Raw genomic sequence first — 53207 nt, 5'->3', positions numbered from 1 at the left:
GGCCATGCCCGTGGTGGACGTGCCGCTGGCGACACTGCGGCAACGCGAGCTGGTGCCCTTCCGCGCCGCGATCGCCGCCGGCGCGACGACCGTGATGACCTCGCACATCCTGCTGCCCCAGATCGACCAGGCCAACCCGGCCACGCTCTCCGCTGCCGTGCTCGGCGGGCTGCTCCGCAGCGAACTGGGCTTCGACGGAGTGATCGTGAGCGACGCGCTCGACATGGCGGGCGCGAGCGGCACCCTCGGAATCCCGGGAGCCACCGCGGCCGCCCTCGCCGCCGGCTGCGACCTGCTCTGCATCGGCACCGAGAACACCGCAGAACAACTGGACGAGATCGAGGCCGCGGTGCTGGCCGCGGTGGCCGCCGGCACGCTGCCGCCGACCCGGCTCGCGGATGCCGCCGCCCGCGTGCACCGCCTGGCCGAAGGCACTCTGGCCGCCACCCGGGCCACCCCGATTCCGGCGGACGCGCAGGTCGCGACCGAGCCGAGCTTCGACACCGCCCGCATCCGGGCCTCCTTTGCTGGGAATGCCCGGGCAGCCGCCTGGCTCGCGGCGGCACGAGGCAGTTTCTCGGTGGTGCGCCTCGACACCGAGTCGAACATCGCCGTGGGCGGCGCCCCGTGGGGGCCCTTCGCCGAGGCGGATGCGCACCCGGACTCCGACCTCGCCACGAGGTGGCGCGCCCAGCACCTGGTCAGCCGGGCGGCCGGTGACACCGCCGAGCTGGTGCTGCCCGATTCGGCACGTGTTCTGGTGATCGGCAAAGACAACCACCGGCATCCCTTCGTGCGAACCCTGGTCGATGCCCTGCGGGCCGACCGCCAGGACGTTCTCGTGGTGGACATGGGCTGGCCGTCGGACGACCTCGCCTACGCAGACATCGCCACCTACGGGGCCTCCCGGCTGGCCGGGCGAGCCCTGCTCGAGCTTCTCGCGCCCGTGCCGGCGTAGATTCACGTCGGCTACGGGGTCACGCGGGCTGCGCGAGCGGAGGTTGTGCGCCTGCTGCGGCTCGGTGCGCCCCCTGTGGGTCGGTGCGCCCCCTGTGGGTCGGTGAGCCCGCTATAGCGGGCTCAGTCCGCCATACGAGGTGCAGTGAACGAGGTGGGCCGGGCGGGGCGGGGTGCACGACGTGCGGTGAGCGCTCAGCTGACGAGGTCGCGGGCGCGGAGGGCGCCGCCCAGCAGGCCGGCGTTCTCGCCGATCGACGCCGGCAGAATCTCCGGGCGGCGGTGGAAGCTCAGCAGGGCATGCACCCGCTCGCGCACCGGAACGAAGAGGCGGTCGCCCGCTTGCGCCAGTCCGCCACCGATCACGACCGCTTCCGGTGCGAGCACGGCGGCGAGCTGGGCGATGCTGAGGGCGAGGGCATCGAGGGCGTCGCTCCAGATCGCCGCCGCCGCGGCATCGCCGGACTGGGCCAGGGCCAACACCTCGCGGGCGCCGCTCGGGCGGATGCCGGTGAGCTCGGTGTAGCGCCGCACCAGAGCGCCGGCCGAAGCGATGCTCTCCAGGCAGCCACGGGCACCGCAGCCGCACAGCGGGCCATCCGGAGCAACGATGGAGTGGCCGATCTCGCCGGCGTAGCCGCCGCCGGCGTGCGCGTGGCCGTTGATGAACAGTGACCCGGCGATGCCGGTGCCGATCACCAGCACCACCACATTCTGGAACGGGCGGGCGGCGCCGAGCCGGAATTCGGCCTCGCCGGCGGCTCGCACGTCGTGCGAGAAGGTCGTGGGCAGGCGCACGAGGTCTTCGGTGAGCTGCTTGAACGGCACGTTCGACCAGTGCAGGTTTGCCGACAGAACACCCACGCCGGCCTCGTCGTCCACCACGCCGGGGGCGAGTAGGCCCACCGCCTGCGGGCGCACCGCGGGAAAGTCCGCGGCGAACTGCCGGGTGAGTTCCTGCACCCGGGTCACGACCGCCAGGGCTGTCCCCGCGCCGTCGTGCGGGGTGGGGGTGCGGCTGAGGCCGAGCATCCGGCCGGCTTCGTCGAACAGCGCCGCCTTGGTGTCGGTGCCACCCACGTCGACCGCGATCACGGCCGGCCCGTTGCCCAGCGGAAGCGCCTGGTCGACCACCGACGTCAGGGTCATGGCAGGGGCTCCTCAGCGGTAGGCGAGTGTGGCGGGGCAAGTAACCGGCCAAGAGTTCATAAGTGCTGATCGTCAACTGCCTGTGAGGAGATTATCCCATGTTGCTCGCATGTTTGTAAAGGATGGTAACAATTACCCGGGGAGCAGCCGGGTGGCTGCGCAGGTTAGGTTTGAAGGACGCGTGCGCGTGAGCGGTACGCACAACAGACGTAGATGTGGCGCAGGTGTTGCGCAGTGACAGACGAATAGAAGCAGGAAACGTAGCAAGTGGCTGAATCAACCGTGACCCCGGGCGCCGAAGTGTCTCCGAAAGAGGTCGAGGCTCAGGCACTCCGCCGGCGCACCTTCGCCGTCATCTCCCACCCCGACGCCGGTAAGTCCACACTCACCGAGGCCCTGCTGCTGCACGCTCACGCGATCACCACCGCCGGTGCCACGCACGGCAAGGCCGGCCGCCGCGGCACCGTCTCCGACTGGATGACCATGGAACAGGAGCGCGGCATCTCGATCACCTCCGCCGCCATCCAGTTCGAATACCGCGACAGCGTGATCAACCTCGTCGACACCCCCGGCCACGCCGACTTCTCCGAGGACACCTTCCGGGTGCTCTCCGCGGTGGATGCCGCAGTGATGCTCGTCGACGCCAGCAAGGGCCTCGAGGTGCAGACTATGAAGCTCTTCGAGGTCTGCAAGCAGCGCGGCTTGCCCGTCATCACCGTGATCAACAAGTGGGACCGCCCCGGCTCCGCTGCGCTCGACCTGATGGACGAGATCCGCACCCGCACGGGCCTGATCCCCACCCCGCTCACCTGGCCGGTGGGCATCGCGGGTGACTTCCGCGGCGTGATCGAGCAAGACAGCAGCGACTTCATCCGCTTCAACCGCACCGCCGGTGGCGCCACCCGTGCCGACTCCGAGCGCACCACGGCCGAAGAAGCCGCCGCCGCAGAGGGCGACGCCTGGGTCGCCGCCGCCGAGGAATCCGAACTGCTCGCCGAGGAAGGCCAGAACCACGACGAGGAGTCGTTCCTCGGCGGCGTCACCACCCCGGTGCTGTTCTCCGCCGCGGTGCTCAACTTCGGTGTACAGCACATCCTCGACACCCTGGTGGACTTCGCGCCGCCCGCCGAGGCGCGCCTCGACGCCGAGGGCGGCCACCGTGCCGTGACCAGCCCGTTCTCCGGCTTCGTCTTCAAGGTGCAGTCCGGCATGAACTCCTCGCACCGCGACTACGTCGCCTTCGTGCGGGTCTGCTCGGGTCAGTTCCGCCGCGGCATGGTGGTCACCCACTCCGCCACCGGCCGGCCGTTCGCCACCAAGTACGCCCAGCAGCTGTTCGGCAAGGACCGCGAAGTGGCCGAGGAGGCCTGGCCGGGCGACATCGTCGGCCTGGTCAACGCCTCCGCGCTGCGGGTGGGCGACTCGATCCACGAGGGCGCCCCCGCCGTCACCTTCCCGCCACTGCCGATGTTCGCGCCCGCGCACTTCCGCGCAGTGCGCCCCGCCGATACCAGCAAGCACAAGCAGTTCCGCCGCGGCATCGACCAGCTCGACCACGAGGGCGTCATCCAGGTGATGCGCTCCGACCTCCGCGGCGACCAGGCTCCGGTGCTCGGCGCCGTGGGCCCGATGCAGTTCGAGGTCGTCGAAGAACGGATGTCGCACGACTTCGGCGCCGCCATCCGCAGCGACGTGCTGCCCTACCAGCTGGCCCGCCGCACCGACAAGGAAAGCGCGCTGATCCTCGGGCACGACCGCCAGGTGGAGGTGCTGCGCCGCAGCGACGGCACCCTGCTGGCCCTGTTCAGCACCCCGTGGCGGCTGCGCAACACCGTGCGCGACCACCCCGAACTGCTGCTCGAAGACCTCGCCGGCGGCGGTCCGGTCGACGAGGTGCGCTACTAGCGCCAATCCGAGATCGCCTCGCCGCCGAACTACACTCGGAAGCATACGGAATCATGGAGTTGCCTAACGGCGACGACGACAGGGGGAGAGCGTCATGAAGTCATTTGCGTGCGGAGATGTGGTGCCCGGTTGCACGGCGAGCTGGGTCAGTTCCACCGATGACGAGATCCTCGTCATGGTGGCCCAGCACGCCAGTGCCGTTCACGGCATCCACGCGGTGAGCGCCGAACTGGCCCAGAGCGTCACGGACCGGATCGTGGTCGTCTCCTGACGACACCGCTCTCCGCCGCACCGCTCTCGGCCGAGCAGTGGAGCGACCTGCTGGACGCGGTCAGTGCTGGAATCGGGGTGTCGGCCGCGTTCCAGCCGATCGTGGACACCGCCCGCGGGATCGTGGTGGGCTACGAGGGCCTGGCCCGATTCGAGATGCCCGCCGGGATCAGCGTGGAGGACCTGTTCGCCCGGGCCCGCGCCGCGGACCGGTCCGCCCAGATCGAGGCGCGCTGCCTGCGGGCGGTCCTCGCCGACCGCGCCTCGATCCCGGCCAACTGCTTCCTCACCGTGAACGTCTCACCACACGTGCTCCGGCAGGACGTCATCCGGGCCGTGTGGAGAGATCACCCCGACCTGCAGGGCGTGTTCGTCGAGCTCACCGAACAGTCCGCCATCGACTCCGCCGCCGATCTTGAGCCCGACCTCGACGCCATCCGGGGTGCCGGCGGCCTCATCGCCGTTGACGACCTCGGCTCGGGCTACGCCGGGCTGTCGCGCCTGCTCGCGCTCAAGCCGGCGCTGATCAAGCTCGACCGGGACCTCATCGCGGGCATCGACACCGACGAAGCGAAACGGGCCCTCGTGGAGATGATCGGCACCTTCGCCGGGCGGATCGACGCCTGGGTGTTGGCGGAGGGCATCGAGACCGAGGCAGAGTACGACACCATCACCGCACTCGGGGTGCCGCTCGCGCAGGGCTACTACCTTGCCCGGCCCGGGCCTGCGTGGCCCGCCCTGCCCAAGCCGCTGCGGACCGTCGCGGCGCCGCAGCCCGGTCCCGTGGTGCGCGACCTGCTCGACGTCGCCCCCGCCGTGGAGTCCGTGGCGTCGGCGGCGAGGATTTTCACTGAGCACGCGGGGGTGCGCACCGTGGTGCTCATAGACCATCACGGTCGCCCGGTCTCGGTATTGGACGGCGAGAGCGCCCACCTCGGGGTCACCACCGACGCCGTGCGGGTGAATCTCGACACCCCGGTTCGGGATGCCCTGCTGCGCGCGATCACCCGCGACAGCACGCACCGCTATGACCCGCTGATCGTCACCGACAACGCCGGCCGCTACGCCGGCATCGTGCGACTGGAACGGCTCATCACCACCGCCGTGCGCTGACAGTCCGGGCTGATCGACGAGGTGCGCGACCGGCTAGCGTCACCCCGCCCGCCGACAGGCTGGTCGGGCCGATCAGTCCTGGGTGGCGTTCGCAGAGGTGTCACACCGTTCTGACCGAATGACTGCACGACCTCGGCTAACCTGCCTGGGTGAGCACTGACCGGCGTGTTGCCCTGAGGCGGGCCTACCTGAACCTGGGCTGGGGTGAGCTGGCCGCGACCGCAACGTTCGGGATTGTCGCCACCGGGATGGTCGCGCCGCGGCTGAACTCGCCGACCCAGGTCTGGGCGTTGTGGTGTGCACTCATCCCGCTGCTGGTCGTGCTTCTGCAGGCCGGCGTCTACTGGATGCTGGCCCGCGGCTGGGTCGAACGGGCCCGGATGCCACGGCCGATCGCAGCGCTGTACCGATCCTTCCGCCTGCTCGATCCGGTGCTGCTCCTGGCCGGCCTGTGCGGCATTGTCGTGTGGTGGCCCGGCGAGCCCTGGCTCGCGATCGTGCTGCTGGCGATCTGGGCGTTCGGGGTGGTTGAGTACCTCAACTACTTCGTGGTGCGCCTGTCGTACCCCGTTGCCCGCTGGTTCGGGCTGGTGGGCCAGTGGCGCACCCCGCGGCTGGTGCGGGATCTCCAGTCAGCCGCGGAGCGTTAGCTAGGCGGCAGCCGGCTCAGCTTCTGCGGGAACGTCGGTCGCCGCCGCTTCGATCAGCTGGATGACCGCTTCGATCGGCTGCTCCAGGGCCAGGGCGAGTTCGCCGGCCAGCCGGTTCTTCGCTCCCTTCAGAATCTGCCGCTCGCCCATCGAGCGGCGCTCCGGGTCCTTCCGCTCCAGTTCCCGCACGACGATAGCCCCGTGCTCGACGGTGCCGCGGGAGAGTAACTCCTGCAGTTCCTTCATGCGCCGGGCGAACATCGTGGGCAGGGCAATGCTCGGCGCGCGCAGGGCGTCGAAGATCTCCTCGGCGGCGCTCGGGGTGAGCACCTGGCGGATGCCGATGTCTGCGGCCGCCGCGACCGGCAGGCTGATGCGCAACCGGTTCTCGGCGAAGTACAGGCTCACATAGGGCTCGGCCCGGCCGCGCACAGAACGCGAACTCAGCGAGAGCACCTGGCCGGGGCCGTGGATGGGATGGACTACGGTCTTGCCTTCGGAGAAGGTCATTCGTCACCTCGAGGTGTTCGTGAATGCCTGACTCGGCATCGCGGAACCCGCTCCGGGGAGCGGCTTCTCGGACGGCGGAACCACTCACAGCCTCTCGGCTGGCGAATAATTGCACGGGAATCGTTGCCCTCGTGTACGACGGGGTTTCGAGTTCCTGCGAGATCGACCTCGTCATTATGCCGTGCGATTTCGCCCTGCCGGGCGCGGAAAACCCAGGATTGGCGTTGTATTCACAGCTTCGCCAGGCGCCGGAGAGCCCCCACCTAAGAGGAAAGCCGGGTGGAACGAACGCTCGGGAATACCGTGGCAGCGGTCGACGGGAACGAGAACCAGACCGGTGACCCCACGGCGGGATCCAGCTCGGCGGCCTGCTTCGGGCTGACGTCGGCCGACAGCAGCAGGCTGCGCACCCGCACGAAGTCGCCGCGCGGTTCGAGGTCGATCAGCTCGGCGCGCACGTTGATGAGCGTCGGATCGGTCGGCCTGTCGGCCGAGACGGAGACCGCGGCCGGCCGCACGGCCAGTGACAGCGGTGCGCCCTCCGCCGCGTCGATGCCGGACCCGTGCAACCCGCCGTCGATTCCGATGCTCGTGAAGGCATCCGCGACGAGCGTGTTGCCCCGACGGGTACCGGTGATCAGGTTGAGCCCGGCCAGCCCGGCCGCGAACGCGCTGCGCGGCCGGTCGAACACCTCCGCCGGAGTGCCTTCATCGACGATCCGGCCGTTCTCGATGATCACCACCCGGTCGGCGAGGGTATAGGCGTCGAGCACATCGTGGGTCACGATCACCGCGCTGCGATCGGCGAGCACCCGGCGCAGCATCCGCCGTACTGCCGGCGCGACCGCGATGTCCAGGGCAGCGAGCGGTTCGTCGAGCAGTAAGAGGCCGGGGTCGGATGCGAGCGCCCGCGCCACCGCGATCCGCTGGGCCTGCCCGCCGGAGAGCTCGGCCGGGCGCCGGCCCGCGAGCCCCTCGGCATCCACCTCGCGTAGCCACCCGGTCGCGGTTTCGCGGGCCTGGCTCGCGGGCACGCCGGCGCCGCGGGGCCCGAAAGCCACGTTCTCGAGCACGCTCAGGTGCGGGAACAGCAGTGCGTCTTGCGCCAGGAGCGACACCGATCGCTGATGCGGCGGCCGCCACACCGAGCGGCGGTCGCCGGTGGCGGGCAGGTCGAACAAGACGGTGCCGTTCAGTTCGGCCCGTCCGCTGTCGGGCCGTACCAGCCCGGCGATCACGCCCAACAGGGTGGACTTGCCGGCACCGTTGGGGCCGAGCACGGCGACGGTCTCGCCCGCGGCCACCTCCAGGTGCAGCGTCACGTCGCGCTCGGCGACGTGCAGGTCGAGGGTGAAGGTCACGAGTCTGCCCCGGTCGTGCGGCGGAACGGGGCGCCGGTGCGGTGCGCGAGTGTGACGATGACGATCGCCACCACCACCAGCAGCAGGGACAGCGCGACGGCGGTGTCTGGATCGGTCTCGCGCTGCAGGTAGATCTCCAACGGCAGGGTGCGGGTGGTGCCCTGCAGGCTGCCGGCGAAGGTGAGCGTGGCGCCGAACTCGCCGAGCGCGCGGGCGAACGACAGCACGGCGCCGGAGAGCACGGCCGGCAGCACCAGCGGCAGGGTGATGCGGCGCAGCACCGTGGTGGGGCTGGCGCCGAGCGTGGCGCCGATCGCTTCATACCGAGTGCCCACCGTGCGGAGCGCGCCCTCGAGGCTGAGCACCAGGAACGGCAGCGCCACGAAGGTCTGCGCGATCACCACCGCGGTGGTGGAAAAGGCGATTTCGATGCCGAGCAGCCCGAAGGTCTGCCCCAACAGGCCGCGCCGGCCGAAGGTGTAGAGCAGCGCGATGCCGCCCACGACCGGCGGCAGCACGAGGGGAAGCAGCACCAGGGAGCGGAGGATCTTCTGCCCCCAGAAGTCGGTGCGGGCCAAAACCAGCGCCATCGGAACGCCGAAGACCACGCAGAGCGCGGTGGCGGCGAGGGAGGTGCGCAGGCTGAGGAGCAGGGCGGCGACCGAGGATTCCGAGGTGACCAGTGGCACGAACTCCGCCCAGTTCACCCGCAGCACCATCGCCGCCAGCGGAAGCAACACAAACGCCGCGCCCACGGCGGCGAGCGCGATGACCCAGCGGGGCACCCCGGAGTAGCTGCCCGAGACCGGCCTCATGGAGCTACGGCGCCCCGAAGCCCGCGGTCTGCAGCACGTCGGCACCCGCGCCGCCGGTGATGTAGTCGACGAAGGCCTGGGCCACGTCCGCGGATGCCGAATCCTTCAGCGCCACGATCGGGTAGGTGTTCACGGCCTCCGCGGACTCTGCGAAATCGATGCCCTCGACCGCGTCGCCCGCGGCCGTGACGTCGGTGACGTAGACCAGGCCGGCATCCGCTTCGCCCGAGGTGACCTTGCCGAGAACATCGGTGACCGAGGACTCTTCGCTCACCGGAGTGAGGGTGAGGTCGGCGGCGGCTGCCACGGTGGCGGTGGCGGAACCGCAGGGCACCTCCGGGGCGCAGACGACGAGCTTCACGTCGGGGCTGGCCAGGTCGGCGAAGTCGACGATGCCGGCCGGGTTGCCCGGCGGCACCGCGATCTCGAGCACGTTGGTGGCGAAGTCGACCGGGTCGCCCGCGGCCAAGGACTCATCGGTGAGCTTGGTCATGTTCTTGGTGTCGGCGGAGGCGAAAACGTCGGCGGGAGCGCCCTCGATGATCTGGGTGACCAGGTCCGACGAGCCGGCGAAGTTCAGGGCCACGGTGGTGCCCGGGTTCTCGGCCTCGAACGAGGCGGCCAGCTCGGTGAAGGTGGCCTTAAGCGAGGCCGCGGCGAAGACGGTGATGTCGCCGTCGAGGGCGGCGGCCGAGGCAGACGGAGTGGGGGTGGATGCGGCGGGGGTGGCGGTGGCGCATCCGGTCAGCACGAGCGCGGCCAGACCGATGAGCGCGACGACACGGCCGGAGGGGGAGGTGCGGGGCACGATCAGAGCTTTCCGGAGGGGGTTTCGACGATGACGGTGGTGGCCTTGACCACGGCGATGGCGACGGAGCCGAGCTCGAGGCCGAGCTCGCGCACGGCTTCGCTGCTCATGAGCGACACGACCCGGTGTGGTCCGCACTGGATCTCGACCTGGGCCATCACCTTGTCCATGACGATGTCGGTCACCAGGCCGACGAACCGGTTGCGGGCGGATCGGCCGATCTCGGACGGGTCCTCGGGCAGCACCGCGTTCTTGCGGGCCAGCTGCGCCAGCGCCAGACCGTCGACGACGGTGCGCGACGAGGCGTCCTTGGAACTCGGCAAGGTGCCGTTGTCGATCCAGCGGCGCACGGTGTCGTCGCTCACGCTCAAAAAGGCCGCGGCGTCTTTTATCCGTATCTGAGGCATGAAGGTTACTCTATAACCGTTTTCACGGAGTTGAACATGCGTTCGTTCCGCATTCACGACATCAGTGCTTACTTTGCGTAAGTACCGGAATGCATCTAGCCTGTTGCCATGACACCTGGCCGCCTGCACGCCGGGCCCTCGGATGCGGCCGACTCGGATGACGCCTCGCGCAGCGTTCTCGAGCACTCGACCGGGCGGTGGGGTGCGCTCACCCTGGCGGCACTGATCGACGGGCCGCTGCGCTTCGCCGAACTGGCCCGGGCGGTGCGCGGAATCTCTGACCGGATGCTGGTGCAAACGCTGCAACGGCTCGAGGCGCACGGCCTGGTCTCCCGCACGCCGCACCCCACGATCCCGCTGCGGGTCGACTACGCCCTCACCGACCTCGGCCGGCCGATCGCCCGCAGCGTGCGCGACCTCATCAACACGATCCACGACCAACTTCCCGGCATCATCGCGCATCACCAAACCGCCCCACCACCCCAAGGAGAACATTCGTGACTGTCACCGCGCTCGACCACACGGCCGCCCTGATCGTGATCGACCTGCAGGCCGGAACACTCGGTGCTCCCACCGCGCATCCGGCCGACGACATCGTCGCCAGGGCCAATGACCTGCTCGGCGCCTTCCGCGCCCAGGGCCTGCCCGTTGTGCTCGCCAACGTCGACGGCACTCCCGCCGGACGCACCCAGTACGGCGAGGGCGCCCGGGAATTCCCGGGCGCGTTCAGCGCGCTGGTGCCCGGGCTGGACCAGCAGCCGAGTGATCTCACGATCACCCGGGCCACCTGGAGTGCGTTCGCCGGCACCGACCTGCACGCCCTGCTCACCGAGCGCGGCATCACCCAGCTCGTGCTCGCCGGCATCGCCACCAGCTTCGGCGTGGAGTCCACCGCGCGCGACGCCTACGACCTCGGCTACAGCGTGGCGATTGCCGTCGACGCGATCACCGACCGCAGCGCAGAGGCGCACGAGAAGAGTGTGGCCGGTGTCTTCCCGGCCCTGGGGCAGACCGGAACGACCGCGGAGATCATCGCCCTCCTCGCCTGACGCCGCAGCCGCGCCGCGCTGGAACTGCACTTCCCCGGTCGCGACCGCCGTAGGAGGCGGCGCGGTCACCTGCGCGAGGAGCGCGCCACCACGTCGTCGATCGCCGGTCCAAGGTTCGGCCATCGGAAGGTGTAGCCGGCCTGAAGCAGACGGTCGGGCAGCACCCAACGGCTCTTCAGCACCAACTCTGGTTCGGTGCGGAGCAACCACATCGCCGGTTCGAGCATCCAGCGGAACGCCGGCAGCCCGATCCGCGCCCTGACGCTTCGCCGCAGCGTGGCCATCAGGGTGCGGTTGTCGCTGGGGTACGGTGCGGCGAGGTTGACCGGTCCGTCGAGGTCGTCGGTGGCGACGATTAACCGAATGGCATCGATGACATCGTCGAGGTGGATCCAGCTGAATCGTTGCCGGCCCCGGGAACGGTGACTGGGTGCCCGCCCGTCGCCGGACGGGTGGGCGCCGATGCCGCGGTAGCGCCGGTGCGGAAACCACCAGCCGTCGTGCTGTGCCCCGCCGAGGCCGAACCGGGCCAGCCGCACCAGGATCGTCGTGGCAGGACCGTCTCCGAGCACGATGGCCATCCGTAACGCCACCCGCCGGGTGCCGGGCAGAGTGCCGCTGAAGAATTCGTCTTCCCACTCGCGGGCGATGTCCACAGAGAACCCGGTGCCCAGTTCGCCGCCGGCCTCTGTCATCGGGCGGTCCCCGGCGTAACGGTAGATCGTGGCGGTGCTCGCGTTCAACCACACCCGCGGCGGATGCGCGCTCGCCGCGACGGCCTGGCGCAACTGCCGGGTGGTGTCGACCCTCGAGCGCAGGATCTCGGTGCGGTTCGCGTCTGTGTACCGGCAGTTCACGATCTTGCCGGCGAGATTCACCAGCAGATCGGCGCCGTCCACCAGCGCCCGCACGGCTTGATCGTCGCTCCACCTCGCGTCGGGACCACTCCGACCGATGCAGGCGACGTCGTATCCGTCGCCCCGCAGTTCGCGCACGAGGCGCTGCCCGATGAATCCGGATGCCCCGGCGACCACAGCGCGTTTTCTGATGTCCCCCACGCCGCCAGCCTAGGGTGCCAGCTGCGCGTAGCCGCGCTCGAACGCCGGCCGGAGCATGTGGGCGGGCCAGGAGCTCGTGGGGGTGGCGAGGGCGGCCGCGTCCACGGCGTCGTCCACGGCGAGGCCAGCCGCCCACCCGGCCCGGATGCTGTCGGCCAGCGCCCGCAGGTCGGCGGCCTGGCGTACGACGAAGTCGCGGTCGACCACCGTGCCGTGCCCGGGCACGATCACATCGGCGGGGTCGATCCAGGTCAGGAGTTCATCGAGAACGTTCGGCCAGGTCAGCGGAAAGCCGCCCGATCCGGCCATGGGCGGCCCCGACTCCTCGATCACGTCGCCGAGGATCCAGGCCCGCGCATCGGGCACGAAGGTGGCCAGGTCGGTATCGGTGTGCCCGGGCGGCAGCGGGACCAGCTCGAGAGTGCGGCCGCCGGCGACCACGGTCATCCGCTGCCCGACGAGGTGCGTCGGCGGCGTCAGGATCACCTGGTGCCAGGTCTTGTCGGGCTCCCGGCTCGGGTCGGCCTGCACGGCCAGCAGCCGGGGCTCTTCGTAGTCGGCGTAGTGCTGGGCCACGAGTCGATGCCCGTAGATGGGCACGCCCAACGCTGCGAAAGCCTGGTTGCCGAACGAATGGTCGTAGTGCGCGTGGGTGTTGATCACGGCCACGATCGGCACGCCGAACCGGATGCCCACATCCTCGATGATCTCGGCGCCTTCGGCCAGGTTGTTGCGGGTGTCGATCACCGTGACGCCGTCGGCGCCCAGCACCGCGACCACCGAGACGTCGACCGGGTTGTAGCGCTGCTGGTAGACGTCGTGGGCGACTTCGACCCAGGCTGAGGCGGACATTTCCCCAGCCTAGGCGGTCCTCACAGGGGCTGGCTCAGGGCTCGTCGGGTGGCGCGGGCCGCGTCACGCGGATGGTGATCTTGCGCACCTGTAATCATATGTAGTACATTTGCTACATGAAGAAGCAAGTTCCGGATGAGCAGCCGCAGTTCTATACGCGGCTTCCCGTTCTGCGCGCCGAGCGTGGCATGAGCCGCAAGGAGCTTGCCGAGCTGGCCGGGGTGCACTACCAAACCATCGGCTACCTCGAACGTGGGGAGTACAGCCCGAGTCTGGTGCTCGCCCTGCGCATTGCTGCGGCGCTGGCCGTTCCCCTCGACGCCGTTTTCTCGTTGACGCCGTTCGCCAGCATGGCCGACCAGCTTTACAACACCGAAGGAGAGAACCGATGACCGCCTCCCCGACCTACCAGCAGCGCCGAGCGGCCAGGCTGGACGACCCCTCGATGGAGTACCTGCGCACACCCAAGGCCAGACGCCTGTTGGCGGCCGGCCTGATCGGGGTGCTCGTGGCCGAGGCCGTGCTCATCGGCACCGCCGCGATGATGCCCGTTGCCGTGTTCCTCGGCGGCATGGTGGTGCTGATCATCGTGATGGTGTTCACCCTGGGCGGGTTGAAGGCCTCCACTCGCGGGGTCGAGGAGCTTTCGCCCGACGTGCTCGACGAACGGCAGGCGCAGATTCGCGGCCTGGTCTACTCGATGTCGTACAAGGTGCTCTCGGTGGTCTTCGTGATCACCGTGGTGCTGATGCTCCTCGCGCAGAGCCCCGGGTGGGCCGCACCGTTCGAGGTGATGGTGATCATCCCGGTGATCTCCTGGCAGCTGATCATCACCATCCCCACCTTCGTCACGGCGCTGCGCATGAAGGTCTAGGCATCCCGTCGTCGCCGGTCGCACGTGGGCGGGGGCGGTACGCGTGACCCGCGCATCCGGATCGGTCGGCGATGCGCGGGTCTGGCGCCGTTCCGCGGGGCGACCGATTCCGGCTCAGACCTCAGCGGCCTCGTGCGTGGAGCTCGTACGGTACTCCGTGTAGGTGTACGGGTTGTCGAGGATCTTCGTCGCCGGGATGTCGGGGTTCATGCCCGCCTTCCACACCTCGTCGCCGAGGGTGGACTGCAGGTGCGTGACGGTGTCCTCCACCGCGGTGCGGGCCGCCGCGAGCTGGTCGCCGACCAGGGCGTGCCCGTACTTCACGATCTTCCCGTTCACCAGCACGGTGTGCACGTCGGCCCGGTTGGCCTGCAGGGCGATGTGGCCGTAGGGGTTCAGCACCGGGAACATCGACGGCGAGGCGTCGTTCTTCACCAGCACCACATCCGCCTTCTTGCCCACCTCGATCGAACCGAGCGTGGCCTCCTTGCCCAGCGCCGCAGCGCCGCCGCGTGTGGCCCAGTCGACAACGTGCTCGGCGCGCAGGTGCGAGTGGGTGACGGTCTCGCCCAGCTCGTGCGCCTTCATGTGCTCGATCGAGCGGTCGGCCCCGAGGGTGGTGCGCATGGCGGCGAACAGGTCGCTGCTGAACCACACGCTGGTGTCCACCGACAGCGACACCGGGATGCCGTGCGAGCGCAGCACCCACGACGGCGGGTAGCCCTGGCCGCAGCTCTGTTCGCTCTCGGTCGAGAGCGACACCGATCCGCCGGTGGCGGCGATGCGCTGGTAGGAGTCGTCGGAGAGGGTGGCGGCGTGCACGTAGACCGTGCCGGGGGTCATGAAGCCGTTCTCGTACATCAGCCGGATGCCGTCGTCGTTGGTGGCGCCCCACACGCCGGCGTGCGTGGTCACGGCCAGGTCGAGGTCGCGGGCCACCTCGAACGCGCGCCGCTCGGGGAAGGCCGGGTCGCCGGTGACGTCGAACGCCATCTGGAAGCCCAGCATCTCGTTGCCCTTCTCCCGCGCGGCGGCGAAGGCCGTGAACTCGTCGGAGTCCGACCACTCCCAGGGGCCGGCGAAGATGTTGCCGTAGGCCAGCACCGAGCGGCCGGGCGCCTCCTGCAGGGCCGCGAGCGCCGCCTCGGCATGCTCGATGGTGCGAAGCCCGTGCGACCAGTCCACCGTGGTGGTGATGCCGGCGTCGATGGCGTCGAGCGAGGAGAGCAGGTTGCCGGCGTAGACATCCTGCGGGCGGAAGTGCTTGCCGTGCTCGAGGTAATACCAGACGAAGTACTGGGTGAGGGTCCAGTCGGCGCCGTAGCCGCGCATCGCGGTCTGCCACATGTGCCGGTGGGTGTCGATCATGCCCGGCATCAGGATGCCGCCGGCCGCGTCGATCTCGAAGGTGCCGTCGGGCACAACGAGGTGCGGGCCGATCGCGGCGATGGCGTCGTCGACGACGAGCACATCAGTGTGCGGCAGGATCTGCCGGCCGGCATCCATCGTGAGCACGGTGGCGTCGCGGAAGACCGTGCCAGGGAGCACGTGATCGGGCAGGGCGGGGATGGGGGGAACGGGCATGGTGGGCTCCTTTGCCTTAGTCGGACGAGTGAGAGCGGAACGAGTGCGGGTGCTGCGGCGGTGCGAGTGCAGATGCGTGCGGTGCCGATACGAGTGGTGCCGGGTGAGCGTGGCTACAGGGCCACGCTCGGGTACTCCTTGCCCATCCAGTGCGCGAGGTTGGCGGCGTACTCCCGTTGGAACGACAGCGGGCCGGAGCGGGCGGCGTAGTCGGCGTCGTACAGGGCGATGAAGATCGTGAGCGAGAGGAAGAAGTGCGCGCCGAGCTCGAACAGGGTCACGTAGTCGTGCCCGACGAGCGCGCGGCGTTCGGTCTCGGTGAAGCCCAGCCAGGTGGTGCGTTCCACCCGGTTCAGCCATGGCCCGCGCTCGGTCTCCCACCAGGCCACCAGTTCGGCCGGGTCGGCCTTGTACCGGGCGAGCAGCTCCGGGTCACCGTCGACCTGGAAGAGGAATTTGTTCACGTAGTAGATGCTCACGACGGCGCCCCCTCCGGGTACCAGGTCACATAGGCCTCGCGGGTGTGGAACAAGTCGAGACTGTCGACGTACGACGCCTCGATCGGACCGGCGATGCCCATCATCAGGATCAGGTCCATGAAACCGTGCGTGGCGTTGCCGGCGCCGGCCATGCTCTCGTGGGTGACGTTGGCGAGGATGCCGTCGATGTCGCCGGTGCGCAGCCACTCGATGGCCTGCAGGTCGAACTCGGGGTCGGGCCCGGTCTCGCCGAACTGGCGCGGCCCGCCGAGCTCGAGCGAGAGGTGCCCGCTGCCCACCGCGGCCACCCGCAGGTCGCTCGGCCACTCGTCGATGATCGAACGGATGGCCCGCCCCAGGTCCCAGAACCGCTTCGGGCTGGGCAGCGGGGGAGCGAAGATGTTCGTGTAGATCGGCACGATCGGCAGGTCGGCATCTGGCCGGGTGGTGATGATCGGGCAGATGATCGAGTGGTCGATCTTGAGTTCGTGGCTGACCGAGAAGTCGAAGCCGCGGTCGAGCAGGCCCTGAAGCATGTAGCCGGAGAGTTCCTCGTGGCCCTGCAGCAGAAAGGTGGGCAGGCCGAACTCGCGGGTCTCGTTGTAGAAGGTGGCGTCGTACATCGGCTGTTTGCCGATGAGGAAGGTGGGGTAGTTATCGGAGAAGAACTGGTGGAAGTGGTCGGCGCCGACCATCACCAGGATGTCGGGTTTGGCCACGGTGAGCGTCTCCCGGTACGCCTCCACCTTGCGCTTCCACTCGTCGGCCTGCGGCATCCGCTCCTCGGGCGGCGCCGTGGTGGCCTTGAGGTAGAACGGGTGGTGCGTGGTGGCGAGCACCGCACTCAGAGTGGCCATCTTCTCTCCTTCGAGACGTGCTTTTACGGACTATTCGGCGGATGCGGCGGCGCTGGGCACGTACACGGCGTTGCGGTCGACCTCGGCGTAGATGGCCGGGGCGATCGGGTTGACGCGTTCCTCGGCGAGGTGCCCGATCAGGCCGGCGGTGCGGGCGAGCAGGGCGAAGCCGCGCAGCAGGTCGATCGGCAGGCCGAGGTCGGCCAGCGCGGCTCCTGCCACGCCAGCGCCGTTCAGGGGCAGCTCCTTGCCGAGCACCAGGGCGTTGGTGCGGCCGATCGCCTCGAACAGGCGCAGGTGCGGCCCGCGCACACCCTCCTCCTCGGCGATGCGGATGATCACGACCGTGCGCGGGTCGCGTACCTTGTGCACCGGGTGGCCGAGGCCGGGCACTCGGCGGCCGAGCTGCTTCGTCTCGGTGAGCAGGGTGAGCGCCGCGGCATCCCAGTCGTCGTCGGTGAAGGCGGTGGTGTCGCCGAGCCCGGCGAGGGCGGTGTGCAGGAATTTGCCGGTGTCTTCGGTCACGCCGAGGAACCGGCTTCCGCCGCCGAGCAGCCCGGCCGCGATGGCGCCCTGCAGGGAGTCGGGCGCGGAGTAATAGGTGAGCCGGGCGGCGATGGCGGTGGGGGTGAAGCCGTGGTCGGCCAGCGACACCAGCACGGCCTCGAATACCCGCAACTGCTGTGGAGTGGGGCGCTGCTGGGTGGCGAGCCAGAAGGCGAGTTCGCCGAAGGTGACCGTGCCGAGCAGCTCGCCGGCCAGGTCGTGGCCGAGCAGGGAGATGGTGTCGCGGTCGCTGGTGCCCAGGCCGGTGGGGTAGTCGGTCACAGGTCGAACTCGCTCTCGTAGGGGGTCGCACGGTGTTCGGAGTTGGGCTGGGACAGCCAGGCGCGAATCTCGGCGGCATCCTGGCCCAGGGTCGGCGGCGGCGAGAGGTACCGGGCGGGGGTGAGGGAGAAGTCGATGGGGTTGCGCACCATGGGGATGGCGGAGTCGCCCTCGCCGACCTGCACCACGGGGTCGAGGCCCAGTCGTTCGGCCAGAGCCACTCCGCCGTCGATGGTGTTGATCGGTCCGCAGGCCACCCCGGCCCGGGTGAGCTCGTCGAACCACTCGGCGGTGGTTTTACCGGCGAGCGCGGCCACGAGCAGGGGGCGCAGGTCGTTCCGGTTCTCGTTGCGGGCCACCGTACGAGCGAACCTGTCGTCGTCGGCCCACTCCGGGTGGCCGAGCGCGGTGGCCAGCCGCACGAACTGCGTGTCGTTGGCGGCCACGATCACGATGTCGCCGTCGCTGGCGGGCAGGGGTTCGTAGGGGAAGAGGCTGGGGTGGGCGTTGCCCATCCGGAACGGCACGGTGCCGCCGGCGACGTAGGTGGAGCTGTGGTTGGCCATGGCCGAGAGGGCGGTGGAGAGCAGGTTGACCTGCACCAGCTGACCCTGGCCGGTGCTGTTGCGGTGGTTGAGGGCGGCGAGGATGCCCACGGTGGCCTGCATGCCCGTCATCACGTCGAAGACCGAGACCCCGCTGCGGAACGGGGTGCCATCGGCGTCGCCGGTGAGGCTCATCAGGCCGCTCATGGCCTGCACGATCAGGTCGTAGCCCGGCAACGCGGCACCGCCGGCGGCGCCGAAGCCGCTGATCGAGGCGTAGATCACGGTCGGGTTTTCGGCCCGCACCGAGGCATAGTCCAGGCCGAACTTGGCCAGGCCGCCCGGCTTGAAGTTCTCGATCACAATGTCGGCCCTGCGGGCGAGCTCCTGGGCGAGGGAACGGTCACCGGCATCGGCGAGGTTGAGGGTGACGCTGCGCTTGTTGCGATTCACGCCCAGGTAGTAAGTGGACACGCCGTCGCGGGCCGGGGGCGCCCAGTCGCGGGTCTCGTCGCCGGCCGGCCCCTCGACCTTCACGATGGTGGCACCCAGATCGCCCATCAGCTGGGTGGAGTACGGCCCGGCGAGCACGCGGGAGAAGTCGGCCACCAGGAGCCCGTCGAGCGGGCCGGCCTGATCGACGGGCGCGTCGGTATTGCTCGAGGACTCGGTCGGCGTCGGGGTCGACGTCGGGACGAAAGCGTGAGGCATCATTGCCTTTCGGTTTTTCGGACGACTGTCCGCTGGGCGGACATTGATCTATAGTGAACCCTAGAAGCGATCGACGGTCAAGGGGCCCGGGGGCGAATTCTCCCGTCCCGACCGACGGGTACGGAGGCGAGATGGCACGCGACACCGAGAGCCCCGATTTCATCGAGGCCATCGCCCGGGGGCTTGACGTGCTCAAAGCGTTTGCGCCCGAGCGGCCCCGGATGAACCTCAGCGAGGTGGCGGCCGTGACCGGGCTGGCCCGGCCGACCGCGCGGCGCATCCTGATCACCCTCGCCGAGCTCGGCTACGTGCGAAGCGACGACGACGGCTTCAGCCTCACTCCCCGGGTGCTCGAGCTCGGCATGGCCTACGTCTGCTCGAGCAACATCTGGGAACTGTCGCGGCCGCACCTCACCGAGCTGAGCGAACGCGTACACGAATCCTGCTCGGTGGCGCAGCTCGACGGCTCCGACGTGGTCTACGTGGCCCGGGTGGCCGTGCCCAAACTGGTGGCGCTGTCGGTCACGATCGGCACCCGGTTTCCCGCCGTGCCCACGTCGCTCGGCAAGGTGCTGCTGGCCTGGCTCGAACCGCACGCGCTCGACGCGACGCTCGCGGAGCCGAGCCGCTCGCCGGTGACCGCGGTCTGGGCGCCCGATCGAGCCGAGATCGACGCGGCGCTCGCCGAGGTGCGGCAGCGCGGCTGGGCGATCACCGACCAACAGCTGGCTCCGGCCATCCGGTCGGTCGCGGCGCCCATCCGCAATGGCGCGGGTGAGGTCGTCGCGGCCGTCAACCTCAACACCCACGCCTATGAGACCAGCATGCAGACCCTGGTCGACGACTACCTGCCGCAGTTGCTGCGCGCAGCCGAGGGAATCAGTGCCGATTGGGCGCGCTGGGATGCGCGGCCCGTGCGAGAGATCGTGGCCAGATGAGACTGATGGTGGTGATCGCGAGCACCCGGTCGGGCCGGGCCGGTGGGCCGGTGGGCGAGTGGGTGGCCGAGTCGGCGCGGCAGACCACGGCCGAGGTGGATGTGGTGGACCTCGCGGCGTTTGTGCTGCCGATGCTGGCCGAGCCACACCATCCGCGCCTCAAGCAGTACACCAGCGAACTCACCTGGGAGTGGAGCCGCCGGGTGGAGGCCGCGGATGCGGTGATCTTCGTGCTGCCCGAGTACAACCACAGCTTCAGCGCCCCGCTGAAGAACGCGATCAACCACCTGCACGGTGAGTGGGCGGGCAAGCCGGTGGGGCTGGTGAGTTACGGCGGGCTCTCCGGCGGCACCCGCGCGGTGACGGCGCTGCAGCCGGTGCTGGTGAACCTGGGTATGCGGGTCCTCGCCGCCAACGTGGAGATCGCCTGGGTCGCCGAGCACATCGTGGACGAGGTCTTTCTGCCGTCTGAGCGGCACGAGCGGGCGCTGGTCGCCCAGCTGGCCGCCCTCGCCGCGTTGGTGCCCGCCGTCGACGTGGCCTGAGCCGCGCGGCGCGGGTCAGTCGCGACCGGCGAGCAGGATCTCCATGCTGTCGAAGAATGAGTTGTAGCCGATCAGGGTTTGGCCGAGCTGTTCGTCGGTGAGATCGTCGCGGGGCTGGGTGAGACGCATCTCGGTGCCGCCGGCTGCCGGAGCGAAGGTGACCACGACGGGGTCGGTGGTGTCACTCGCCGGGTCGTCGTCCATGGTGAACGCCAGCCGCCGGGGCGGGTCCACCTCGGTGTAACGGCCGTGCCAGTAGATCGTGCTGCCGTCGGGCACCCGCATCTCGGCGGTCCACCGGCCGCCCGGTCGCACATCCATCACCACGGTGTCGGCCGGAACCTTCACCGCGTCACCGCCGAACCATCCGGCGAAGTCCTCCGGCCGAGTCCAGGCCGCAAAGACGCGTTCGGGCGGAGCGGCGATGGTGCGCGTGATTGTCAATCCGACGGTCATGGCCGGCCTCCTCGGGGGTGCCTGTGTTCGCCACGACCATAGCGCGCCCGCCCGGTTCGCGCCGCCGGGATGCCGGGCTGAGTGCGCGAGACGCCGGTGCGAGCGATTCGCGGGCAAGGCGCCGGTGCGCGCGAGGCGCGCCACTGGCGAAGCGGCGCCTGACCCGCGCACCTCGCTTAGTGGGCGGTCGCCAGGGGCAGGCCGAGCGCTGCGGTCACACCGGCGTTGGTGACGGTGCCGGCGTGGATATTCAGGCCCGCTTCGAGCGCGGCGTCATCGGCGATGGCCAGTTCCCAGCCCTTGTCGGCGAGCGCGATCACGTAGGGCAGGGTGGCGTTGGTGAGCGCCCGGGTGGAGGTCTCCGGCACGGCTCCGGGCATGTTGGCGACGCAGTAGTAGACCGAGCCGTGCACGGCGAAAGTGGGTTCGTCGTGCGTGGTGGGCCGTGAGCCCTCGAAGCAGCCGCCCTGGTCGATGGCGATGTCCACGAGCACGGAGCCCTGCTTCATACCGGCGACCATTGCGTCGGTGACGAGCTTGGGTGCGGCGGCGCCCGGGATCAACACCGACCCGATCACGAGGTCGGCATCGGCGAGTTGGGCGGCGATCTCGTAGGCGGTCGACACCCGGGTCTGGACCTTGCCCTCGAAGCGGTTCTCGAGCTCGCGCAGGCGCGGCACCGAGAGGTCGATGATGGTGACGTCGGCGCCCATGCCCAGCGCGTTGGCGGCGGCGTGCTCGCCGGCGACGCCGCCGCCGATCACGACGACCTTGGCCTTGGGGGTGCCGGGCACGCCGCCGAGCAGGATGCCTCGCCCGCCGGCCGCGCTCATCAGGTGGTACGCGCCCACCTGGGTGGCCAGCCGCCCGGCGACCTCGCTCATCGGGGAGAGCAGGGGCAGAGCGCGGCCCGGCAACTGCACGGTCTCGTACGCGATCGCGGTGGTGCCGGAGGCGAGCAGCGCCTCGGTCTGGGCGCGGTCGGCGGCCAGGTGCAGATAGGTGAAGAGCACCTGGTCGGCGCGGAGGTAGCCATACTCGGCGGCGATGGGTTCCTTCACCTTGATCAGTAGCTCGGCGGTGGCCCAGACCTCGGCCGCGGTGCCGAGGATGGTGGCTCCGGCCAGCGTGTAGGCGTCGTCGGTGATGGAGGAGCCCAGCCCCGCGCCCTGCTGGATGAAGACCTCGTGGCCGCGGCGGGTGAGTTCGGACACTCCCGCGGGGGTGATGGCCACCCGGTTCTCGTTGTTCTTGATTTCGCTAGGGACTCCGACGCGCATGATTGCTCCAGGTGAGAAGAGGGATGGATGCGGATCAGTCCGAACAATCGACTGGTCCCTGCAGGAAATCTTGCTTTCTTCCTGTTTCAGAGACGTTTCCACCGAAGAATCACGAAAAAACTCATCTGCGGCGCCGGTGTTTTCCTCCGCCGGGCCACGCCAGGTGGCCTGCGACCGCAGATTATTCGGTGTCGCCCGGCGGCACTCGGCGACTGAGGCGCAGCCGCCGAGCGCCGCCGCTAATCGAGCAGAGGCGTCACCCCGGCCTGTAGGGAGTCGATCTCGTGGCGCACGTCGCCGGCGCTGGCGGGGGAGATCTGCCGGGCCATGACCGCCTCGGTGAGGGCGGCGCGCTGCAGGTCGAAGTACTCACCGCTGGTGGGGTCGTCCCGGCCGGCCACCGCGATGGCGGCCACGGCACGGGCAGCGGCCCTGCCCTCTTCTACCTCGGCGTCTTCGGCGGTGGTGTCGATCTTCAGCCGCTTCGCCAGCCACGGCAACGTAGAGCCCTGCAGCAGCAGTGTGCCGACCGCCACGATGAACGCCACGGTCTGGATGATGGTGCGGCCGGGGAACGGCGCCCCGGAGGCGATGGTGAGCGGGATGCCTCCGGCCGCGGCGAGGGTGATGATGCCGCGCATGCCGGTCCAGGAGACGAGCAGGTTCTCGGGCGGAGTGAGCACCGTGATGTGGCTGCCGTCCCGCGCGCCCTGCCGACCGCCCGGCCCGGGACGCCCGCCGCGTCCGGCGCCGCGGCCGCCCGTGCTGTCCAGCCCCTGCGGCCCCTGCGCGCTGTCCAGCCGCTGCTGTATGCGCAGCCGCTGAGCGCTGTCTGGCCTCTGCGACCGCTGTGTCCTCTGCGACCTGTCCGCCCGCTGCGATCGGCCGTCGACGGTGCGGTCGGGCCCACCCCGTCGTCGCTCCCGCCGCCGGGCCATCGGATCGAGGCTCGCCGCCATCCGCTTGGCGTAGATCAGCAGGGCGAGCTGGGCCCGGCCGTAACTGAAATACACCCAGGCGAACCGGCAGAGCACGACCGCGAGCAGCACGATCAAGCCCAGCCCGATGGTGGACCAGGTGGGAGTACTCGAGTCGGCGAGGTCTTCGAGCACGAACCGGAACTGCAGCCCCATGTAGGCGAAGACGAAAGCCTCGAGGATGAGGTCCACAACGGGCCAGAGCGCCGACTCCTGCAGCCGGGTGCGGTAGGCCGTGGAGGGGGTACCGCTGGACTGGGTGTGGAAGTGCGACATGCTCACGGTGAAGCCGGCCGCGACGACGGCGATGATGCCGGAAGCGTGCAGCTGTTCGGCAGCGAAGTAGGCCAGGAAGGGCACCAGGAGGTTGAGCCCGCTCTCGATGGTGGGGTTGCCCACCTTGCTGCGCACGGCGATGACGACCCGGCCGATCACCACACCGAGGATCAAGCCGATCACGGCCTCCCAAGCGAAGAGCAGGAACGGGTTCTCGATGAACTCGCTGTCGCCGGTGACCGCGGCCACCGCCACGGCGAACAGGGTGAGGGCGGCCGCGTCGTTGACGAGACTCTCCCCGGTGAGGATCGAGATCGTGCGGCGCGGCAGGCCGATCTCCCGGCCGTGGCTGACCGTGGTGACCGAGTCCGGCGGCGAGACCACGGCCGCCAGCACGAACGCGCCGGCCAGGCCGAGCTCTGGCGAGAGCCAGGAGGTGAGGAAGCCCACCACTACGGTGGTGAAGACCACCAGACCAACGCCGAGGCCGAGGATGCTGCGCAGGTTCTTGACGAATGCGAAGAAGGAGAAGTTGAGAGTGGCCGAGTAGAGCAGCGGCGGGATCACGACCCCGAGGATCAGCTCGGGGTCGAGTTCCAGCCGGGGCAGGCCGGGGATGAACGAGATGGCCGCAGCTAGGGTGACCGTGACGATGCCGGCCTGCAGCCCGCGCAGGTGGGCGAAGGCGGCGATGATCAACGCGCCGGTCATCACGAGGAGCAGCTGGACGTCCATGGTGCCTGTCTTTCTGCGATCGGTGTCGTGCCAGTCTTCCCTACCGGGGGCGGTTAGGCCTTGCGCATGTAGGCGCGCACGGTGAGCGGGGCGAAGACCAGCACCACCACGGCGGCGCCGGCGAGGGCGAGGAGCACGTCGACGCCGATGGTGCCGGTGTCGGCCAGGCCGCGTACCGCGGTGATCAGGTGGGAGATCGGGTTCAGGTTCACCAGCGGCTGCAGCCAGGTGGGCAGGGTGTCGATGGGCACGAACGCGTTGGAGAGGAAGGTGAGCGGGAACAGGACGCTCATCGAGATGCCCTGCACGCTCGACGCGCTGCGGGCGATCACGCCGAAGAACGCGAAGATCCAGCTGATCGACCAGGCGCAGGCGATGATCAGCAGCGAGGCCAGCACCACGTAGCCCAGCCCGGCTTCGGGCCGGTAGCCCAGCGCGTAGCCGACGATCCAGGTGATGGTGGTGGCGATCGCGTAGCGCACGGTGTCGGCGAGCAGCGCGCCCACCAGCGGGGAGATGCGGGCGATGGGCAGCGACTTGAACCGGTCGAAGACCCCCTTGTCCATGTCTTCGCGCAGCTGCACCCCGGTGACCACGGAGGTCGTCAACACGGTCTGCACCAGGATGCCGGGGATGAGCAGCGGCAGGTAGCTGGCCATGTCGCCGGAGATGGCGCCGCCGAAGAGCACGGTGAACATCACCGTGAACAGGATCGGCTGCACGGTCACGTCGACGAGTTGCTCGGGCGTGCGCTTGATCTTGAGCAGCCCCCGGTAGGCCATGGTGAGCGAATTGCTCACGGTCTGGCGGGCGCTGGTGCGGTTCTTCAGGGGCCGATCGAGGCCGGGGGTGATGGTGGTGCTCAGGCTTGCGGTGCTCATGCGACGGCGCTCACTTCGTGGTCGGGGGTGGTCGGGGTGGGGGAGGCGGCGTCGTCGACACCGCGGCCGGTGATGGTGAGGAAGACCTCGTCGAGGGTGGGCTTCTGCACGCTCATCTCGGTGAGGCTGATGCCGGCGTCGCGCAGGGTGAGGAGCAGCTCGGTGACCCGGTCGACATCCGTCATCGGCACCGTGATGCGCCCGGCTTGCGGCGCTGCCGTGCCCGCGCTGCCGAGCACCGTCTGGATGGCGCGGAGCGCGTCGGTGGTGTCGGCCGGGTTGGTGAGGCGCAGCTGCAGCGAGGCGGTACCCACCGAGGCCTTGAGGTCGTCGGCGGTGCCCTCGGCCACGACGCGGCCGCGGTCGATCACGGCGATGCGGTCCGCGAGTTGGTCGGCTTCGTCGAGCATCTGGGTGGTGAGCAGCACAGTCGACCCGTTCGCCACCAGCCGGCGGACGGTGTCCCACATCTGGGTGCGGGTGCGCGGGTCGAGCCCGGTGGTGGGTTCGTCGAGGAAGATCAGCGGCGGCTGGGCGATCAGGCTGGCGGCCAGGTCGAGCCGCCGGCGCATGCCGCCGGAGAACCGTTTCAGCGGCCGGCGGGCCGCCTCGGTGAGGTTGAACTCCTCGAGCAGCGCGGTGGCCTTGGCGGCGGCCTCCCGGCGGTTCAGGCCGAGCAGGCGACCGAAGATCACCAGGTTCTCGGTGGCACTGAGGTTCTCGTCGACCGAGGCGAACTGCGCGGTCACGCCGATCAATTGGCGCACCACCTGCGCCTCTCTCACGACGTCGTGGCCGAAGATGCGGGCCTCGCCGCCGTCGGGGCGCATCAGCGTGGCGAGCATGCTGATCGTGGTGGACTTGCCGGCGCCGTTGGGGCCGAGCACGCCGTAGACGGTGCCGGTGCGCACACGCAGGTCGACACCGTCGACGGCGCGATTGGCGCCGAAGGTCTTGACGAGGCCGGTGGCTTCGATGGCCCAGTCGGTTCGGGGATGGGCGAGGGAGGGGATGGTCATGGGGAATCCTTCGGGTGAGTTGGTGCGATGGTTTCGGGCAGGGGAGGGCTCGGCGAGGTGCCTCGGGTCGAGTAGGAGTCGGTTCGGCCGGCGTGCGGGCGCGCCGAATACCCCGGCGACGCCGGTGGCCGTCGGCGGTGGCGGATGCGGCCGGCGGGCCGCGCAGGTTACGCCTGGCTGAGTCGGGTGATCAGCGCGGCCCGGTCGATGCCGGCCAGGTCGAGGGCACGAGGAACCGTGCCGAGCTCGGTGCGCAGGATCGCGACGAACATGTCCTGTTCGGTCATGCGGTGGCGCGGGCCGCGGTTGGCGGTGCGGGCCTCGGTCATCAGGGTGCGGATGGAGGCGCCCCAGGTGGGTCGCTGGCGGGCCCGAGGGGTGGACTGCAGCCGACTGGCGTCGATCGCGGTGATGCCCGCGGCCTGGAGGCTGTGCACCCGTTCGGCGCGCAGGGCGTCGAGGAGTCCGTCGTGGTCGAGTCCGCCTTCGGCGGCGGTGCGGGCCGCGGCGCTGCGGGGCTCGGCGAGCAACGCCAGCAGGATGTGCTCGCCCTCCACGACTCCGGAGCCACGCTGGGCGGCCTCGTCGATGGCCCTGGTCATGAGCTCGCGCATGCCGACCGGCAGGGTGTCGTCATCCATTTCTTCTCCTCAATTCGATGCCGGCGTCGATCAGTCGGCGCAAGTGTTTTTTGTGTACGGCCTGACGGGAGACGCCCAGGGCCTGGGCGACTTCGGTCCACGACCAGCCCTCCCGCATGGCGCGCTCGACTTCGGCGTCTTCCATGCGGTCGGCGAGTTCACGCAGGGCGACCACGGCGGCGAGGCCATCGGCCGGGCCTCCGGTGGGTGGTGGTGTAATCGGTGGCATATAAGCAACTTAGGTTGCTTCTAGCGATTAGTCAACTTAAGTTGCTTATTTTCTGGTGTTGCCGCTGGAAGTGGTCATCGCTCGCGTGGCAAGCTGTGGGCATGGAACGCGTGGTGGGCATCGGTGGGTACTTTCTGCGGGCCGCGGACCCGGCCGCTCTGAGCGCCTGGTACCGCGACTGCCTGGGCCTGGACGCCGGCGGCGACGAACCGTGGCAGCAGGAAGCCGGACCGACGGTGTTCGCCCCGTTCGAGTCGAAGACGGACTACTTCGGTTCGCGCGGCCAGCAGACCATGCTCAACTTCCGGGTGCGAGACCTGGACGCGATGCTGGCGCAGTTGCGCGCCGCCGGGGCGGATGTGGCACCCGAGACCGAAGACATGGCCGGCATCGGCCGGTTCGCCTGGGTGAGAGACCCAGAGGGCAATCGGATCGAGCTCTGGCAGCCGGCCTGACCCGGCGGCCGGGTCAGGTATTCGCGCCGCGCGCATCCACGGGCCACCGGCCCACCACCGTGCCGCCGCGCACGACGACATACTCGTCGGCGAGGTTCACCGCGATGCAGACGTGATTGGGCACGACGGTGATCCGGCTGCCGGCGGGCAGGTCGAGCGCGGTGAGAGTGGCGTGGTGCTCCGAGAGCGCGGTGATGCGGGCCTCGGGGTGGCCCGGCAGGCGGCCGAAGCCGGTGGAGAACGATCCGCGGTCGACGCCCAGAACCTTGCTGCCCGCATCCGCGATGAGGTGGTCGCCGCGCCGGGAGACCACGGTGGCCTGCACGGTGAGTGCGATGTCGTCGGGCGCCGACATGCCGAGCTCCCACTGCTGCGCGTCGCGAAAGACATACACGCCGGGGCGTAGCTCGGTGAGCACGCTCGCGTCGGCGAACTCAGCGGATGGCGTGGAGCCGCCGCTGACGATGCGCGCGGTCACGCCCACCCCGGCCAGCGCTAGGGCCGCGGCCGCCAGCTCGCGTGCTTCGTCGGCCGCGGCGGCCCGGCGGCCCTCGGGCGTGTAGCTGTGGCCGGGAAAGGTGAAGACCCCGGCGACGTCGAGGCCGGCCTGCGTTGCGGCGGTCGCAACGGCTGCCGCTTCTGCGGCCGTAACCCCGCTGCGATGGTGCCCGGAGTCCACCTCGACGAGCACCGCGAGTCGGTCGAGAAGGCCGGCCGCGGCCTGGGCGGCGCGCTCAGCACCCTCGGTCGAGTCGATCCCGATGAGCAGTGGCCCGGCCCCGGCCGGGCTCGCCTCGAGCAGGCGCCGCAGCCGGGCGGTCTTGTCGGCGTCGAGCCAGAGCGGATAGGCGATGAAGATGTCGGTGAAGCCGGCGCCGGCGAAGATCTCGGCCTCGGCGATCGTGGCGACGGTGATGCCCGCGGCACCGGCGGCGACTTGGCGGCGGGCGATCTCGACCGACTTGTGTGTCTTCACGTGCGGACGCAGGGCGAGTCCGCGCTCGGCCGCGAAGGCGGCCATCGCGACGATATTGCGGTCGAGCCGCGCCTCGTCGAGCACGAGCGACGGAGTGGGCAGGTCGGCGAGGGTGACGGGTTCGCGGGCGGTCATGCCCTCAGTCTGGCAGTCGGCGCTTCTCGCCTAGAGGAGGTCCGCCTGCACCCGCGCGAGCTTCTGCCCGGCGAAGGTGATCTCGAAGGTTCCGCCGGTCTGGCCGCCGGGAAAGTCGCCGGTGAAGTCGACCTCGACGTGCAGGGAGTCCCCTCGGGCCTCGGTGCTCACCAGCCGGGTCTGCGTGTTGTAGCTGACGAAGTAGCTCTGGAAATACCGTGCGATACCCGGCTTGCCGGTGAAGGCTTCGCCGACCGACGGGTCGTCGAGCACGGCGTCGTCGGTGAAGAAGGCGAGGTACTGGTCGACATCGTGGGTGTTGGTAGCGGTGATCCAGTCGCCGACGAGGACGGCCTGGTCGGTGGTGGTCCGGTTGGTGCTGGACTGGTCGGTGTTGGGCTGGTCGGTGTGGGGCATGGTCGAGTCGTCTTCCGGTCGGTTCGCCGCGGGCGGCGAGGGGAGGTGGTGTCGTCCTTCGAGTCTCACGGCCGCCGCGGCCGGCTGCCAGGGTGGGCTGCACCCTGCCAGGGCGTGGGCGGGTGCAACTAACGTGGGCAGTATGCCAGCCGACACCAGTCCCTTCGGAGACTTCCTCCGCGCCCAGCGCGCCCGGATCGCCCCGAGTGACGTCGGGCTGCCCGACCTGGCCGGCCGGCGGGTCAGCGGACTCCGCCGGGAAGAGGTCGCCGTGCTCGCCGGGGTGAGCGTGGACTACTACACCCGACTCGAGCAGGGCCGGGAGCGCACGCCATCCGCCCAGGTGGTCGAGTCGATCTGCGCGGCCCTCCGGCTGGGCCGGGATGCCCGTAAGCACGCCTTCCGCCTGGCCCGGCTCGCGCCCCGCGATCAGTCTGCCCCGGGCGCGGTGAGTGCCGACCTCCAACAGCTGATGGAGGCCTTCCCCGACTCGGCCGCCTACGTCGTAGATGCGACGTTCCGGGTGATCGCGGCCAATCCGACGGCTCAGGCGTTGCTCGGTGAAACGCAGATCGACGGCGCGCTCGACTTCCTGTTCCTCGATCCCGCTGCCCGTGAGTACTTCGTGGAGTGGGATGTCGTCGCCCGCGCCACGGTCAGCGCACTCCGACTCGCCGCCGGTCACACGCCACCGCATCCCGACCTGATTCCCATCATCGACCGGCTCCTCCGGGAGAGCTCCGCCTTCGCCGCACTGTGGGCCGATCACGCCGTGGCCGGGCTGAACATCACCTACAAGATCATCAACCACCCCGACGTCGGCCGGCTGGAGCTGACCTACCAGACCCTGGACGTGCGGGACGCGCCCGGCCAGCAGCTCACCGTCGCAACCGCACCCGCCGGTTCACCGAGCGCCGACGCCCTCGCGCTACTCGGCACCGTGCGGGCCACCCGGGCACGGAGCTGATCGGTCAGAGCGCGGCGGCCTTGGCCAGCAAGACACCCCGCTCGCGCTCGTTCCCGGTGAGCGCGGCCGCGGTCACGAACTCCGAGCGCGCCTCCTCGGCCCGGCCGAGCCGCGCCAGCAGTTCACCGCGCACGCTCGGCAACAGGGACGAGCCGCGCAGGGCGCCGGCATCGGCCAAGCCGTCCACGATGAGCAGGGCGGATGCCGGACCCGTCGCCATCGACACCGCGACCGCCCGGTTGAGATCCACCACCGGGTTCGGCGCGATTCGGCCGAGCGCCTCGTAGAGCAACACGATCCGGGCCCAGTCAGTGGTCTCGACGCTCGGGGCGGTGGCATGGCACTCCGCGATCGCGGCCTGCAGGGCGTAGCTGCCCCGGCCCCGGCCGAGCGCATCCGCCCGGGCCAGCGCCGCCTGCCCGCGACCGATCTGCGCCCGGTCCCACCGGCTGCGGTCCTGGTCGGCCAGCAAGATCGGGGTGCCATCCGGTCGCACCCGGGCACCGAACCTCGACGCCTGCAGTTCCATCAGCGCCACGAGCGCGTGCACCTCGGGCTCCCGCGGGGTGAGCCCCGCCAGCACCCGGCCCAACCGAAGCGCCTCGTTGGCGAGGTCGGTGCGCATCCAGTGCTCGCCCGAGGTGGCCGCGTAGCCCTCGGTGAAGACCAGGTAGACCACGCCGAGCACCGAGCCCAACCGGGCCCGCCACTCGCTCGGGTCGGGCACCTCGAACGGCACCTTGGCGGCGGTGAGGGTCTTCTTGGCCCGCACGATGCGCTGCTGGATGGTGCCGACCGGCAGCAGGAACAACCGGGCGATCTCCTCGGTAGTGAGGCCGCCGACCAACCGCAGGGTCAACGCCACCTGGGCCTCGCGCGCGATCACGGGGTGGCAGGCGATGAAGACCAGGCGCAGCACGTCGTCGTCGATCGGCTCCCAGGCATCCGGCTCGGAGCCTGCGCGGGCCGCCAGATCGTGCGCGATGGCCTGATACCTGTCGTCGAGACGCTCCCGCCGTCGCCAGGTGTCGATCGCCTTGCGCTTGGCCACGGCGGTGAGCCAGGCCCCCGGGTTCTGCGGGATTCCCCACTCCGGCCACTGCCGGAGCGCATCGATCACCGCCTCCTGGGCGAGGTCCTCGGCCAGCACCACATCGTTCGTCACCCGGGCGAGCGTGGCGACGATGCGGGCACCTTCGATGCGCCAGACCGCTTCGACGGTGCGCCGCGTGTCGACCATCGCGCCGGTCCCCTCGCGCTGGCCGCGCTAGACCTGGCCGCTCTCGGCGCGCCAGGTCTCCTGCTGCTTGAGTACCGGGTTGTCGGCGAACTCGCCGAAGTCGCTCATCTCGGTGACCCGGCGCACCTCGAGCTTCGACCCGGGGCCGAGCGGGCACCGGTTCGCCCACTCCATGGCCTCTTCCTTGGAGCCCACCTGGATCATCCAGAAGCCGCTGAAGAGTTCATGCGTTTCGCCGTAGGGGCCGTCGGTCACGATGGGCGGGTCAGCGGAGAAGTCGACCACGAAGTTGTCGGCCATCGAGTCGGCCAGGCCGTCGCCGGCGAGCATTACGCCCGCCTTGAGGAGGGCCTCGTTGTAGGCGCCCATCTTCTCGATGACCTCGTTGAAATCCATCGCCTCATAGTCTTGGCGGGCGGCATCGGTTGCTCGCATGATCAGCATGTACTTCATCGGATTCTCCTTGGCTGTTCGGGCCGCCGGATGCGTCCCTCTACCTAGACGTCGAACGACAATCGTGCGGATCGACAGTGCGGTGAAAAAGATTCAAGCAGTTTTCGCCGCATCCGGCTATGACACCACCGGCACCTGCGCCCGCACGAAGCGCAGCGCGGTTTCGGCCACCTCGCGCCAGCCGGAGTCGATCGTGAGGGAGTGCCCGCGACCGGCCATCTCCACGATCTCGGTGGTGCCGGGGTTCTTCTTCTGCAACTTGTAGGTGGCATTGGCGACGGCCCACGGCACGGTGTGGTCCTTCTCGCCGGAGATCACCAGCAGCGGACCACGGGCGGGGGTCTTCGTGTCGGCTGCGGTGTCGCCGCCGAAACGGAAGTTGGCCAGCGCCGCTTGGAACAGCGGGATGCCGGAGCCGGGCACGGAGAAGCGGGCGTAGAGGTCGTGGGACTCGGCCTCACTCACGGCGTTGCCGAAGCCGAACCGGAACTGCTCGCGGGTGAGCAGCACCTGGCTGCGGTAGTTCGCCGGGTTGAGCAGCACGGCGCTGCCGACCTTGAGGGTGGAGAGCGGCAGGGGGAGCACGCCCTTGACGGGGCCGGGGTCGACGGCGACGGTGGCCGCGGCCAGGCCCATGCCGGCGAGCTTCTGGGCGATCAGGCCGCCGAAGGAGTGGCCGATCACGATGGGGGCGCGGTCGAGCCGGCCGATGACGGCGGCGACGTGATCCGTGATGCCCTGCACCGACTTGCCTGCGAACACCTCGGGGTGAGCGCGGGCTTCGTCGACGGTCTCGGGGTCGTCGGGCCAGCTCGGCGCGAGGGTGGTGAAGCCCTGCTCCTCGAAGAACTCGCGCCAGGCGGCCCAGCTGCTGGGCAGCAGCCAGAGGCCGTGTACGAAGACCACCGGCTGTCGGCCGGACGCGTTGGCGCGGTCGATCTCGGTCTGCTCGCGGGTGGTGATGGGTGCGGATGCGGTGGACATGGCGACTCCTGGTGTTGGGATTGGAAAGAACGTTCGTTCTTGTTGAATTGAACTTAGCTCGCCGAGATCAGCAATGTCAAGCAAAAAGAGAAAGAACGTTCTGGTATATTTGTGCGTATGACCGATCTCATGCACAGCAGTCCGAAAAAGAGCTCCGCAGCGCGTGACCGCCTGCTCCGGGTGGCGTCCGGCCTGTTCTACCGCGAGGGCATTCACACGATCGGGCTCGACCGGGTGCTGGCCGAGGCCGGGGTGACCCGGGCGACCATGTACCGGCACTTCGCGGGCAAGGAGGGGTTGGTGCTCGCCTACTTGGGGGAGGAGGATGCGGCCCTCCGAGCGCTGTTCGCCGAGGGCGCCTCCTCCGCGGCCGAGGCGGCTGACCTGCTCGATGTTTTGATCGGCGGCATCGCCGACGACATCAGCCAGCACCACACCCGTGGCTGCCCGTTCATCAACGCGGCCGCCGAGTACCCGAATGCGACGAGCCCGGTGCGCAAGCTCGTGGCCAGCCACCGGGACTGGTTCCGCGACACGCTCGAACAGGTGCTGGTCGCCGCCGGCGCCGAGGACCCGGCGGCCGGTGCCGCCTCCCTGGTGCTGCTGCGCGATGCTGCCCTGGTGGGCGGCTACCTCGACGGCGTCGAACAGACCAAGACCGCGTTCGAGCGCACCGCCCGCAAGGTGCTCGCCTAACCGGCGCTCAGGCCCAGCCAGAGACCGAGGAACGCGCAGGCCACCGAGAGCACGAGCATGCCCAGACCATTGATCAGGGCGGCGTACGACCGGCGGGCCTGCGCCAGGCGCACGGTCTCGACGCTCGCGGTGCTGAAGGTGGTGAAGCCTCCCATCAGGCCGCCGCCGAGCACCAGGTGCCAGGCCTCGGGCAGCCACAGGGCCAGGGTGAGACCGGTGATGACACCGAGCAGCAGCGAACCGAGCACATTGATGAGCAACGTGCCCAGCGGCAGGGTGGTCTTCACCCGGGCGCGCACGACACCGTCGAGGAATAGGCGCAGCGCGGCACCGAGGCCGCCGGCCAGCGACACGGCCACAAACAGCAGCGGCGTCACGAGGCATCCGCCCCGCTGCGACGGATGGTGCGCCGGCCGTGCAGCGCGGCGCCGGTGAGGATGCCCGCCCAGGCGGTGAACGCGCCCACGAGCAGAGTGCCCAGGGCGTAGAGCAGCGCGGTGCCGAGTCGGTTCTCGGCGAGCAGCAGACTGGTATCGGTGGCCAGGGCGCTGTAGGTGGTGAAGCCGCCGAGTACTCCGGTGCCCAGCAGTAGGCGCATGGAGCGGCGCCGGCCGTCGTCCGGCCCGCGGCGCGCGAGGGTCTCCAGCAGCAGGCCCAGCAGGAACGCCCCCACCACGTTGATCCCCACGATCACGACCGCCACCCCGGCGACCGGCGGCACGGTGATGGCGAGCAGCTCCCGCGCGGCCGTGCCCACGGTGCCGCCGGCGAAGACCAGTGCCAGATACTGCCAGCGCAGGTGCACTGGTGCGGCGGGCGCGGCGGCCATCAGGTACCGCCGTCCAGGGTGAGGGCGAGCGCGGCGGCCTCGGCCCGCTCCGCGTCGAGGTACCGACGGGTGCCGTCTGCATAGACCAGCGGATGTCCGGTCGGCAGGTTGAGCCGGTGGATGGCCGACTTGTCGAGTTGCTCGAGCACGGCGCAGTACGCGCGCAGCGAGTTGCCGTGCGCCACGATCAGCACGGTGCGGCCCATCGCCAACTGGGGCAGCACTCGTTCGTCATGGAACTCGGTGACCCGGGCCATCACGTCGCGCAACGATTCGGTGCGGGTGAGCGCCCGGGTGGGCAGGCCCTGGAACAGTGCGCTGTTCTGGAACGGCGCGAACTGCTCGTCGGCCATGGCCGGCGGGGCGGTGTCGACCGAGCGGCGCCAGGCCAGAAACTGGCTCTCGCCGAATTCGGTGCGCACATCGTCTTTGAGGCGGCCGGTGAGCGCGCCGTAGTTGCGTTCGGTGAGCCGCCAGTCCACCGTGACCTCGGCCGCGGGAATGCTGAGCGTCTCGGCGATGATGCGGGCGGTCTGGGTGGCGCGTTTCAATGGCGACACGAACAGGGCATCCGGTACCAGCCCGTTGCTCAGCAACAGCTCTGCTGACGCCCTGGCCTCGTCGGCGCCGGTGGCGGAGAGAGCAGGGTCGAGGATGCCGGTGAAGAGGCCGGCGGCGTTCGCGGTGCTCTGACCGTGCCGCACGAGTACGAGGGAACCAGCGCTCGGCCTGCTCGTCACGGTTCACCCACCAGTCTCGTCGGCCGGAGTCGGCGCGACCAAAAGTCGGTAGGAACCATCAGCCCAACAGGCGGTTCGAGCGGATGCTCAGGTGGGATCCATCACCAAAGCAAAAGGCTACACCGGTCAGTCCGACTCCCACTGCGGGGCATCCTCGAACGACACCGGTGCCAGCGGAATCACCACCACCGGCCGGTGCTGGTGATGGGCCAGGTTCATCGCAATCGACCCGGCGAAGAATTCCTGCAGGCTGCCCCGCACGGTGCCGTCGCGAGTGCCGACCACGATCATGGCCGCGTGCAGCGACTCGGCCAATTGGCCGAGCGACTGGGCCGGGTCGCCGCTGAGCTGGCGGGTGCTCCACTCGATATCGTGCCCGCCCAGGATGCGTTCCAGGTGGGCGGCGAGGTACGGGTTGAACGGCGCGGCGGGCGGCACGGCGACGGGGCCGGTCATCACCGGCGCGCCACTGAGCGGGTCGATCCCCGCCGGGCCGACGACGGGAATTCCCGGGTCATCCGCGTGATCGGCCCGGGGGTGCCGCCCGGGATCGACCCAGGCGCACACGAGCTCGGCGTCGAACCGCGCCGCAAAGACCGCTGCCTGCAACACCACCCCGTCGGACTGCCCGGGGTACACGCCCACCACCACCACACGGCTTCGGATGCTCATGGCGCCCAGACTGACAGAAGAGTCCCGCCAGCGGTAGGCCCTGCGCGGGGGCCGAGCGGCTACTTCTGGGAGAAGCTGTTCGGTTCGAGCCCGGCGATCCGCTTGGCATGGCCTGAGAGGTTGTCGTCGCTGATCGAGAGCCCGGCATCCGCGAAACGCTGACGCAACGCATCCAGGATCTTGGCCTCATCCTGGCCGGCCAGGTCGGCCTCCTGCTGCACGAGAATGCCGGCCACCTTGGCGTCATCGGGCTGGTCGTGCTGGGCCTGAATCGGCTCGTTCTGGGTGTTACCGGTATCCGTCATTGGTGCTCCGATCGCGGGGCCCCGGGGGGCCGGTCTGATTCAGATTGACACGGGCGACCGGAGAAAGCCAGAGAATTCTGCCGGTTCACAGGCCGCACGCGATTGCCTATAGACTGTAGGTAATTAACAATAGATAGTAGGAGGACGAATGGTTCGCGCAGGAGTGACCGAGGCTCGACTGGTGAGCGCCGCCGCGGAGCTCGCCGACGAGGCCGGACTCGTGGCCGTCACGGTCTCGGCGCTCGCGCGCCGGTTCGACGTGCGGCCGGCCAGCGTCTATTCGCACATCACCGGCCTCGACGAATTGCTCGACCAGACGGCGTTGCTCGCCCTGCACGAATTGGCCGACCGCGCCGCGGATGACCTGGCCGGCAAGTCCGGCCGGGACGCCCTCTTCGCCTTCGCGAACGCACACCGCGACTACGCCAGGGCGCACCCCGGCCGGTGGCAAGCTGCGCAACGCCGGCTGAGCGCGGATGCCGCCGCCGCCAGCGATGGCGGCAGGATCGCCCGGTTCGCCCGAGCGATCATGAGCGGGTACGGCCTGACGGCGGCCGACGAGGTACACGGCGTTCGGCTGCTCGGCAGCGCCATCAACGGCTTCGTCGCGATCGAGGCCGGCGGCGGTTTCGACCACTCCGCCCCGTCGGCCGCCGAGAGCTGGCACCGGGTGCTCGACGCCGTCGACACCTCCCTGCGCAACTGGCCCACCCCGACGGAGTAACCACCCATGACTATCGATACCCTCGCCCTCGCGCCTGTCGTCACCGAGATCACCGCAGACCTCATCCGCGGCGCGGCCGAGCTCGAACCCACCGGGCACGGCCTCACTCCGCACCGGCTGCCCACCTGGGTGCGCGAGCAATTCCCCGACCCGCAGCTGCTGATGACCGAGGCGCAGCCGGCCGGTGTGCGCCTGCTCTTTCGCACGACCGCGTCCGTCGTGGCGCTTGATGTGCGCCCGACCAAGACTCTCTATGTCGGCGCTCCCGGCCGCCCGGACGGCGTGTACGACCTGCGCATCGCCGGGCAGCTCATCGCCCAGGCCAGTGTCCCCGGCGGTAATCAGATCCTGATCGACCTGCAGGCCGGCACCACCGAATTGCGTGGCGGCAGCGTGGGCACTGCCCTGTTCGCCGGGCTGCCCGATGGGCAGAAGGAGATCGAGATCTGGCTGCCGTGGAACGAACGCACCGAGCTGGTCGCGCTTCGCACCGATGCGCCCGTGTCACCGGCATCCGCCCCGCCCCGCCCGGTCTGGGTGCACCACGGCAGCTCGATCAGCCACGGCTCGAACGCGGCCTCGCCGTCGGAAACCTGGCCCGCCGTGGCCGCCCGCGCCTGCGGCCTCGACCTGGTGAACCTCGGCTTCGGCGGCAGCGCCATGCTCGACCCGTTCATGGCCCGAGTGATCCGGGACGCCCCGGCCGATCGGATCAGCGTGAAAATCGGCATCAACCTGGTGAACGCGGACGCCATGCGCCGGCGCGCCTTCGTGCCTGCCGTGCACGGCTTTCTCGACACCATCCGCGAGGGGCACCCCACCACCCCGCTCGTGGTGGTGTCGCCGATCTACTGCCCGATCCACGAGAGCGTGCCCGGACCGTCGGCGCCGGATCCTGCCTCCTTCGCCACCGGCCAGGTGCGGTTTCTCGCCAGCGGTGATGCCGCGCAGGTGCCGTTCGGTGCCATGACCCTGCAGACCATCCGCGCCGACCTCGCCCAGATCGTGGCCCAGCGCGCGCTGACCGATCCGGCCCTGTTCCTGCTGGATGGCACCGAGCTCTACGGCAGCGCGGACCACGTCGAGTTCCCGCTCGCCGACGGCCTGCACCCCGGGGCAGAGGTGCACCAGAGCATGGGGCACCGGTTCGCCGCGCTCGCCTTCGATGCCGCCCCGTCCGACGCTTCTACCGATTGAGAACGCCCATGTTGCCGCTGACCCCAGCCACCATCCTGACCTCGTTCGTGAACGCCTCCCGCAAGGTCGTCGCGGACATCACCCTGCCCGCCGGTCTCGCCGAGATCGACTGGAGCGCCCTGGACTACCTGGGTTGGCGTGACGCCAAAATGAAGCGACGGTCGTACATCGTCGTGCCGGTCGACGGCGAGCCGGTGGGCATCGTGCTCCGACAGGCGGATGCCTCGCTGCGGCGGCGTGCGCAGTGCTCCTGGTGCCGTGACGTTCGGCTGCCCAACGAGGTGGTGCTGTTCAGCGCCGTCAAGGCCGGTCCGTCCGGTCGGAACGGAAACACCGTGGGCATCCTGGCCTGTGAGTCGTTCCAGTGCTCGGTGAACGTGCGCAAGCTGCCGTCGGTGGCCTATCTCGGCTTCGATGTGGCCGCGGCGCGGGACGAGCGCATGGAGATGCTGCGCGCTCGCACCGCGGGCTTCGCGGCCGAGGTGTTGTCGGCGGGCTGAGCTGAGACCGATCAGCCGAACTGCCAGGGGCAGGGACCGTGCGTGACCAGTGCGATGAGGAGTCCCCACACCGCGCCGAGAACCACCGCAAGCAGAATCCGCAGACCGTGCGGCTTCAACCAGGGCACGGCGGCCAGGGTTCTGGCCATGATGACGGCCGCAGCGATGCAGGCATTAATCCCGATGCCGAAAGCACGGCGCCACCGCCCAGTCCGGGGGAGTCGAGCTCCAGCTCGACTCGTTGTCAGCGGTCTGAGCCCACGCCAGCAGGTCGACGCCATCCTCGGCATGGGCCGGGGGATGTGCAACTCCGCGTTTCGGCCGGAGACCCCTCGGACCGAGCTGACCACCACACCCACCCATCTGGCTGGGTGGGCGGCGAGCGCACTGGCGCCGCAGTAGCCTGAGCGCGAGCACGTCCGCCGCGCCGAAGGAAAGCCATGCCACCGTCCCCAACTGCACCGTCCGACACCTCCCCGGTCTGGGTGCTCGGCGGCGGAGGTGTGGCCGGCATCGCCTGGGAAGTGGGCATCCTGGCCGGCCTCGCCGCCGAAGGGGTGAGCGTCACGGCTGACGCCGTACTCCTCGGCACCAGCGCCGGCGCCGTCGTGGCCGCCCAGATCGCCGGCGGCACACCGCTGGCGCAGCTGTACGAGCGGCAACGCGCGGGGGTGCCCTACGAAACGGCCACCGGCCTCGGCCTCGGTGATCTGGTCCGGCTGTCCCGCGCCCAGTTCCTCGTGCGCAGCCCCGAGCACGCCGCCCGGCGGCTCGGGCAGCTGGCCCTCGGCACCGACGACGCCACGATCGAGCGGATGCGCACAATCATCGAGGCCCGCCTTCCCGTGCACGACTGGACGGACGCATCCGTGCGCATCGTGGCCGTCGACGCCGAAACCGGCCAGGCACGGACCTTCACCCGGAGCGACGGGGTCGCACTGGTCGACGCGGTCGCCGCCAGCTGCGCGGTGCCGCTGTCGACGGCGCCCATCCCGATCGAAGGACGGCGATACCTGGACGGCGGCATGCGCTCCACCCTGAACCTCGACCTCGCGCCGGGATCCGGCCCGGTGATCGCACTCGCGCCGAGCACGGCCGCGATCGGGCCGTGGGCGCGCATCGCCACACAGCGCGCGGCGCTCGGCGCGAACCGCCGGGTGGAAGTGCTGCTGCGGGACGCCGCGTCGAAGCGGGCGCAGGGCCGCACCGTGATGGACCCCGCGATCGTGCCGGCCCTGGTGGCCGCCGCCCGCGAACAGGGCCGCCGCGAAGCCCCCCGGGTGCACGCCGCCCTGGCCGACTGACGCCGGCGAGCGTCGCGGCGGCGCGGCCTAGCCCGGAACGGGGAGGATGACGCCGACGGGTTCGCGCTTTTCGGCCTGGAATTTGTCTTCGGTGCGGCCAAGCGCCCAGTAGCCCGAGAGGGAGAGCTCGGCCCGCTGCACGCCGCGGGCGCTGAAGACCTCGCGCAGGCCCTTCATCGCGCTTCTCTCGCCGTGCGCGAAGATCTGCGGGCGGCCGGGCAACCAGGTCGCGCCCTCCACGGCGTCGACGAGGAGCGCCGGGCTCTGGCCGAACAGCCACTGCACGGCCACGGCGGGCGGCGCCGTCAGCTGCAGGATCTCGGTGGCGTCGGCGACCTGGATGAAGGCCAGCCCGGTCGCCGACGCGGGCAGGGCTTCCAGGGCGGAGGCGATGGCAGGCAGTGCGGACTGGTCGCCGGCGAAGAGGTGCCAGTCGGCTCGGGGGTCCGGGGCGTAGCCGCCGCCGGGGCCGGAGAAGGTGAGCAGGTCGCCGGGCTTGGCGGCATCCGCCCACGGTCCGGCCAGGCCGTCGTCACCGTGCACGACGAAGTCGATCGAGAGGGTTCGGGCTTCGGCGTCGACGTTGCGCACGGTGTAGGTGCGCGTCACCGGGAGGTCCTCAGGGGCGAGCGTGTCGCGCAGTGCCACCAGGTCATAGGGGCGGCGGAGGCCCAGTTCGGGCTTGGCGAAGAAGATCTTCACATACTTGTCGGTGGACTCGTTGGTCACGAAGTCGTCGAATTCGGCGCCGGACAGCACGATGCGCACGAGGTGCGGGCTGAGTTGTTCGCGTCGCACCACCTCGAGGGTGGTTTGCGGACGAACGGGACGAGGCGGGCGCACTGTGGGAATTGTCATCGAGGTAAACCCTAAGTTAGGACACCCTCACTTCACAATCCTGTCGGCGCGACCAGGGTGGCCAGAACTTCGCCGAGCGGGTCGCGCAGGTCTTCCGCGGTGGCCGAGGCCAGTGGCTCGAGCCCGGTCGATGAGCGCAGTAGCACCACGCCGAGGGCCGTGGCCATGGCGATCTGGGCGCGCAGCAGGAGTTTGTCATCATCGGCGGATCCGGCCTGCCAACCCGCCGAGGTGGCAATGCCTTCGGTGAAGGAGCGCAGCGTGCTGAGCCGAATCTGATCGGCCCGGTCGTCGCCGGACGAGCGCAGCAGCAGCAACAGCTGCATGGTGTGGTCGCCGGAGGGCTGGTCGGCGACTCGCGTGAGCATCTTCTCGAGGGTGTGCTCGATGGTGGTCGTGCTCCCCGCCGGGCGCCCGAGGTCTTCACCGACCTGGCGGAGGCAGGCTTCGAAGAGGCCCTCTTTGGAGCTGAAGTAGCGGTTGATCAACGCTACGTTCACCCCGGCATCGGCGGCGATATCCCGCACCGTGGTGGTGGAGTAGCCGTGGCGGGCGAAGCGACGGCGCGCGGCTTTGAGCAACAACAGCCGGGTGCTGGCGGCATCCCGGGACCGGTTCGCAGCCGGGGTCTCTGCGTCCTGCTTGGCGCCCAGCACAGTCGGTACGCGCATGGTTCTCGGTTCCCTTCGGTTGCCTCAACGGTACAGGTATGTTTCGCCGATGTAAACAGATGTTGACTTGAGGGGATGTCTCGCCTACAGTGCCTAAGTCAGCACTTGTTTACATAGAGCTCGGAGTCGCATGTCCCAGATCGTTCAGGAGCCCGTCACGGGTTCAGTTCCGGCGGCCACCGGTCGCAAAATCCACAGCTCCCTGCTGGTTCTCTTCCTGTCGCTGGGCGGCCTGTCGTTCGCCGTGCTCCAGTCGCTGGTCGCCCCCGCGCTCGCCACGATCGGGCAAGACCTCGGCGTCTCGACCGGAGACGCGGCGTGGGTGCTCACCGCCTACCTGCTCTCCGCCGCCGTGCTCACACCGATCCTCGGCCGGTTGGGCGACATGGTCGGCAAGCGCCGCATCCTCATCATCGTGCTGGCCCTCCTGCTGGTGGGCACCCTGCTCGCCGCCCTGGCCCCGAACCTCGGCGTGCTCATCGTCGCGCGCGCCCTGCAGGGGGCGGCCGGCGCCATCATGCCGCTGTCCATCGGCATCGTCCGCGACGAACTGCCGCGCGAGAAGGTCGGGGTGACCATCGGCCTGCTCTCGGCCATCTTCGGTGTTGGCGCCGGCGTCGGCATCGTGGCGGCCGGCCCCATCGTGGAGAACCTCTCCTGGCACTGGCTGTTCTGGCTGCCCTTGGTGCTCATCGTCATCGCCCTGCTCGGCGTGATCTTCGGGATGCCCGAATCGCCCGTGAAGACCCCTGGCCGTCTCGACGTGCTCGGCGCCGGCATCCTCACCGTGGCACTCGTGTCGCTGCTGCTCGCCATCAGCGAGGGCGCGAACTGGGGCTGGGGCTCCGGCGAGACCATCGGCCTGCTCGCCCTGGGCGCCATCGCCCTGGTGGTGTTCGTCTTCGTCGAACTGCGGGTGAAGGAACCGCTCATCGACATGCGCCTGATGAAGGTGCGCGGTGTGTGGACCGCCCATGTCGTCGCCCTCATCTTCGGCTTCGCCATGTTCGGCACCTTCGTGCTCGTGCCCACCCTGCTGCAGCTGCCGGCCGCGACCGGCTACGGCTTCGGCGAATCGGTGTCGGAGGCCGGCCTGTTCCTGCTGCCGACCGTGCTGATGATGGTGGTGTTCGGACCCCTGGCCGGCATGTTGGTGAGCAAGTTCGGACCGAAGCCGCCGATGCTGCTGGGCGCCGTCTTCGTCACCATCGCGTTCGTGATTCCCGGCATCGCCCACGACCAGCTCTGGCAGATCGTGGTCTCCGGACTGTTCACCGGTGCCGGCATCGGCCTGGCCCTGGCGTCGGCTTCCAACGCGATCATCGAGAGCGTTCCGGCGCAGCAGACCGGTGAGGCGATCGGCGTGAACACCATCGCGCGCACCATCGGCAGCAGCGTCGGCACGGCCGTGATCGCCGCGCTGATCTCGTCGAACAGCACCCCGCAGGGGCTGCCCACCGGTGACGCCTTCGTGATCGGCTTCTGGGTGTGCGCCGGTGTGGCTGCCCTCGCGATCGTCGGCGCGGTCGCCGCGCCCTCGATGCGCAAGCGCCGCCAGCAGGCCATGGCCTTGGGCGTTCAGGACTTCCCGGATGAGGCTGTCGTCTAGCCGAAGCGCAGCACCCGGAAGCCGGCGGCATCCAGCGTGGTGAGGCCGGTTCGTTGCCGCAGGGTGCGAGTCTTCGCGCCGGGCACGATATCCGGCAGTGCGAGCGCCACCTGGAACAGAACCTCTGAGGCCACCAGTCGCTGCAACCGCGGCGGCGCGAGCTTGGAGCGCTTGCTCTGCACGACGATGATCCGCACGGCGTCCGGTGCCACGCAGTCATCCAGGTCACGCAGCATGCCGGCGGCCTTCATGAGGGAGGAGCGCCGGCTGTCGCGTTTGACGGCAATCACGACCACTCGCGCGGGCTGGCCCGTGGATGCGCTCTCGGCGCGGCGAATCCCCGCTGCCTGCGCACCGGCGCGCAGCACGGTCAGCAACTCATCGGCGTCGCCCTCGAGCAGGATCGGAGCGGTGAGCACGTGCGCGGCGATGGCGCGCAGCTCTTCTGCCCGCTTCTTTCTCGACATCCTGACCCCCCTTCGTGTGTCATCCATTCTCCGGCACAACCGGCTCGGCCGGGACGTGGCTGACCGGCGGCGCCAGGGAACCGGGTCGCGTCAGACGGTGATGAGCAGCTGGGCGATGGAGTCGAGGGCGCCGGGCACGAGCTTGTAGTAGGCCCAGGTGCCACGCTTGTCGCGGGTGAAGATGCCCGCGTCGACGAGGATTTTCAGGTGATGCGAGACCGTCGGCTGGCCCAGGCCCAACGGTTCGGTGAGGTCACAGACGCAGGCTTCGGCATCGTCGTGCGCCGCCACCATCGAGATGAGGCGCAGCCGCGCGGGGTCGGCGATGGCTTTGAGGGTGCGCGCGAGCTTCTCGGCGCCGTCGGCACTGATCGCCTCCCGGGTGAGCGGGGCGCAACAGGCGGTGACGTCGGTGAGGGGAAGGAGCTCGGTGAACGACATGGGAACATCCTCGCAGATAGATTGACAAGTGTCGATATAGCCGACTACGGTGAATCGACGCTGATCGATGTTTGTCGATATGGCGCGCTGAGTGACGAGTTCGGAGCCGCATGACTTCCCCAGAAGCGACCACCACGCCGGCCCGGTTGGGCACGGTCGACAGGTTCCTGCCCGTCTGGATTCTCGCGGCGATGGCGCTCGGCCTGACGCTCGCCGTGTTCGCTCCGGTGCTGGGAGACGTGCTGCATTCCTTCCAGATCGGGTCGGTGTCGGTGCCGATCGCGATCGGGCTGCTCGTGATGATGTACCCGGTGCTGGCGAAGGTGCGCTACTCCGACGCTCGCGCGGTTGCGGGCGATCGCAGGCTGCTCATCTCATCGCTGGTGCTGAACTGGCTCCTGGGACCCGCACTGATGTTCGCCCTCGCCTGGCTCCTGCTGCCCGACCTGCCGGAGTACCGCACCGGGCTGATCATCGTGGGGCTGGCCCGGTGCATCGCCATGGTTCTGATCTGGAACGACCTCGCTTGCGGCGACCGGGAGGCCGCCGCGTTCCTGGTCGCGGTCAACTCGGTCTTCCAAGTCATCGCCTTCTCCGCCCTGGGCTGGTTCTACCTGCAGATCCTGCCCACCTGGCTGGGCCTGGGTACGACCAGCGCGTCCTTCTCGATCTGGGCGATCACGGCCAGCGTGCTGGTCTTCCTCGGCATTCCCCTCGTGGCCGGGTATCTGTCTCGGCGCATCGGTGAGGCCACCCGTGGCCGGGCCTGGTACGAGGCGCGGTTCCTTCCGCGGGTGGGCCCGTTCGCCCTCTACGGGCTGCTGTTCACCATCGTTATGCTCTTCACCCTGCAAGGTCAGCAGGTGATCGACCGACCCCTGGACGTGGTGCGGATCGCCCTGCCGCTGCTGGTCTACTTCGCCGTGATGTTCGTCGTCGCGTTTGTCGTGGGCCGGATGATCGGCCTCAGCTACCAGCGCACCACCACCCTTGCCTTCACCGCCGCCGGCAACAATTTCGAGCTCGCGATCGCCGTGGCCATCGGCACCTTCGGCGCCACCAGCGGGCAGGCCCTGGCCGGCATCGTCGGCCCGCTGATCGAGGTGCCCGCCCTGGTCGCGCTGGTGTACGTGGCGCTCTGGCTGCGACCCCGGCTCTTCCCGTCCCTGCCAACGGGCGGCCCCACCGCCGCACCGGATGTCGCCCCGACCGTTCTTGTGCCCGATAGCGCCTGACCTCACACCGAAGGAACCCGAACATGACCGACAAGCCCACTGTCCTCTTCGTCTGCATCCACAACGCCGGGCGCTCCCAGATGGCCGCCGGCTATATGACGGCGCTCTCGCACGGCGCGGTCGAGGTGCGCTCGGGTGGCTCCGAGCCCGGCACCGAGATCAACCCGATAGCCATCCAGGCGATGCGCGAAGAGGGCATCGACATCAGCCAGGGCGTGCCCCAGCTGATGACCACCGAAGCCGTGCAGGCATCCGATGTGGTCATCACGATGGGCTGCGGCGACGTCTGCCCGATCTTTCCCGGCAAACGCTACGAAGACTGGGAGCTGGCCGACCCGAAGGGCAAGAGCATCGACGAGGTGCGACCCATCCGCGATGACATCAAGGCCAGGATCACCGCCCTGTTGGCCGAGATCCTGCCCGCCCAGGGCTGAGGCCGCCAGACCCGTTCCGCCGCATCCCGCCCGTCCAACTGCCAGACAAGGAGCACTCATGACCGAGAACGCCGACATCACCGAGCACGTTCGGCAGCGCTACGCGGCCGCGGCCCTGCAGCTCACCGATGTCTCCGCCGCCGCCGGCGAGTCCTGCTGCGTGCCTACCGACCTCGGCAACGGTGAGGTGTTCGGCTCCATTCTCTACACCGGCGGGGAGGCCGCCGAGGTGCCGGAGGAGGCCCTGCTGGCCAGCCTGGGCTGTGGAAACCCGACCGCGGTGGCCGAGCTGCGCGCCGGAGAAACGGTGCTCGACCTCGGCTCCGGCGGCGGCATCGACGTGCTGCTCTCCGCGCGCCGCGTCGGCCCCACCGGATTCGCCTACGGCCTCGACATGACCGACGAGATGCTCGCCCTCGCCCGTGCCAACACGGCCAAGGCCGGCGCGACCAACGTCGAGTTCATCAAGGGTCGAATCGAAGAGATCCCGCTGCCGGCCGAGACGATCGACGTGATCATCTCGAACTGCGTGATCAACCTGTCCGCCGACAAGGGCGCCGTGATCAACGAGATGTTCCGCGTGCTCAAGCCCGGCGGGCGTCTCGGCCTGTCCGATGTTGTCGCAGAGGACCATCTGAGTGCAGAGGATCGCATCCAGCGCGGCAGCTTCGCAGGCTGCATCGCCGGCGCGCTCTCGAAGCAGGAGTACCTGCACACCCTGGCCGAGGCGGGGTTCGTCGACATCAGCGTCGACTACACCCACGAGGTGGCCGCCGAGATGCACGGCGCCATCGTCAAGGCCGTCAAGCCGGCCGGCGGGGCGTGACCCGCCGGCCCTGCGGCGTTACTTCACCGAGCCGCGGGTGACGCCGCTCACCACCCACTTCTGGGCGATGACGTAGACCACCAGCAGCGGGGCCAGTGCCATCAGGTAGGAGGCGAAGGCCACCGGGTAGTTGGTGTTGAACTGGCCCTGGAAGATGAACTGCGCCAGCGGCAGGGTCTGCGCCGACGGGTCGGAGAGCACCACCAACGGCAGCAGGAAGTCGTTCCACGCCCAGACACAGGTGAGGATGCCCACGGTCGCGTTCATCGGGGAGAGCAGCGGGAAGATGACCTTCCAGAACACCCCCCAGGTGCTCGCGCCGTCCAGCCGGGCGGCCTCCTCCAGCTCCACCGGGATGGAGTTGATGTAGGCCACGAAGATGAAGATATTGAACGAGAGCCCGTAGACCGTGTACAGCAGGATCAGGCCCACCGGGGTGTCGATGCCCAGCAGCGCGGTCTCCTTCACCACCGGCAGCATGATGATCGGGAACGGCACGAAGATCGCCGCGAGGAAGTAGAAGTACAACCCCTTGAAGAACTTCTTGTGCATGTTGCGGGCGATCGCGTAGGCCACCAGCGAGTTGGTCAGCAGGGTGAGGAACACCGCGCCGACCGTGATCAGGGCCGTGTTCAGCAGCGCCCGGGGAAAGTTCGTCAGCTGGTAGGCATCCGCGAAGTTCTCCCAGCGGATGCTGGTGGGCAGTTCGAACCCGGTGCCGCCGAGCTGGTCGGGGGTCTTGAGCGCCGTGACGACGGTGAAGTACAGCGGGATCAGCACGGTGAGCGAGCAGACCGCGATCAGGGCGGTGAGCCACCAGTTGGTGCCGCCGTTGCCGCCGTCGAGCCGGCGGCGGGTGCGCGGCGCGCGAGCGGACGCATCCGCATCGGCGGGCAGTGGAGCTGTCGTGTTGGTGAGGGTGTCGGTCATGAGAAGCTCGCCTCCCGGCGCTGCAGAATGCGCAGCTGGAGAAATGAAACGATGATGATGACGAACAGGTAGACCACGGCGTTGGCCATCTGGTACCCGTACTCACCGCCTTGGAAGCCGCCGCGGAAGATCACGAGGGCGATGGATTCGGTGGACGTGCCCGGTCCGCCGGCGGTGAGGGCCACGATCTGGTCGAAGACCTGCAGGAACGACTTGAACGACAGCACCATGTTGATGGTGAAGTACGCGCCGATGAGGGGAAAGGTGATCGACCGGAACCGGCGCCAGCCGCTCGCGCCGTCGATGGCGGCGGCTTCGTAGAGATCGGCGGAGATGGTCTGCAGCCCGGCCAGGTAGAGGATGACGTTGAACGCCGCCGCCTGCCAGACCGTGGTGATGACGATGCCCACCCAGGCGAAGTCCGGGCTGGCCAGCAGGTTGCCGGAGAGCCCCGGCAGGCCCAGCGCGGTGAAGATGGCCGGGAACGAGTTGGCGAACAGGTAGTTGAACACGTACCCGATGATCAGGATCGCCAGCACGTAGGGGATGAAGAACACCCCGCGGAACGCGGCCTGGAACTTGATCTTGGAGTTCAGGCCCAGCGCTATGGCCAGGGCGATCACGTTCACCAGGATGGTGGACACGATGGCGAAGCCGAAGGTGAAGCCGTAGGAGTTGAGGACCCGGTCGTCCTGGAACAGGTTGATGTAGTTCGAGAACCCGACCAGGTCCCAGGTGCCATAGCCGGCGTAGTTGGTCAGGCTGAAGAACATGCCGCTGAGCACCGGGATGGTGTGCAGGGCGAAGAAGATCACGACGGCCGGCACCACCATCCAGTAGAAGGTGCGCGGGGTGCGGGCGATGTTCGACCTCAGCCGAGCCGGTGTGCCGGGTGACGCGGCGGGCCTCTTCGCCCGCGTGGCAGTGGCGGTCATGCTCACTTCCCCTGTCTCTGTGTGGTGGTGCGGGCGGCGACCTTGTCCCATTCGGAATCCAGGTCGGCCAGGAAGGTCTCGGTGTCGCCGGTGATCACCAGCGTCTGGAGCAGGTTCACCAGCGGCACGGCCGCCGGAATCTGGTGGTCGATGAAGCCGATGATCTTGCCGGCGCTGAAGTACGGCTCGAGTCCGGCCAGGGCGGGGTCGTTGTTCGGGGCGGCATCCAGGAGCGGTGAGAAGGTGCTCTGCGCTTCGGAGTACGCGGCCACGACGCCCGGCGACATCAGGTAGTCGACGAACTTCTGGGCCTCAGTGGCGTGCGGGGTGTTCCGGCCCACCATGATGCCCACGTCGACACCGGAGACCACGACGCGCGCGTCGGCGTCGTCGGTGACCGGGTAGGGGAAGGAACCGATGGCCGCGTCGGGGTTGTTGGCGCGGATGGCCGGGATCGCGTAGGAGCCCTGCAGGTACATCGCCGATTCACCGTCGGCGAAGGCCTTGTTGCCGGCGTTGTAGTCGCGGCTGGCGAAGTTGTCCTGGCAGTAGTCGAACAGCGTCACCTCCTTGTCGGCGGCGGCGGCGAAGTCCTCCGCGAACGAGACCGTGGCGGTGCCGCCGGTGCTCTCCTCCCGGAGAGTGTCGAAGAAACCGTCGGGCATCAGCGTGCCGCCGAGGTTGACGAACGCGGGCGAGGCCGTCCAGGAGTCCTTCAGGGTGCAGTAGAACGGCGAGATCCCGTTGGCCTGGAAGGTGTCGGCGGCGGCGATGAGCTCGTCCCAGGTGGTGGGCACCTCCACGCCGTTCGCGGCGAAGATGTCGGGGTTGTAGAGGATGCCGCTGGCGTTGCTGGCGAACGGCAACGCGTTCACCTCGTCGGCGCCGTCGGCCGAGCAGGTGCCCAGGGACTGCACGATGTCCTGCACGGCCGGGTTCACGGTCTCGGCCACGGGGTCGCCGCTGAGATCGGCGAAGATGCAGGCCCGGGCGAGCTCGCCGTAGTTGCCGTTGACGTTGAGCGTGAGCACGTCGGGCACCTTGTCTTTCACCAGCAGGGTGCGGATGGCGGTGTCCGGGTCTGGCACCGAGTTCTGGATCACCCTGATGCCGGGGTTCTCGGCCTCGAAGTCCTCGATGATGGCGGTGAAGTTTCCGACCGCTTCGGGCTTGAACTGGAAGAAGTTCAACGTGACCTGGTCGTCGCTGCCGGCGGGTGCGCATCCGCTCATCACGACGAGGGCCGCGGCGGCGACCAGCACTGCGGCGGCCCGTTTGGGCCGGGAATGGGGCCTGGTTCGGGGGGATTTCATGGCGCCTCCTTGCGCTTGATCCGCCGGAGCGGGGGTTAAACGGACGTGATCTGGAAAATCGCGAGATGTTCGGGGAAGAGCACCGGCCCCTGCAGGCCGATCGAGCCGAGGGCCCGGCCGGTGAGGATGATCGGCTGCTCGGCCCAGACCAACGGGGACTGGCCATTGCCGATGCCGGTGAACTCTCGGTTGACCAGGGTCACCAAGTACCGGGTGTCGTCGTCCAGGCCGGGAAAGCGCAGCGGCCCGACCGGGTAGGCGGCGCTGGTGGCCACCAGGCTGAAGACGAACATCGCTTCGCTCCGGTCGGCGGCGACCACGCCACGCAGGTCCACGGCCGGGTCGGCGTGGTCGACGTGCACCGAGGTGCCGGTGTGGAAGAGCGCACGGTTGGCCTTGTAGAGGTCGATCCAGCCGATCAGCTCGGCTTCGTCGGCGTCGGAGAGTGCAGCGATGTCCCACTCGATGCCGAGGTGGCCGAACAGGGCGACGCCCGCACGCAGCGACAGGTCGTGCCGGCGGCCGGTGGAGTGCGACTCCGGGCCGCTGATGTGCGCGCCCATCAGTTCGTAGGGCACCAGCAGGCCGGTGTACTTCTGAATGGTGAGGCGTTCGATCGGGTCGATGCAGTCGCTGGTCCAGATGCGGTCGGTGTGGTCGAGGATGCCGAGGTCGACCCGGGCTCCGCCCGAGGCGCAGCTCTCGATCTCGAGGCCCGGGTGGCGGGCCTTCAGCTCGTCGAGCAGGGAGTAGAGGGCAACGACGTTGTCATGCACCGCCGGGGCGCCGGTGCGGGTACTGCCGGCGTCGACGAGGTCGCGGTTGTGGTCCCACTTGAGGTAGCCGATCGGGTATTCCGCCAGCAGGGCGTCGAGCCGCTCGAGCAGGTAGGCGTACGCATCCGGGTGGGAGAGATCGAGCACCTGCTGCTGGCGGCCCTCCACGGGCAGCCGGCCGGCCGCCTGCAGCAACCAGTCCGGGTGCGCCCGGGCCAGGTCGGAGTCGGGGTTGACCATCTCGGGTTCGACCCACAGGCCGAACTGCATGCCGAGGCCGGTGACCACATCGATCAGCGGGCCGAGGCCGTCGGGCCAGACGTCGGCGTCGACGTACCAGTCGCCGAGGCTCGAGGTATCGTCGCGGCGGCCGTGGAACCAGCCGTCGTCGAGCACGTATCGTTCGACGCCCACCCGGGCTGCGGACTCGGCCAGAGCGGTAAGACGGCTGAGGTCGTGGTCGAAGTAGACGGCCTCCCAGGTGTTGAGGGTGACCGGGCGCGGTGTGCGCGGGTGCACGTCGCGGGCGCGCAGCCGGGTGTGGATGCGGGCGGAGAGTTCGGTGAGGCCGTCGCCCCAGGAGGCGATCACGGTCGGGGTGCTGTAGCTGGCGCCCGGGGCGAGGCGGATCTCGCCGGGGGCGAGTAGTTCTCCGGCCTGCAGGAAGGCGGAGCCGGTGACGAGTTTCTCGGCGGCGAGCCGGTAGTTGCCGCTGAAGGCCAGGTGCACGGCGTGCACGAGGCCGCGTTCGAAGCCGAAGCCGGGGGTGCCCGCGGCCAGCAGCAGGGTGGCGTCGGCGCCGGGGCGGCCCTTCCGGCTGTCGCGCTGGTGCCGGCCCTGGGTGAAGGCGTGCCGCTGCGGCGAGCGTTCGCGCAGGTGCCGGCCGGTGGTGTCGAGGATTTCGGTAGCGCTGACGGGGAGCGGCACCGTGATGCAGAGGTCGTTCAGCTCGTAGACGTCGTCGCCGGTGTTGGTGACGGTGATGCTCTGGCTGAACACGCCGGCGGCATCGATGGCGAGGATGGCGTGCACGGCGAGGTGGCTGATCTCGTCGACGGCGTCGATCGCGAGGGTGGCCGGGGTGTTCACGAATTCCGTGGCGCGCAGCGCGGGGGAGAAGAAGTGGCCCTGGCGGCTGCCGGTCAGGCCAGGGGTGCCCTGCCAGCCGTTGGACTCCTGCGGCAACACGGTGAGCCGGGCCGGTTGGTCGAGCCCGCCGGAGACCCGCTGCGCCCGGGTGGCCCGGGCGACGTCGCCCAGCTCCCGATCGGAGAGGTCGCCCTGGTCGGCGCCCCAGAACAAGATTTCGGGCATCCCGTCTCCGACAAGGTCGACGATGACGCTGGTTCCGCCGTTGCGGAGGTGGGTGACGGTGCTGTCGTGGTGCATGTCTTATTTCTATATTGCAAGGAACTGGCTTGTCAAGCGCGGCGAATAACGGGTTTGTCTCGCTAAATCCGCCGCATTCGGCGCTTGTTTAGTCCACATTGCAATAAACTGGGGCTGATCCGGACCTTCGCCGGCACAGCGCAGGCGAGCGGTATCCTGATCGAATCACCGCCCTGAGAGCCCGTCGGCTCCCGGGCACACCGTGTCGGCGCTGACTGAAGAAAGTTGCCCAGCCCATGTCATCCCTCGAGGCCGCCGAGCGCCGGTACCGCAGCCCGTCGAGCGAGCTGGCGCGTGAGGTCCTCATTCACGGGCCGATTCTGCGCAACGTGCTGGCGCAGCGGTTGGGTCTCTCGCTGGCCACCCTCACTCGCCTGGCCCGCCCCCTGCTCGACGGCGGCCTGCTGGTGGAGATGACCGAGCAGTTGGACGGTGCCCTCGGCCGCCCGGCGAAGCCGCTCGATGTGCGCGCGGATGCCCGCCAATTCCTGGGCGTGAAACTCACCGGAGACACCGCAGTCGCCGTCACCACCGACCTGCGCGCGTCGGAGGGCCGCCGGGCCGAGCGCCCCCTGCCCAGCCATGACCTCGCCGACGTCGTGACGGTGATCGTGGAGTTGGCCCGCGAGCTCGCGAACGAACAGGAGTTCTCGGCCATCGGCATCAGCGTCGGCGGGCAGGTCTCCGACAATCGCGTGGTCGACCGCGCCCCGTTCCTGGGCTGGCGCGGGGTGCCGTTGGCCGATGCCGTGGAGGCCCAGCTGGACGTGCCGGTGATCGTCGAGAATGACGTGGTGGCCCTCGCTGCGGCGGAGCACTGGTTCGGCCTGGGCCGGGGCTTCTCCAACTTCGCCGTGATCACCGTGGGCGCCGGTGTCGGCTACGGCCTCGTGATGCACGACCAGGTGGTGAGCACCTCGGAGGCCGGGCTCGGCCTCGGTGGCCACTTCCCGCTGGACCCGAATGGCCCGCTCTGCTTCCTCGGCCACCGTGGCTGCTCCACCGCCATGCTCACCATCCCGAGCATTCGCGCCCAGGTGGAGGTGGCCCTGGCCAGGCCCGTGACCTACACCGAGGTGCTCGAGCTGGCCGAGAGCGGCAATCCGGTCGCGCTCGCTGTGCTCAGCGCCGCCGGCACCGCCCTCGGCCGGCTGATCGCGGCCGTGGCCAACCTCGCCATGGTCGAGCACGTTGTGCTGGCCGGCGAAGGCCTGGGATTCCTGGCGGTGTCACGGAGTGCCATGGACGCCGCGATCCTGGCCGATCGTGACCCCGACGCGCGCCCGCTGGACGTCGTCACCGACGCCAGTGGCTTCATCTCCTGGGCCCAGGGCGCCGCAGCCGTCGCCATCCAGCGCACCATGGACACCCTGGCAACCAGCCTGTGACGGTTCCCGGGGCGGTCGCATCCGCCGACATTGTTACCGTTTTGTGTTCAATTGTTGACCACAACACCAAACTGCTGCACTCTTAATCACATGCCTGTGCGCCAACGAAAGAACCCAGGTTCGCAGAGCGCCCTTCGACTGTCGAACCAACAACGAATCCTCTCCAACCTGGTCTCTTCCGGGCCGACCACCCAGGCGGACATTGCCCGCAGCACTGGGCTGTCCACCGCCACGGTGTCGAACATCGTCAAAGTCCTGGTCGATCGAGGCCTCGTCACCACCTCACCGACCACCAGTTCGGGCCGGCGCGCCCAACTGGTGAGCCTGTCATCCACGGACAACGCCGTCGCGGTCGGAATCGACTTCGGGCGCCGGCACGTGCGGATCATCATCGCCACCCTCGACTACCGGGTCATCGCCGAAAAGGAGATCGAAATCCCGCTCGGCTACACCGCGGCCGAAGCGCTCGATATCGCGGCCAACCTGCTCACCTCGACCCTCGGCCAGGCCGGGGTGCAACGCACGGCAGTGCTCGGCATCGGTGTCGGCGTGCCCGGTCCCATCGACCGCCGCACGGGCTCC

At 69.4% G+C, this 53207-nt stretch carries 63 protein-coding genes and 1 riboswitch (2 of these 64 only partly in view); of the genes, 24 read left to right on the top strand and 39 right to left on the bottom strand.

Annotated elements, in window-relative coordinates:
• A protein-coding gene (locus CTB96_RS02605) for a glycoside hydrolase family 3 protein (protein WP_110125356.1) crosses the window boundary here: on the top strand, window positions 1-958 show its 3' portion. 572 nt of this gene lie to the left of the window's left edge; the window shows 958 of its 1530 coding nt (coding positions 573-1530); its start codon lies beyond the left edge, outside the window; it ends in the stop codon at window positions 956-958.
• A 194-nt stretch (window positions 959-1152) separates the two neighbouring features.
• On the opposite strand, the gene CTB96_RS02600 is transcribed toward CTB96_RS02605, so the two are convergent.
• Complete coding sequence (locus CTB96_RS02600; RefSeq protein ID WP_110125355.1) at window positions 1153-2106, bottom strand: ROK family protein; 954 nt, start codon at window positions 2104-2106, stop codon at window positions 1153-1155.
• A 267-nt stretch (window positions 2107-2373) separates the two neighbouring features.
• On the opposite strand from CTB96_RS02600, the gene CTB96_RS02595 reads away from it, so the two are divergent.
• From CTB96_RS02595 to CTB96_RS02580, 4 genes are all read left to right on the top strand, one after another.
• Window positions 2374-4011, top strand: coding sequence for a peptide chain release factor 3 (locus tag CTB96_RS02595; protein ID WP_219993198.1), 1638 nt, complete (start codon window positions 2374-2376; stop codon window positions 4009-4011).
• Between the two features lie 94 nt (window positions 4012-4105).
• On the top strand, window positions 4106-4282 hold the full coding sequence (locus CTB96_RS02590; protein WP_110125354.1) for a DUF1059 domain-containing protein: 177 nt from the start codon (window positions 4106-4108) through the stop codon (window positions 4280-4282).
• Entirely contained in the window at window positions 4279-5394 is a 1116-nt protein-coding gene (locus tag CTB96_RS02585) for an EAL domain-containing protein (protein ID WP_345788773.1), read from the top strand. The genes CTB96_RS02590 and CTB96_RS02585 overlap by 4 nt, the downstream gene beginning before the upstream one ends.
• A 149-nt stretch (window positions 5395-5543) precedes the next feature.
• Window positions 5544-6044 (top strand): hypothetical protein, encoded by a 501-nt coding sequence (locus CTB96_RS02580; RefSeq protein ID WP_110125352.1) that lies wholly within the window; start codon window positions 5544-5546, stop codon window positions 6042-6044.
• Here the strand turns inward: CTB96_RS02580 and CTB96_RS02575 are convergent, their stop codons facing one another.
• The 5 genes from CTB96_RS02575 to CTB96_RS02555 form a co-directional block, all read right to left on the bottom strand.
• Entirely contained in the window at window positions 6045-6554 is a 510-nt protein-coding gene (locus tag CTB96_RS02575) for a CarD family transcriptional regulator (protein WP_110125351.1), read from the bottom strand. It lies immediately after the preceding gene.
• 263 nt (window positions 6555-6817) lie between these two features.
• The gene (locus tag CTB96_RS02570; protein WP_110125350.1) at window positions 6818-7915 is read right to left on the bottom strand and encodes a sulfate/molybdate ABC transporter ATP-binding protein; all 1098 of its coding nucleotides are present in this window, start codon (window positions 7913-7915) and stop codon (window positions 6818-6820) included.
• Window positions 7912-8730, bottom strand: a complete 819-nt coding sequence (locus tag CTB96_RS02565) for an ABC transporter permease (RefSeq protein WP_110125349.1) — start codon at window positions 8728-8730, stop codon at window positions 7912-7914. Before CTB96_RS02565 ends, CTB96_RS02570 begins: the two co-directional genes overlap by 4 nt.
• Before the next feature lie 4 nt (window positions 8731-8734).
• Window positions 8735-9544 (bottom strand): molybdate ABC transporter substrate-binding protein, encoded by an 810-nt coding sequence (modA, locus tag CTB96_RS02560; protein ID WP_110125892.1) that lies wholly within the window; start codon window positions 9542-9544, stop codon window positions 8735-8737.
• Complete coding sequence (locus tag CTB96_RS02555) at window positions 9541-9945, bottom strand: TOBE domain-containing protein (protein ID WP_110125348.1); 405 nt, start codon at window positions 9943-9945, stop codon at window positions 9541-9543. Before CTB96_RS02555 ends, modA begins: the two co-directional genes overlap by 4 nt.
• Before the next feature lie 108 nt (window positions 9946-10053).
• On the opposite strand from CTB96_RS02555, the gene CTB96_RS02550 reads away from it, so the two are divergent.
• Together CTB96_RS02550 and CTB96_RS02545 are read left to right on the top strand one after the other, a co-directional pair.
• Complete coding sequence (locus tag CTB96_RS02550; protein ID WP_110125347.1) at window positions 10054-10446, top strand: winged helix-turn-helix transcriptional regulator; 393 nt, start codon at window positions 10054-10056, stop codon at window positions 10444-10446.
• Window positions 10443-10994: a cysteine hydrolase family protein gene (locus CTB96_RS02545; RefSeq protein ID WP_110125346.1), complete on the top strand. Its 552-nt coding sequence runs from the start codon at window positions 10443-10445 to the stop codon at window positions 10992-10994. The genes CTB96_RS02550 and CTB96_RS02545 overlap by 4 nt, the downstream gene beginning before the upstream one ends.
• A 65-nt stretch (window positions 10995-11059) precedes the next feature.
• On the opposite strand, the gene CTB96_RS02540 is transcribed toward CTB96_RS02545, so the two are convergent.
• Together CTB96_RS02540 and CTB96_RS02535 are read right to left on the bottom strand one after the other, a co-directional pair.
• Window positions 11060-12052, bottom strand: coding sequence for an epimerase (locus tag CTB96_RS02540; protein ID WP_110125345.1), 993 nt, complete (start codon window positions 12050-12052; stop codon window positions 11060-11062).
• A gap of 9 nt (window positions 12053-12061) precedes the next feature.
• Window positions 12062-12904, bottom strand: a complete 843-nt coding sequence (locus CTB96_RS02535) for an MBL fold metallo-hydrolase (RefSeq protein ID WP_110125344.1) — start codon at window positions 12902-12904, stop codon at window positions 12062-12064.
• 116 nt (window positions 12905-13020) lie between these two features.
• Here CTB96_RS02535 and CTB96_RS02530 point away from each other — a divergent pair, with 116 nt between their 5' ends.
• The gene (locus tag CTB96_RS02530) at window positions 13021-13296 is read left to right on the top strand and encodes a helix-turn-helix transcriptional regulator (RefSeq protein ID WP_110125343.1); all 276 of its coding nucleotides are present in this window, start codon (window positions 13021-13023) and stop codon (window positions 13294-13296) included.
• A complete protein-coding gene (locus tag CTB96_RS02525; protein ID WP_110125342.1) occupies window positions 13293-13778 on the top strand; it encodes a hypothetical protein in 486 nt (161 codons plus the stop codon). Before CTB96_RS02530 ends, CTB96_RS02525 begins: the two co-directional genes overlap by 4 nt.
• Window positions 13779-13892: 114 nt before the next feature.
• Here the strand turns inward: CTB96_RS02525 and CTB96_RS02520 are convergent, their stop codons facing one another.
• The 5 genes from CTB96_RS02520 to CTB96_RS02500 all read right to left on the bottom strand — a co-directional run bounded on the left by CTB96_RS02520 (window position 13893) and on the right by CTB96_RS02500 (window position 18785).
• Window positions 13893-15362 (bottom strand): amidohydrolase family protein, encoded by a 1470-nt coding sequence (locus tag CTB96_RS02520; RefSeq protein ID WP_110125341.1) that lies wholly within the window; start codon window positions 15360-15362, stop codon window positions 13893-13895.
• A gap of 113 nt (window positions 15363-15475) precedes the next feature.
• The gene (locus CTB96_RS02515) at window positions 15476-15841 is read right to left on the bottom strand and encodes a hypothetical protein (RefSeq protein ID WP_110125340.1); all 366 of its coding nucleotides are present in this window, start codon (window positions 15839-15841) and stop codon (window positions 15476-15478) included.
• Window positions 15838-16698 (bottom strand): DODA-type extradiol aromatic ring-opening family dioxygenase, encoded by an 861-nt coding sequence (locus CTB96_RS02510; RefSeq protein ID WP_110125339.1) that lies wholly within the window; start codon window positions 16696-16698, stop codon window positions 15838-15840. Before CTB96_RS02510 ends, CTB96_RS02515 begins: the two co-directional genes overlap by 4 nt.
• 30 nt (window positions 16699-16728) lie before the next feature.
• A complete protein-coding gene (locus CTB96_RS02505) occupies window positions 16729-17526 on the bottom strand; it encodes a citryl-CoA lyase (RefSeq protein WP_110125338.1) in 798 nt (265 codons plus the stop codon).
• On the bottom strand, window positions 17523-18785 hold the full coding sequence (locus tag CTB96_RS02500) for a CaiB/BaiF CoA transferase family protein (protein ID WP_110125337.1): 1263 nt from the start codon (window positions 18783-18785) through the stop codon (window positions 17523-17525). The genes CTB96_RS02505 and CTB96_RS02500 overlap by 4 nt, the downstream gene beginning before the upstream one ends.
• Window positions 18786-18913: 128 nt before the next feature.
• Between CTB96_RS02500 and CTB96_RS02495 the strand changes: the two genes are divergently transcribed.
• The gene (locus CTB96_RS02495; RefSeq protein WP_110125336.1) at window positions 18914-19720 is read left to right on the top strand and encodes an IclR family transcriptional regulator domain-containing protein; all 807 of its coding nucleotides are present in this window, start codon (window positions 18914-18916) and stop codon (window positions 19718-19720) included.
• Window positions 19717-20265, top strand: a complete 549-nt coding sequence (locus CTB96_RS02490; protein WP_110125335.1) for an NADPH-dependent FMN reductase — start codon at window positions 19717-19719, stop codon at window positions 20263-20265. The genes CTB96_RS02495 and CTB96_RS02490 overlap by 4 nt, the downstream gene beginning before the upstream one ends.
• Before the next feature lie 15 nt (window positions 20266-20280).
• Here the strand turns inward: CTB96_RS02490 and CTB96_RS02485 are convergent, their stop codons facing one another.
• The 7 genes from CTB96_RS02485 to CTB96_RS02455 all read right to left on the bottom strand — a co-directional run bounded on the left by CTB96_RS02485 (window position 20281) and on the right by CTB96_RS02455 (window position 26759).
• Window positions 20281-20721 (bottom strand): SRPBCC family protein, encoded by a 441-nt coding sequence (locus CTB96_RS02485; RefSeq protein WP_110125334.1) that lies wholly within the window; start codon window positions 20719-20721, stop codon window positions 20281-20283.
• A gap of 176 nt (window positions 20722-20897) precedes the next feature.
• Window positions 20898-22001, bottom strand: coding sequence for an alanine dehydrogenase (ald, locus tag CTB96_RS02480; protein ID WP_110125333.1), 1104 nt, complete (start codon window positions 21999-22001; stop codon window positions 20898-20900).
• 239 nt (window positions 22002-22240) lie between these two features.
• Window positions 22241-23989 (bottom strand): cation:proton antiporter, encoded by a 1749-nt coding sequence (locus tag CTB96_RS02475; RefSeq protein WP_110125332.1) that lies wholly within the window; start codon window positions 23987-23989, stop codon window positions 22241-22243.
• A gap of 53 nt (window positions 23990-24042) precedes the next feature.
• On the bottom strand, window positions 24043-24870 hold the full coding sequence (locus CTB96_RS02470) for an ABC transporter permease (RefSeq protein ID WP_110125331.1): 828 nt from the start codon (window positions 24868-24870) through the stop codon (window positions 24043-24045).
• Entirely contained in the window at window positions 24867-25889 is a 1023-nt protein-coding gene (locus tag CTB96_RS02465; RefSeq protein ID WP_110125330.1) for an ATP-binding cassette domain-containing protein, read from the bottom strand. The genes CTB96_RS02470 and CTB96_RS02465 overlap by 4 nt, the downstream gene beginning before the upstream one ends.
• Window positions 25890-26056: 167 nt before the next feature.
• Window positions 26057-26530, bottom strand: a complete 474-nt coding sequence (locus CTB96_RS02460) for a Clp protease N-terminal domain-containing protein (protein ID WP_110125329.1) — start codon at window positions 26528-26530, stop codon at window positions 26057-26059.
• The gene (locus tag CTB96_RS02455; RefSeq protein WP_110125328.1) at window positions 26523-26759 is read right to left on the bottom strand and encodes a helix-turn-helix domain-containing protein; all 237 of its coding nucleotides are present in this window, start codon (window positions 26757-26759) and stop codon (window positions 26523-26525) included. The genes CTB96_RS02460 and CTB96_RS02455 overlap by 8 nt, the downstream gene beginning before the upstream one ends.
• A 101-nt stretch (window positions 26760-26860) precedes the next feature.
• Here CTB96_RS02455 and CTB96_RS02450 point away from each other — a divergent pair, with 101 nt between their 5' ends.
• Window positions 26861-27214, top strand: a complete 354-nt coding sequence (locus tag CTB96_RS02450; protein ID WP_110125327.1) for a VOC family protein — start codon at window positions 26861-26863, stop codon at window positions 27212-27214.
• Between the two features lie 13 nt (window positions 27215-27227).
• Here the strand turns inward: CTB96_RS02450 and CTB96_RS02445 are convergent, their stop codons facing one another.
• Both CTB96_RS02445 and CTB96_RS02440 read right to left on the bottom strand, forming a co-directional pair.
• On the bottom strand, window positions 27228-28325 hold the full coding sequence (locus CTB96_RS02445; protein ID WP_110125326.1) for an alanine racemase: 1098 nt from the start codon (window positions 28323-28325) through the stop codon (window positions 27228-27230).
• Between the two features lie 30 nt (window positions 28326-28355).
• Window positions 28356-28742, bottom strand: a complete 387-nt coding sequence (locus tag CTB96_RS02440; RefSeq protein WP_110125325.1) for a YybH family protein — start codon at window positions 28740-28742, stop codon at window positions 28356-28358.
• A 142-nt stretch (window positions 28743-28884) separates the two neighbouring features.
• Between CTB96_RS02440 and CTB96_RS02435 the strand changes: the two genes are divergently transcribed.
• Entirely contained in the window at window positions 28885-29709 is an 825-nt protein-coding gene (locus CTB96_RS02435; RefSeq protein ID WP_110125324.1) for a helix-turn-helix transcriptional regulator, read from the top strand.
• Between the two features lie 4 nt (window positions 29710-29713).
• On the opposite strand, the gene CTB96_RS02430 is transcribed toward CTB96_RS02435, so the two are convergent.
• The 3 genes from CTB96_RS02430 to CTB96_RS02420 form a co-directional block, all read right to left on the bottom strand.
• On the bottom strand, window positions 29714-30949 hold the full coding sequence (locus CTB96_RS02430; protein WP_110125323.1) for an RNA polymerase sigma factor: 1236 nt from the start codon (window positions 30947-30949) through the stop codon (window positions 29714-29716).
• 27 nt (window positions 30950-30976) lie between these two features.
• Window positions 30977-31402 (bottom strand): YciI family protein, encoded by a 426-nt coding sequence (locus tag CTB96_RS02425; RefSeq protein ID WP_110125322.1) that lies wholly within the window; start codon window positions 31400-31402, stop codon window positions 30977-30979.
• A gap of 117 nt (window positions 31403-31519) precedes the next feature.
• A complete protein-coding gene (locus tag CTB96_RS02420; protein WP_110125321.1) occupies window positions 31520-32386 on the bottom strand; it encodes an alpha/beta hydrolase in 867 nt (288 codons plus the stop codon).
• 117 nt (window positions 32387-32503) lie between these two features.
• Here CTB96_RS02420 and CTB96_RS02415 point away from each other — a divergent pair, with 117 nt between their 5' ends.
• Window positions 32504-33082 (top strand): TetR/AcrR family transcriptional regulator, encoded by a 579-nt coding sequence (locus CTB96_RS02415; protein WP_248283179.1) that lies wholly within the window; start codon window positions 32504-32506, stop codon window positions 33080-33082.
• Here the strand turns inward: CTB96_RS02415 and crcB are convergent.
• The 5 genes from crcB to CTB96_RS02390 form a co-directional block, all read right to left on the bottom strand.
• Complete coding sequence (gene crcB, locus CTB96_RS02410; RefSeq protein ID WP_110125320.1) at window positions 33079-33459, bottom strand: fluoride efflux transporter CrcB; 381 nt, start codon at window positions 33457-33459, stop codon at window positions 33079-33081. The genes CTB96_RS02415 and crcB overlap by 4 nt on opposite strands.
• A complete protein-coding gene (locus CTB96_RS02405; protein WP_110125319.1) occupies window positions 33456-33911 on the bottom strand; it encodes a CrcB family protein in 456 nt (151 codons plus the stop codon). Before CTB96_RS02405 ends, crcB begins: the two co-directional genes overlap by 4 nt.
• Entirely contained in the window at window positions 33911-34651 is a 741-nt protein-coding gene (locus tag CTB96_RS02400; RefSeq protein ID WP_110125318.1) for a 2,3-bisphosphoglycerate-dependent phosphoglycerate mutase, read from the bottom strand. The genes CTB96_RS02405 and CTB96_RS02400 overlap by 1 nt, the downstream gene beginning before the upstream one ends.
• Before the next feature lie 42 nt (window positions 34652-34693).
• Window positions 34694-34766: riboswitch (Fluoride riboswitch) on the bottom strand.
• 11 nt (window positions 34767-34777) lie between these two features.
• Window positions 34778-35323, bottom strand: coding sequence for a universal stress protein (locus CTB96_RS02395; protein WP_110125317.1), 546 nt, complete (start codon window positions 35321-35323; stop codon window positions 34778-34780).
• Between the two features lie 59 nt (window positions 35324-35382).
• Window positions 35383-35628 carry a hypothetical protein gene (locus CTB96_RS02390; RefSeq protein WP_110125316.1) on the bottom strand — a complete coding sequence of 82 codons (246 nt, stop codon included), beginning with the start codon at window positions 35626-35628 and terminating at the stop codon, window positions 35383-35385.
• Between the two features lie 148 nt (window positions 35629-35776).
• Between CTB96_RS02390 and CTB96_RS02385 the strand changes: the two genes are divergently transcribed.
• From CTB96_RS02385 to CTB96_RS02375, 3 genes are read left to right on the top strand one after another with little or no spacing between them, the layout of a single operon-like run.
• Entirely contained in the window at window positions 35777-36352 is a 576-nt protein-coding gene (locus CTB96_RS02385) for a TetR/AcrR family transcriptional regulator (protein WP_110125315.1), read from the top strand.
• A gap of 6 nt (window positions 36353-36358) precedes the next feature.
• Window positions 36359-37549 (top strand): SGNH/GDSL hydrolase family protein, encoded by a 1191-nt coding sequence (locus CTB96_RS02380; RefSeq protein WP_110125314.1) that lies wholly within the window; start codon window positions 36359-36361, stop codon window positions 37547-37549.
• An 8-nt stretch (window positions 37550-37557) separates the two neighbouring features.
• Window positions 37558-38049, top strand: a complete 492-nt coding sequence (locus CTB96_RS02375) for an FBP domain-containing protein (protein ID WP_110125313.1) — start codon at window positions 37558-37560, stop codon at window positions 38047-38049.
• 11 nt (window positions 38050-38060) lie between these two features.
• On the opposite strand, the gene CTB96_RS20435 is transcribed toward CTB96_RS02375, so the two are convergent.
• Complete coding sequence (locus tag CTB96_RS20435; protein WP_181397104.1) at window positions 38061-38198, bottom strand: hypothetical protein; 138 nt, start codon at window positions 38196-38198, stop codon at window positions 38061-38063.
• Between the two features lie 291 nt (window positions 38199-38489).
• On the opposite strand from CTB96_RS20435, the gene CTB96_RS02370 reads away from it, so the two are divergent.
• Entirely contained in the window at window positions 38490-39353 is an 864-nt protein-coding gene (locus CTB96_RS02370) for a patatin-like phospholipase family protein (RefSeq protein WP_110125312.1), read from the top strand.
• 27 nt (window positions 39354-39380) lie between these two features.
• Here CTB96_RS02370 and CTB96_RS02365 read toward each other — a convergent pair whose 3' ends face one another.
• Both CTB96_RS02365 and CTB96_RS02360 read right to left on the bottom strand, forming a co-directional pair.
• On the bottom strand, window positions 39381-40211 hold the full coding sequence (locus tag CTB96_RS02365) for a siderophore-interacting protein (RefSeq protein ID WP_110125311.1): 831 nt from the start codon (window positions 40209-40211) through the stop codon (window positions 39381-39383).
• Between the two features lie 32 nt (window positions 40212-40243).
• Window positions 40244-40882 carry a TetR/AcrR family transcriptional regulator gene (locus CTB96_RS02360; protein ID WP_219993197.1) on the bottom strand — a complete coding sequence of 213 codons (639 nt, stop codon included), beginning with the start codon at window positions 40880-40882 and terminating at the stop codon, window positions 40244-40246.
• Window positions 40883-41012: 130 nt separating this feature from the next.
• Between CTB96_RS02360 and CTB96_RS02355 the strand changes: the two genes are divergently transcribed.
• Window positions 41013-42491 carry an MFS transporter gene (locus CTB96_RS02355; protein ID WP_110125310.1) on the top strand — a complete coding sequence of 493 codons (1479 nt, stop codon included), beginning with the start codon at window positions 41013-41015 and terminating at the stop codon, window positions 42489-42491.
• Here CTB96_RS02355 and CTB96_RS02350 read toward each other — a convergent pair.
• Together CTB96_RS02350 and CTB96_RS02345 are read right to left on the bottom strand one after the other, a co-directional pair.
• Window positions 42488-42958 (bottom strand): hypothetical protein, encoded by a 471-nt coding sequence (locus CTB96_RS02350; protein WP_110125309.1) that lies wholly within the window; start codon window positions 42956-42958, stop codon window positions 42488-42490. The genes CTB96_RS02355 and CTB96_RS02350 overlap by 4 nt on opposite strands.
• 90 nt (window positions 42959-43048) lie before the next feature.
• Window positions 43049-43399: an ArsR/SmtB family transcription factor gene (locus CTB96_RS02345; protein ID WP_110125308.1), complete on the bottom strand. Its 351-nt coding sequence runs from the start codon at window positions 43397-43399 to the stop codon at window positions 43049-43051.
• A 110-nt stretch (window positions 43400-43509) separates the two neighbouring features.
• Here CTB96_RS02345 and arsB point away from each other — a divergent pair, with 110 nt between their 5' ends.
• Genes arsB through arsM form a run of 3 tightly spaced genes read left to right on the top strand, consistent with a single transcriptional unit; the run spans window position 43510 to window position 45894 of the window.
• Window positions 43510-44634 (top strand): ACR3 family arsenite efflux transporter, encoded by a 1125-nt coding sequence (arsB, locus tag CTB96_RS02340; RefSeq protein WP_110125307.1) that lies wholly within the window; start codon window positions 43510-43512, stop codon window positions 44632-44634.
• Window positions 44635-44657: 23 nt separating this feature from the next.
• Window positions 44658-45068 (top strand): arsenate reductase ArsC, encoded by a 411-nt coding sequence (locus CTB96_RS02335; RefSeq protein WP_110125306.1) that lies wholly within the window; start codon window positions 44658-44660, stop codon window positions 45066-45068.
• Window positions 45069-45126: 58 nt separating this feature from the next.
• Window positions 45127-45894, top strand: a complete 768-nt coding sequence (gene arsM, locus CTB96_RS02330) for an arsenite methyltransferase (RefSeq protein ID WP_110125305.1) — start codon at window positions 45127-45129, stop codon at window positions 45892-45894.
• Window positions 45895-45912: 18 nt separating this feature from the next.
• Here arsM and CTB96_RS02325 read toward each other — a convergent pair whose 3' ends face one another.
• Genes CTB96_RS02325 through CTB96_RS02310 form a run of 4 tightly spaced genes read right to left on the bottom strand, consistent with a single transcriptional unit; the run spans window position 45913 to window position 51237 of the window.
• Window positions 45913-46824 (bottom strand): carbohydrate ABC transporter permease, encoded by a 912-nt coding sequence (locus tag CTB96_RS02325; protein WP_110125304.1) that lies wholly within the window; start codon window positions 46822-46824, stop codon window positions 45913-45915.
• Window positions 46821-47759 carry a carbohydrate ABC transporter permease gene (locus CTB96_RS02320; protein ID WP_110125303.1) on the bottom strand — a complete coding sequence of 313 codons (939 nt, stop codon included), beginning with the start codon at window positions 47757-47759 and terminating at the stop codon, window positions 46821-46823. The genes CTB96_RS02325 and CTB96_RS02320 overlap by 4 nt, the downstream gene beginning before the upstream one ends.
• Window positions 47760-47761: 2 nt before the next feature.
• Entirely contained in the window at window positions 47762-49072 is a 1311-nt protein-coding gene (locus CTB96_RS02315) for an ABC transporter substrate-binding protein (protein ID WP_110125302.1), read from the bottom strand.
• 35 nt (window positions 49073-49107) lie between these two features.
• The gene (locus tag CTB96_RS02310; RefSeq protein ID WP_110125301.1) at window positions 49108-51237 is read right to left on the bottom strand and encodes an alpha-galactosidase; all 2130 of its coding nucleotides are present in this window, start codon (window positions 51235-51237) and stop codon (window positions 49108-49110) included.
• 236 nt (window positions 51238-51473) lie between these two features.
• On the opposite strand from CTB96_RS02310, the gene CTB96_RS02305 reads away from it, so the two are divergent.
• Both CTB96_RS02305 and CTB96_RS02300 read left to right on the top strand, forming a co-directional pair.
• Complete coding sequence (locus CTB96_RS02305) at window positions 51474-52625, top strand: ROK family protein (RefSeq protein WP_110125300.1); 1152 nt, start codon at window positions 51474-51476, stop codon at window positions 52623-52625.
• 90 nt (window positions 52626-52715) lie between these two features.
• A protein-coding gene (locus CTB96_RS02300) for an ROK family transcriptional regulator (RefSeq protein WP_110125299.1) crosses the window boundary here: on the top strand, window positions 52716-53207 show its 5' end (the start). Its footprint extends 690 nt past the window's final position; the window shows 492 of its 1182 coding nt (coding positions 1-492); it begins with the start codon at window positions 52716-52718; its stop codon lies off the right edge, out of view.

The organism is Cryobacterium arcticum, from assembly GCF_003185895.1.
GTDB classification, from domain to species: Bacteria; Actinomycetota; Actinomycetes; order Actinomycetales; family Microbacteriaceae; genus Cryobacterium; species Cryobacterium arcticum.
Note: the sequence above shows the minus strand (reverse complement) of the source record. Positions and strands in the feature narration are given on the sequence as shown.

Excerpts from the sequence above, each read along its gene's own strand:
- CTB96_RS02590 (WP_110125354.1), top strand. The coding sequence starts at position 4,106 with ATGAAGTCATTTGCGTGCGGAGATGTGGTGCCCGGTTGCACGGCGAGC.
- CTB96_RS02325 (WP_110125304.1), bottom strand. The coding sequence starts at position 46,824 with ATGACCGACACCCTCACCAACACGACAGCTCCACTGCCCGCCGATGCG.
- CTB96_RS02370 (WP_110125312.1), top strand. The coding sequence starts at position 38,490 with ATGCCACCGTCCCCAACTGCACCGTCCGACACCTCCCCGGTCTGGGTG.
- arsB (WP_110125307.1), top strand. The coding sequence starts at position 43,510 with ATGACTTCCCCAGAAGCGACCACCACGCCGGCCCGGTTGGGCACGGTC.
- ald (WP_110125333.1), bottom strand. The coding sequence starts at position 22,001 with ATGCGCGTCGGAGTCCCTAGCGAAATCAAGAACAACGAGAACCGGGTG.
- CTB96_RS02335 (WP_110125306.1), top strand. The coding sequence starts at position 44,658 with ATGACCGACAAGCCCACTGTCCTCTTCGTCTGCATCCACAACGCCGGG.
- CTB96_RS02395 (WP_110125317.1), bottom strand. The coding sequence starts at position 35,323 with ATGAGCATCCGAAGCCGTGTGGTGGTGGTGGGCGTGTACCCCGGGCAG.
- CTB96_RS02575 (WP_110125351.1), bottom strand. The coding sequence starts at position 6,554 with ATGACCTTCTCCGAAGGCAAGACCGTAGTCCATCCCATCCACGGCCCC.
- CTB96_RS02555 (WP_110125348.1), bottom strand. The coding sequence starts at position 9,945 with ATGCCTCAGATACGGATAAAAGACGCCGCGGCCTTTTTGAGCGTGAGC.
- CTB96_RS02460 (WP_110125329.1), bottom strand. The coding sequence starts at position 26,530 with ATGGATGACGACACCCTGCCGGTCGGCATGCGCGAGCTCATGACCAGG.
- CTB96_RS02425 (WP_110125322.1), bottom strand. The coding sequence starts at position 31,402 with ATGAAGTACATGCTGATCATGCGAGCAACCGATGCCGCCCGCCAAGAC.
- CTB96_RS02405 (WP_110125319.1), bottom strand. The coding sequence starts at position 33,911 with ATGGCCGCCGCGCCCGCCGCACCAGTGCACCTGCGCTGGCAGTATCTG.
- CTB96_RS02420 (WP_110125321.1), bottom strand. The coding sequence starts at position 32,386 with ATGTCCACCGCATCCGCACCCATCACCACCCGCGAGCAGACCGAGATC.
- CTB96_RS02445 (WP_110125326.1), bottom strand. The coding sequence starts at position 28,325 with ATGACCGCCCGCGAACCCGTCACCCTCGCCGACCTGCCCACTCCGTCG.
- CTB96_RS02305 (WP_110125300.1), top strand. The coding sequence starts at position 51,474 with ATGTCATCCCTCGAGGCCGCCGAGCGCCGGTACCGCAGCCCGTCGAGC.
- CTB96_RS02430 (WP_110125323.1), bottom strand. The coding sequence starts at position 30,949 with ATGGTCGACACGCGGCGCACCGTCGAAGCGGTCTGGCGCATCGAAGGT.
- CTB96_RS02530 (WP_110125343.1), top strand. The coding sequence starts at position 13,021 with ATGAAGAAGCAAGTTCCGGATGAGCAGCCGCAGTTCTATACGCGGCTT.
- CTB96_RS02600 (WP_110125355.1), bottom strand. The coding sequence starts at position 2,106 with ATGACCCTGACGTCGGTGGTCGACCAGGCGCTTCCGCTGGGCAACGGG.
- CTB96_RS02495 (WP_110125336.1), top strand. The coding sequence starts at position 18,914 with ATGGCACGCGACACCGAGAGCCCCGATTTCATCGAGGCCATCGCCCGG.
- CTB96_RS02525 (WP_110125342.1), top strand. The coding sequence starts at position 13,293 with ATGACCGCCTCCCCGACCTACCAGCAGCGCCGAGCGGCCAGGCTGGAC.
- CTB96_RS02320 (WP_110125303.1), bottom strand. The coding sequence starts at position 47,759 with ATGACCGCCACTGCCACGCGGGCGAAGAGGCCCGCCGCGTCACCCGGC.
- CTB96_RS02565 (WP_110125349.1), bottom strand. The coding sequence starts at position 8,730 with ATGAGGCCGGTCTCGGGCAGCTACTCCGGGGTGCCCCGCTGGGTCATC.
- CTB96_RS02465 (WP_110125330.1), bottom strand. The coding sequence starts at position 25,889 with ATGACCATCCCCTCCCTCGCCCATCCCCGAACCGACTGGGCCATCGAA.
- CTB96_RS02310 (WP_110125301.1), bottom strand. The coding sequence starts at position 51,237 with ATGCACCACGACAGCACCGTCACCCACCTCCGCAACGGCGGAACCAGC.
- CTB96_RS02485 (WP_110125334.1), bottom strand. The coding sequence starts at position 20,721 with ATGACCGTCGGATTGACAATCACGCGCACCATCGCCGCTCCGCCCGAA.
- CTB96_RS02350 (WP_110125309.1), bottom strand. The coding sequence starts at position 42,958 with ATGTCGAGAAAGAAGCGGGCAGAAGAGCTGCGCGCCATCGCCGCGCAC.
- CTB96_RS02520 (WP_110125341.1), bottom strand. The coding sequence starts at position 15,362 with ATGCCCGTTCCCCCCATCCCCGCCCTGCCCGATCACGTGCTCCCTGGC.
- CTB96_RS02440 (WP_110125325.1), bottom strand. The coding sequence starts at position 28,742 with ATGCCCCACACCGACCAGCCCAACACCGACCAGTCCAGCACCAACCGG.
- CTB96_RS02360 (WP_219993197.1), bottom strand. The coding sequence starts at position 40,882 with ATGCGCGTACCGACTGTGCTGGGCGCCAAGCAGGACGCAGAGACCCCG.
- CTB96_RS02535 (WP_110125344.1), bottom strand. The coding sequence starts at position 12,904 with ATGTCCGCCTCAGCCTGGGTCGAAGTCGCCCACGACGTCTACCAGCAG.
- CTB96_RS02550 (WP_110125347.1), top strand. The coding sequence starts at position 10,054 with ATGACACCTGGCCGCCTGCACGCCGGGCCCTCGGATGCGGCCGACTCG.
- CTB96_RS02390 (WP_110125316.1), bottom strand. The coding sequence starts at position 35,628 with ATGACGGATACCGGTAACACCCAGAACGAGCCGATTCAGGCCCAGCAC.
- CTB96_RS02345 (WP_110125308.1), bottom strand. The coding sequence starts at position 43,399 with ATGTCGTTCACCGAGCTCCTTCCCCTCACCGACGTCACCGCCTGTTGC.
- arsM (WP_110125305.1), top strand. The coding sequence starts at position 45,127 with ATGACCGAGAACGCCGACATCACCGAGCACGTTCGGCAGCGCTACGCG.
- CTB96_RS02475 (WP_110125332.1), bottom strand. The coding sequence starts at position 23,989 with ATGGACGTCCAGCTGCTCCTCGTGATGACCGGCGCGTTGATCATCGCC.
- CTB96_RS02355 (WP_110125310.1), top strand. The coding sequence starts at position 41,013 with ATGTCCCAGATCGTTCAGGAGCCCGTCACGGGTTCAGTTCCGGCGGCC.
- CTB96_RS02385 (WP_110125315.1), top strand. The coding sequence starts at position 35,777 with ATGGTTCGCGCAGGAGTGACCGAGGCTCGACTGGTGAGCGCCGCCGCG.
- CTB96_RS02435 (WP_110125324.1), top strand. The coding sequence starts at position 28,885 with ATGCCAGCCGACACCAGTCCCTTCGGAGACTTCCTCCGCGCCCAGCGC.
- CTB96_RS02380 (WP_110125314.1), top strand. The coding sequence starts at position 36,359 with ATGACTATCGATACCCTCGCCCTCGCGCCTGTCGTCACCGAGATCACC.
- CTB96_RS02510 (WP_110125339.1), bottom strand. The coding sequence starts at position 16,698 with ATGGCCACTCTGAGTGCGGTGCTCGCCACCACGCACCACCCGTTCTAC.
- CTB96_RS02450 (WP_110125327.1), top strand. The coding sequence starts at position 26,861 with ATGGAACGCGTGGTGGGCATCGGTGGGTACTTTCTGCGGGCCGCGGAC.
- CTB96_RS02490 (WP_110125335.1), top strand. The coding sequence starts at position 19,717 with ATGAGACTGATGGTGGTGATCGCGAGCACCCGGTCGGGCCGGGCCGGT.
- CTB96_RS02415 (WP_248283179.1), top strand. The coding sequence starts at position 32,504 with ATGACCGATCTCATGCACAGCAGTCCGAAAAAGAGCTCCGCAGCGCGT.
- CTB96_RS02500 (WP_110125337.1), bottom strand. The coding sequence starts at position 18,785 with ATGATGCCTCACGCTTTCGTCCCGACGTCGACCCCGACGCCGACCGAG.
- CTB96_RS02375 (WP_110125313.1), top strand. The coding sequence starts at position 37,558 with ATGTTGCCGCTGACCCCAGCCACCATCCTGACCTCGTTCGTGAACGCC.
- CTB96_RS02365 (WP_110125311.1), bottom strand. The coding sequence starts at position 40,211 with ATGACAATTCCCACAGTGCGCCCGCCTCGTCCCGTTCGTCCGCAAACC.
- CTB96_RS02315 (WP_110125302.1), bottom strand. The coding sequence starts at position 49,072 with ATGAAATCCCCCCGAACCAGGCCCCATTCCCGGCCCAAACGGGCCGCC.
- CTB96_RS02455 (WP_110125328.1), bottom strand. The coding sequence starts at position 26,759 with ATGCCACCGATTACACCACCACCCACCGGAGGCCCGGCCGATGGCCTC.
- CTB96_RS20435 (WP_181397104.1), bottom strand. The coding sequence starts at position 38,198 with ATGGCCAGAACCCTGGCCGCCGTGCCCTGGTTGAAGCCGCACGGTCTG.
- CTB96_RS02470 (WP_110125331.1), bottom strand. The coding sequence starts at position 24,870 with ATGAGCACCGCAAGCCTGAGCACCACCATCACCCCCGGCCTCGATCGG.